The following is a 57,671-nucleotide window of genomic DNA, read 5'->3' on the forward strand; positions in this document are numbered from 1 at the left end:
TGGTGATTAAATTACTTGGATGTATAGTCTCCTGGGAAAAGCAAAAAAACTTCTCTGGAAAACCTATTGAAAAGCTGATTCTGGAAGCTCGTTTTTACATGCGGGAACATATTGAACAAGAGGTAGATCTTCAAAAACTTGCAGAAGATAATTGCATTGGCTACTCCTATTTCCGAAAGATGTTTAAAAAATATACAGGGATCTCTCCCCACCAATATCATTTGGATTTAAAAATCATGAGATCAAAAGAACTGATTCTAACAACTAATAAATCGATGAAAGAAATCAGTTACGAACTTGGCTTTCAGTCTATTCATTATTTTAGCCGGATATTTAAGAAAAAAGTAGGACAAAATCCGTCTGAACTGCGGGGAACCGTAACTAAATAGTTGAAAACGAAAAAGAGACCATCAATTTAAGATAGTCTCTTTTCCTTTACTTAGATATAATAAAAGCTAAATCCATTGAACACAGCAACTTAGTCTTTAATCCTTACATCTTTATTATTGCTAAGCTTTAACTTATTTTCTTTTGCTCCACGCACTTTAAAATCAGTAAACTTCCAGTTTTTTGCATAAGATATATTCCCAGCATTATCTCCTTCGAAGCTTACATTCTTAAACTGAAAATTATCAATGGTACTTTCCTCTATACCGGTTACCTTGATGCACGTTTGAGCATTAATGGCATGAACATTTTCGAAAAACATATTTTTGAATTTAGGCATGCCCTTTTCAGGTGGTACTACCCCCAATAATTTTTTCCAATGAATCGGTAACTCTCCATAATTATAACCTTCAGGCAATTTTGAATTGCTATAGGATGGATTCCAATTTAAGTTCACAACAAACGGATCCCTTACCCCATCCATTTGGATGTTATACATGTAAATATTTTCGATTGTACCCCCTCTTTGCGAAGTACTTTTAAATCGCAAACCATATTTAGTCCCTAATCCTTTCATGTTGTATATCAGCACATTTCTGACACTTCCTGAAGTTTCACTACCACAAGTAAACAAACCATCGCCACGGCCGGCAATACAATCACGAATCACAATATATTCACACGGACGATTCACTTTTAAACCATCAGAATCCCGGCCAGCTTTTAAGCAAAAATTATCATCATTACAATTTACGTAACAATTTTGCACCAGAATTCTGCTTGATGAATCAATATCGACGCCATCGGTACTAGGTCCTTTTCCTTCAATGTTATTATTGATCGTCATGCCTTGAACGGTTACGTATTCCGAATACAAAATATGAACAGACCAGAAACCAGCCTGATACAACACAAAATCTTTCAACATTACATCTTTTGAATTCTCGATAATGATACCTCTTGGTCTTTTGCAATCGTAATCAACAACCCAACGCAAACCTTTCGGGTCATACTCTTTGCGCATGCTGTGATATTTGTCCCAAAATACTTTTCCTTTGCCATGAACAACACCATCACCAGTAATGGCCACATTATGCTGATCAATAATATTAATTAATCCTGCAGGCCAATCCATTTCAATACCAGCTACTCTTGTTGGAATTTCTTTATAATCATTAATATCCTGACTTCCTTCTATTTGTACCCCTTTCGGGATGTCGAGAATTACGTTAGATTTTAAAAACACCGATCCTGTAAGGTAAATACCTGTTTGAAAGCGAACTACACCTCCACCAAGTTCGGCACATTTATCTATAGATTCCTGTATCGATTTGGTACACAAGGTAACACCATCTCCAACGGCACCAAAATCGGAAGGATTGTAGATTACTCCTCTTGAAACAGGTTGCGTTCTAGCTCCTACATCAGCAATCCAATTGCAGGAAGAGAGATCAGGCTCAAAATCCTGCCCCATACTTGAAATAGATATCATCAGGAATATTCCTATTAAACTTATTTGTTTCCAACTCATCTGTCTATCTGTTTTTCTAATTATTAATTGATTTTCTATTCTATTAATATCAGTTCTTCAATTCAATTTTATCTTCGGAAAAACTGCTTGTTTTATCCTTAATCTGATGAATGTCTGTGTTCCAGATTTCCAATCCTGTTTTCAAACTATCAGGATATGAAACATTATCAAACTCTATGTTTGAAACATTTTCAACGATTACAGCCGGTCCCGTAAGTGGCGAAATAGAAACATTTTTCAGGCTAATATTTTCCGATTCACAAAATTTACCACCCAATTGAGCCGACATATAAACATTCTCAATTTGAATACCGCTGATTTTCATTTCCGGCAGACCATTAAAAAACATAGCCCGTCGTGAATTTACAGAAACAATATCATTAAAATAAAGATTACGGAAACTTGGCGTTTCTTCATTTACACTAGGGATATTTGTTGCTTCCACATCAGACTTTTTGTCTCCTATGAGTTCTGCGGAGGGTGAATTTCCGCCATAATATAAATTGAAAGAAAGCGCGTCAGTAACAATATTTTGCATGCTAATGTTTGAAACATATATGTTCTCAACAACACCGCCTCTTCCTCTTCTGCTTTTAAAACGCAATCCAACATCAGTACCTAAAAACGAGCAGTTACTTACTTTAATGTTTTTAACCCCGCCAGACATTTCACTACCAACAACAAAACCTCCGTGGCCTTTATACACAAAGCAATTATCAACAATCACATTTTCGGTCGGAATTCCACGTTTGCGTCCATCTTCATCTTTTCCCGATTTAATGCAGATACCATCATCCCCTACATCAAATTTACTGTTTACAATAATGGCATTTTCGCAGGACTCCAAATCAAGACCATCACCATTTTGAGCATAAGATGGGTTTCTCACTGTTACATTATCAACAATTATATTTCGACACATTAATGGATGAATATTCCAGCTGGGAGAATTAGAAAAACTGACTCCTTGCAAAAGCACATTTTCACATTCAATCAAACTAATCATAACCGGACGCAGAAAATCTTTAATGGATTGCCATTCTTCCTCTGTCTTTAAATTCCTAGGAACATTCATACTGCTTACAGCATCACCTTTAAGCGATTTTTCATTGGGAAACCAATAATCACATCTTTTATAAGCACCACCTTTTGCTGTTATTTTTTTCCACTGACTCTCTGTAACCTTTTGCTTTTTTACTGGTCGCCAAGCATCTCCGGATCCGTCAATGCATCCTTGTCCTGTTATCGCAATATTTTTAAGATTCTTTCCTGATACAGGCGATTGACAACGTCGTGTATCGAGTCCCTCAAAACTGGTTTCCACCAATGGATAATCGTTAAAGTCCCGGCTAAACTGAATCAAAGCTCCTTTTTCAAGATGAAGATTAATATTGCTCTTCAGTTCAATTGGTCCTGTCAGCCATATTCCTTGAGGTACCAGCAAAGTTCCTCCACCTTTCTCAGCCAAATCATCAATGGCCGTTTTAAATGCCACTGTATTTTTGAATTGCCCGTTACCAATACCTCCAAAGGAGGTAATGTTTATTTCCCGATCGGGAAACTGCGGTGCATAAACGAAAGGCATGTTAAAAGGTAAATTTTCATATAAATATGAAAATCTATAAGACTCATTTTCTGGCTTTTGTCCCCCCATGGAACAACCCGCTAAAAGTATAAACCAGATATATTTCGTGAATAATTTCATTTTATTTTTTTTATGATTCTTTATTTTCCCAACTCCAAACATCCCATTATAAATGGTCCGGTAGCTTTACTGTCGTTATCTCTAATTCTTTCGTTGACATAGTAATTGAAGCTGCCATCTCGATATGGTTTTCCGCCCAAACCAGCAACGGCACAACATTTGGTTAAGCTTAATGTGCCATCCTCATTTTTTACAATCAGGTTATTCATCAAGCCATTGTAAGCTTTAAGTGCTGTTTTTCGGTATTTTTTATCGATGTATCCTTTGTTTACAGCTTTTGCATAACAGTACATATACATCGAAGAAGCTGATGCTTCCAGATAATTTCCTTCTCTATATCCCTGATCTAAAACCTGATACCACAATCCTGTTTCATCCTGATAATGCGACAGTGCTTCTGCCACACCATCAACAATATTCAGTAAGTTTTTTCTTTGCGGATAATTTTCAGGGACGTAATCCAATATATCAACCAGAGCCATAAACCACCAGCCCATACTTCTTCCCCAAAAATTTGGTGACTGACCGGTTATCTTATCAGCCCACTTCTGATTATGGCTTTCATCCCATGCATGATAATACAAACCTGTTTTCGCATCTCGGGTGTGTTTATCGCATATTACAAACTGATTGATAGCATCATCCAACAAATCCGATTGATCAAAAGTAACAGCATATTGAGCTAAAAAAGGAGCTCCCATATATAAACCGTCCAACCAAACCTGATGCTGATAAATAAGCTTGTGCCAAAAAGCTCCTTCGTGTGTTCGGGGATGCATCTTTAGTTGCTGAATTAATCGATCCATGGCTAATTTATATTTCTCATTTCCCGTCTCTTTATATACATCAAAAAGAATTTTCCCGGAATTAATGTAGTCGATGTTATACGATTCAACTTTGTATAAATGAATCTCTCCATTTTCATTTATAAGCGAATCGGACCATTTGATAACATAGTCGAGGTATTTGCTGTTGCCGGTTTCCTTCCATACTTTCAGCATTGCCAAACATCCCAAGCCTTGCGAATAACCAAAATACAATCTCTTACCATGATCCAACTGCCAGGCTTCAGGAAATCGTTTCATCTCCGAATCTGCAAACTGAACAGCTGTTGATTGTGCTTGTGTTAGCTGACTTATTAGGAGTAGTGAATAAAGAATTATTGTTCTCATATTGTAATAATTATCGTTTTATTTTGTAGTATCAGTTCTAAAAGGAGATGCAGGCAGTCCTTCTATATTGTATAAATTAGCCCTAAAGAAATTGCCCCATCCATACCTTACATTTTCAATTTGATTTACCTGTTCTGATGATACAATTATCTTTCCGCCATTTATTGTCGCCTTGGCAGGATAAAAAACACCATTGGAAGATGCTGCCGTAAAACCTTTTATGGAATCATTCGGGCACATAAGTCCGTTATTGCAAAAATCAAAAGAAAGTACAGCCTGATGGTCTTTTATTTTCATGGATACAAATCTTGGTCCTGAAAAGGGTATTTTCTTTTTATATGTTTTTGCCAGAGCCCAGTTTGCCAAACGCTCTCCTGGAATTTGTTTGTTATGCGGATGAATATTAATTGAATCTCCGGCATCGGTTATCACTGCCATTCCTGTATTGTTTCCTGATTGCCATGTTTTTAACTGAGCTTCACGAATTTGCGGAGGTTGTTTGTAATGGGGTGCAATTTGTACAAAGTAAAATGGCATTTCCGGCTGTTGCCATTCTGTTCGCCAACTTTCAATCATTTTGGTAAACACATACTGATAATCATTGTATCTGATGGAATTGGATTCGCCCTGATACCAAACTACACCTTTTATGGAATAGTTAATAATGGGATGGATCATTCCGTTCCATAATGTTGAAAGAGCCTTGTTGTGATAAATACCTTTGGGCTTGGATGGTTTCTTTATTTTTTCATCGGTATTAGCAGAAGCTAATTTGGCGACTTCCAGCTCATAGTTTTTTAAGTTTGTTTCGTATTGCTTTAGGTCTTGCGGATAATGATCTCTGGAAGAATAAAACTCGTTAATTAATGCAGTATAAACAGAATCATGTTCCATTACCTCCATTTTTGTCCATGCTTCAGCAGGAGTTCCCCCCCATGTAGATTGAATTAAACCTATTGGAACGTTCAGGTTTTGGTAAAGTTTACGTCCGAAAAAGTAGCCAACAGCAGAAAACGTTTTTACAGATTCACTATTGCAAATTTCCCAATGTCCATTACAGCTATCCAATTCATGCTCGGGCGATAATTTTTGATCGATATGAAATAATCTGATTTCGGGATAATTGGCTTCTTGAATAACTTCCTCATAGTTAATAACCCCTGTTTGCCATCTTAGTATTTTAGCTACCGGAAAATCCATGTTTGATTGTCCGGAGCATAACCATACTTCGCCAATTAATACATTTTTAATAACAATGGTATTTTCACCTTTTATAGTAATGGTTTGGTTTGCTGATGCTTTTGGTGTTTTTATAATAAGACTCCATCTTTCATCTTTGCCACTTGTGGTAAAGTAGTTTTTTCCCCAACTGGTGTTTATATTTATTTTTTCTCCAAATAAGGCTTTGCCCCACAATGTAACTTCTGATTGTTGCTGCAATACCATATTATCTGAAATAATTGCCGGCAAAAACACTTTTTCTGAAGTTCTAAAGAATACAAAAAGCAAAAAAAAAGCATATAATAATCTGTATTTCATCTGTTTATAATTTTAAGTTTTTATCAGATGGTCCCGAAAGCTTTTGGGATTACCATGCTGGAATAATCATTTCCCTGTGTGTAGAAAGCTTTATACATGGACATTTCATCTATTTAAATTTATTTTTCAATGATCAAATAATAGATCGTTGGATATTTGTCTCTGTGGTATTTATTTTAATAAAGTGATTCCCATTAATCCGATCACAACATCGTTTGCCAGGCTTTCCAAGCTTATGCTTTGCAATTCTTTGGATGAATTTAAAGGCAAATCAATGAAAATACCCGCCCCTCCTTCTATTTCTCTTCCATCTACTTCGTCTTTGTTTATCCCTAATTCATCGCCCAAATTCCTGCTAACAATTCCCGTTTTAAAAGCTATTCGGTATGGAGCTGGTCGTTCCAAAGCAAAAGCGTGATCATCTACATACAAATCCTGCTCTATTGGCAACCAATTATCCGGATTGACTAAATTTAATTCTTCGTGAGTGCCATCGGTATAATGAACTTTTATGAGTCCATTTGGTATATGACATTGCATGTGGTTTGTACTTCCAGCCATCATAAAATAGGCATGTCGTGCCTTTCCAGATACCGGAATATTCACTTTCGTTGGATAATTATCCCACAAACTGATAAAAACTGTATTTTTCCTTTCTAAATCACAAATCGTGCGAAACGGAACATGAAATGGTGTATTCAGAAGGTTATTTTTAGCAGAAGCTCTTAACCCACTGTCATCAATTTCTGCTGTATGGGTCGGATGACACCATTCGCCAATTCCCTGTGTTGGAATTTGCAAAGTGGTATAAGGCGACCTTGGCGACAAATACTCTTGCTTAAATATATCCGATACAGATGCATTAAAAAATTGATCCATATTCACCATTTTATAATTACCGGAATTTACTTTCACATTCCAATTGGTGATTGTTTTTTGAAATAAACACTTATCATCATTCAAAATTTGAAGCCGATTACTGCCAAATACAGCACAAGTATCAGGAATTTTAATTAAAGCTGATGTTTGTCCTGCTTCTACTGACAACGGAATTGAAAACTGATTTACCATCACATTGCCCGAAAATAACTTGTTGCCATTGTTGGTGATTGAAAAGGCCAGTTCTTCATCTTCGGCATTATAAGAAATATCAAATGCATCTTTAATTTCAATATTTACCGGTTCCCACCATTTCATTTGGCCTTGTTCTAATTGTGCAAATAAAGTCCGGTTTCCTACTTCACCCACTAATTGTCCCGTAATGGATTTGGATTTCACAGATGCCTGATTCAATACATTTTGAGGATCGTAAATAGCTGCAATTTTATTTGTTGTGCTAAATTTCCATTGATCATCAGCCACTCCTATTTTTTGGTAATCTGATTTTTTAAGATTTTTACCCTTCCAAACAATTTGAATCTGTGCACTATCTTTTAGTTCAGCATTAATTTGAATCAAAGGACTTCCAATATTTTCAACAAGCAACCATGATTTTGATTCTCCATTAACCAAAACCTCTGAAATTTGGTCTCTTACTGCCAACACCTTTAATTCCAGATTTAACTTTTCAGCCAGTTTATTTCTGATCAAGTAAATATCCGTTTCTTCTTCCCTATCGAATTTCAAAGTAATATCAGCAGTAGCTATACTTGCATGCTCCCATCCGGAAGGAAATCCGGGACGAAGCTCCAGCTGGTTGTTTAATAAATCCGGATGAATTCCAAATAACCCTTCTACCAATACTCTGGAATACATTCCAACAGGATCACCAAAATCGCGGTAACATTCTCCTCGGGCTTTATCGTAATAACTAATTTGTCCGATATTACCGGGACTGCTTCCCAGATACATTCCGTCTAAAACAGAGCTTTTGAACAGTTTAAAACCTTCATCGTATCTACCTGCCTGCCAATAGGCAAGTGCGGTATGAGCCACCTCGGCAAAAGCCACATTATTAATAGACCAAGAGTATGGAAACCAATGAGTTGTAGAAATTGTTTCGTAATTGATCCCATCGTTCAATCCCTTAGCTTGAACGGGAATGTGAGGAATTTCAGTGTCCATATACCTTGTGGCCTGATAAGCCTGAAATATATCTGATACATCAGAATCCAAGGCATGATAAATTGTCCAAACACCTGCATCGGGATGAACATTTTTATTTCCCATAAAATCAACGTATTCTGCCCACCACCCTTTCTCAGCCAACCAAAGTTTTGAGTTAAGTGCTTTCATTATTTTTTCAGATTCAGCAAGATAAACTTGCGGATCTGCTCCAATTTTTGAAGCTATTAATGCAGCCATTTTATTCGCCCTGTAATTGTATGCCGAAGAATGTGTAACTGCACCACTGTTGTAATAAAGAGCATCACTTGCCCAAATGCTTGCATAAGCATCATATAGGCCATCGTTATCGGGATCAAAATTTAATTTTTCCCATTTCAGATGGCGCTTGATAACCGGCCAAACTTTTTTGGCATATTCCCAATCTCCAGTCCAGTTCAAATGCCAAAGCAACTCATCAATATAACACAGGTTCATATCATAATGATGCATTTTTGTTGTCTGATTTGGATTGCGGCAAATGTAACCATTGCTATACATTGGAGTACCCCATTTTTTTAAAGCTCTTGCCAAATTCAGAGAGGAATCCTGAGCTGGATGAGGAATTGATGGTTCTATATCGGTTATTTGCGATGCTGCATAATTATCGAAATGCTGCCTGGCTTTTTTATGCCAACCAACACAATCTCCAACATAAGCAGCCCGCCAACCATTAAGCCGCATCCTCCAACCAATGGCTCCATGCATCCAGCAATTGTCCCAAATGGCATCGGCAGCAGTACTCAATACACCGCCTAATGGATTAATAAAAGAATCCGGCGTTTCTATTTGAACTGCATTTGCAATTTCTTTTCTTCTTGCTTCTGCCCGATCGTATAGTTTCGACAAATCACTATATTTCAAAAACTTATCACTCTTCAACTGAATGCACACAAACTTTTTCACCGAATTTTCCAACGGTACTTTTGCCAACAAAACAGATTTATTATCAGACACTTTAGAGTTCCAAACCTGCATGGGAGAATCTAAAGAGAACGGAGATCCTGTTTTTAGCTTTGAATCTACAGGAAAACAAGCTTCAATAGATCTGGGGTTTTTAGTGTTCTGTCCATAATCCAACAAAAAACAGTTCTTGTAAATACTATAATCATTACCTAAACAATCATTGGCATGCAAATCAAAACAGTCCGGTTTATCCACACCAAGATCCCCATTTCGCGAAAACCGTTTATTACTTGCCCCGCCATACATCAATAAAAGTTCAGTACCTTCAGGGATGTTCTCAGTTTCAATTTTCATGATCATCCCATCTGAATCTGCCAAAGCCAATACCGCAAGTTTTATAATACCATTACTGATAAAAGAATCCTGTATTTCGTAAATTCGACATCCCGGATAATAAGTACTTTTAATTTGAGAAGCACTATTTAACCAGACGCTGTTTTGCCCGTCCACAAGACCCAATTGAAGATTTCCACCCATATTTGGCATAAAAAAACCAAACTCAGGCACATCTCCGGTCTCTACACGAAATGCACTATGTCCTCCATACAGTGCCCGATTAAATTTTTTATTCCCATTAAGGATAACAAAACCATCATTATCTGGTTGGTATCGAAGTTCCCGTTCCAATTTATTTTTCGCATCAGATTTATACTGAGCTCCTGCACAGATAAATGAAAGAGATAATATTGCTGTTAAAAATAATTTCATTCAATTTTTATTGTGTTTTTCATTCCTGATTAAGGCATTACAGCCAAATCTTCCCATACCACATTCCAGCTTCCATCCTTAGGAAATCCGGGAGTGCCAATCGTATTGTTATCCCATCCGGCACACATCATGGAAACAGCAGTTAACAAACCACCATTACCAGGCAGATAAACCCTTAAACGATCATCCTGATAATTATGACCATTAACTAAATAGGTGTTGGTTCGTTTGTCCATTAACAAAGCTTCCACTGCTTTTTCAGGTTCACCCAATCTGGCCGCGCACATTGCTACCATAGGATAATCCCATCCCCATGTTTCATCCCAATTCCATTTATCTAAAATCCAGTTAAGGGTGTTTTTCATATCGTCCGGTCTTGCCAATTTGCATTGAGGTAAAATCCCCAAAGCACCCAATACGGCCGGATGATCGGAAGTGAAACGGATATCTTCGTAAGTATCCAGAGCATCTTCTGCTGCCAGATACAAACCATCCTTTTCGGCTAATGGCGATAATTTTTCTATTATATCATCCCATTTTTCATTTCTTTTTTCGCCTAAGCGTTCGCGCCAATTTTGGGCAACTGATAAGGCATAATGCCAATAAGACAACTCGAATGGCGGATTAATAGTTTCTGCTGCCCGTAATGATTCCTGTGCAGGAATAATTCCTTTCAGAACATATCTGTCTCCCTTCTCATCATAAGTGACAAATGAGGCCATAAATTCAGCTGTTGCATTCACCAGCTCCTTATACTTGGTAAGCACTTCTTTCGAAGGATGACTGCGGTATACCAGCTCGCTCATGTAAATAAAATGTGGTTGTTGCCAAATTAAAAACGAACCTACCGAAGAAGGTGCTTCGGTGGCCGAAGTATCGGTCATTTTCATCCAACGAACACCATCAAAGCCTTGTCGTTCGGCTATTTTTTTTGCTGCTGAATAAGCTGTAGAATACCAATCCAGACTTCTCTCCAATAAATCAGTCCGGTTCCATAATGCAAATTGAACAGCATGCCACCAGTGCATTTCCAAATGAAATTTACCGAACCAACTGTTGTAGGTTAAACCTGTTTCCTGCGGAGGAATGGATCCGGCACATTGTATCGCCATTAAGTATTGAGATAAAATTACGCGTCGTTCCAATTCGTTCGCTCGTTTATCAGTACATTTCGAAAAATCAATGGCACCACCATTTTTCCAAAATGATTGCCAATATTCCGATGATTTCACAAGAACATTGTCTAAAGAATCTGTATTATCAGGTTTCTCTTTCGAATAGGCACAGGTAAAAGAAAATTGATTACTGCTTGGCGATAAAACAAAATAATGAGGAGCTTTTTCATCCATCTGCGCCTTTCCTTCCCATTTAATTTTCACAAAATAACAGTCATTATCCAATGTCCGTTTCAACAAACAAAAGCCATCACCTTGAGAAACGACCTCCGTTTTGTGTTTTTCGGGGACATCCCAATTGCTGGCATCATCTGAATGATTTCCTGTTGGATAAGGAAATTTAAAATTGATTTTTAACTGAGACTTACCAATAAGTGCTGATGATATTTGTGCCTGCACTTCATCTATAGATGGATGACATGCTGTCTTCACCAAAACAGAATCAGAATCCAATTTAAATTGACTAAGCAGTAAACCATCCCACAATTTCAATTCCTGATGAATATCAGCGATATCTTCCGGATTAACTGCACTTCCATCTTGATGACTTAATTCCAATCCTATATAACCTAAATGTAAACGATGCGGATTTTTCCTAAACCAGTTGGCTGCATCATGCGCTCTTCCCTGAGTTCTACTTTGCACAGCATACAACTCATCTTTTCCTCTAAAATTGTAGGTTTTTAAAGCTTCTTCCGGCTTATAATTATTGGGATTAAGAAAACTATGCCATCCCCATTGTGATTGAGTTCCCAGAGGAACCCCATTTTTATAGTTGTTTGGAAAAGTTTGCAATCCTGTGACATCTGCCGTAAAAGCAAAATTTCCATTCCCAACCGATAAAGAACTTAATTCGTCAATTTTGGTTATGACCGGATTATTTCGCGTTACTAATTCGTATCGGTTTATTTTGACAGGCACTTTATTTTGACAGGCGAATAAGGCCAAACAGGCTATTCCAATTAGTAAGAATTGTTTCATAATAGGATAAATTCTTTATTATTTATGGATTTAATTTTCGTCATTTACTAAAAAAATACACTTTAATTTTGGTATAGATATGGAAACTCAAATCTAAGACATGAAGATAATGCATCGTATGAAGGATTGTACAAATCTATGGAATATTGTACGGGCTCATACTACAGATCTAAATGGTTGATTCTAATGCATTTCGTAAATAATCAGACTTATACGGGAAAATGATTTTTACAACAGAAGAAGAAATAACACTCTTATAATAATAGTATTTTAAGACAATTACCACTGCCAGGCGCTGATTGCCCAGCAATGGTAATTTTGTTATTTCCCTAAACTAATTCTAAATTAATAATCTTATTAACAATAAATTAAATGTCACACTATTTAAATACGAGAACCAATTATCATTAATAAAGAGGATGTTGCTGCCCCTCTAATCCAGAATTCACATCAATCATATTTTGATTTAATGGTAATAGTTCTACTTTATTTTTTTCTAATCCTCTAAATAGAGATTCAATCCATATTTCATCTGCATTTAAAGTTTTTGAATTGGATAAATCATCATTTCCAAACATATCAAGTACGGTATATCCCTGGGTTTTCAAATCTGCTATTTCAGTATCAGATAATTCATTTTTATAACTCAAATAATTTACGGCAACAAGGGGATCTTCAAATTCTGTTGCTTTAATAGAGTTGTATGCTCTATACATGTCAGCATCATGATAAGATCCTGTATGGTTAGCTAATTTTATTAAGTTTTGCTTCGTTTCTGTTAATGTTTCAAAAAGAATACCCCAGCGAATCAGATCCGTTCTTCTTAAACTTTCAAATCCTAATTCCAGTTTTCGCTCATTTATAATCGCTTTTTTAAATTCATTGTAAGTAGAGGGAATATCACCAATTTTAGACTCATCATTGTTAAATGCTCTCATACGTACAGCCTTTAAGGCTTTTTCAGCTTCAGTTCCAGGTGAACTATGCAGTTCATTTTCTGCCTCAGCATACATTAGCAAAACATCTGCATAGCGTAACATAGGCCAATTAATATTACGCTTATTCACCGCAACACCAATCTCAGCTTTCCAGTCTACCCTAAATTTGCCTATGGTACATCCCGCATATGTACTTAGTTTACGCTCATCATCTGAATTAATATCATAATTGCAAATCGTTACATCTCTTCTGGTATCACCATCGTTAAAATCGAACCAGTAGGTGGGAATAGCGTGCATAGCTGGTTTTACCTTTGAATACATGCTATTTGGGTGAGAATAAATACCATTCGTATAACCTATAGAATATCCATTCACGTTAGATCCATATTGACCAGTTTCAAGCAAAGATTCAGAGTTATACCGACCATTAACTAAATCCCGAAAAACATCTGTATAGTTATTCTCCAATTCATTTTCTCCTTTTTGAATAACTTCATAACACGCTTCGGAAGCTATTTTATAAAGCTCATTAATTCTTTCTTTATCAGCTCTTTGAGCCAATGTAACCGATCCTGAAGAATACGATTCCAGATCCCATCTTAATGAATATCCTGCTCCATATAAAGCTGCTCTGGCCAGTATGCCATAAGCCGCATTTTTTGAAAATCGTTCAGGGGTTGGATATACACCTTGGCTTTTCCAAGGAAGTAATTCTGTTGCTTTTTGAAGATCCGAAATAACTCCGTCCATAATCGTATCGCGGCTTACTCTTGATGAGGTAAACGTATCCATATCTTCAACAGGTTTTGTTGGATATGGCACATCACCAAAAAATCTAACAATATTCATAAGATTCATACCTCGTATGGCATATACTTCACCCAACAAAAAATCAATACTTTTTTGATCGGAAACAGAGCTCCCCTCTCGCATCGCTGTAAGCTTTTTTATACAAACATTGGCATATTCAATACCTGCATATAAGGCTGTATATGTTGATGAAGGAATGTTTGAGGTGGTGTAAACGTAGTTTCCAATTTGATTTTTTGAATTGGTATCACCTTCACTTGATATGCACTCGTCGGTACCCATACCCAATTGGTAATACAATTCCCGGTTAAAAGTATTTGGATAACAGGCTAAAACCGCCATTTCTGCTCTGCTGACAGATTCAAAAACTGAACTACTATCGAATTTCGATTCCGAAGGCATATCTAACCAGTCTTCGCAGGAACTAAGTGTAAAACTCAGCAACAAAAGAATCATTATATAACTTAAATTTATTTTTTTCATCTGTTTATAATTTGTTTTGATTTGCCATATAGCCTGTCCCGAACTTGTTTCGGGAGAACTAACCATGCTGGAATAATCATTCCCCTGTGTGTTAAAATCACTTTGATATGGTCGTTTCATATGATTAAAAAGTAAGATTTAAACCCAAAACACAACTTTTTGCTCTTGGGTAAGCAGAATTATCAATACCTCTTGTTAACAAATTCGAAGTAGCAGATACTTCAGGATCGTATCCTGAGTATTTCGTGAACGTATGAATATTATTTAAAGTGCAATAAAACCTAAGACTATTCACTTTCATTCGTTTTAGGATCTTGGCAGGTAAGGTATATCCCAAAGTAATGTTGTTTATCCGCAAAAAGGATCCATCTTCAATATAATAATCCAATGCATCGGTGATGGCTATTTTATTACTTGAGTTTAAACTCCACATAGCATCACTATTGTGCTGCTGAGAATTAAGTCCTGCCAATTGCTGTAAATTTGTTGTTTCTTCTCCTGTTGTAGGATCCACCAATACAAAGCGGTCTGCCATAACAGATAATGAATTTTGATTTGGCAGATAAGGACCTATGAATCGCTGCGAATTCATATTAAACACATCATTTCCGTAGGAGAAACTCATAAATGCTGAAAAATCAAACCCTTTGTATTTAAAGGTATTTACTATACCTCCAGTAAAAATAGGCTCAGCATTACCAATTACTTTTCTATCATCAGTAGACCAAACAGGGTTTCCATCATCATCCGTATTGCCTTCTGTAGTTTTATATTTTACATCTCCAGGTTTTATTGAACTTCTTATTTTTCCTTTCAAACTAGGTACACCATCATTTAAAGAATAAGATCCGTCTGAATTTTGAGAAAAGTCATCTGTAGTATATATACCATCATACTGATAACCATAGAACTGACCTAAGGGTTTACCAACTTCTATTAGAAAATCAATACGAGAGTCATAATTTTGCTTAAAATAATCATCCTTATCATCACCGTATATTGCCAATACTTTTGATTTATTAAATGAAATATTGAAATCTGTAGTCCATTTAAAATTATCATTCTTAATATTAGTAGTATTTAGCACAAACTCATATCCTCTGTTTCGAATTGATCCAATATTTTGATATTGATAACTATAACCTGTTGAAGTTGGTATTTTATTTTTTATCAGAAGATCATTTGACTTGTTATTATAGAACTCTGCAGTTAAATTTACTCTACTATTAAAAAATGAAACATCCAGACCAATATTTGTAGATCTTGTTGTTTCCCATTTTAAATTTGGATTTCCTACAGTATTTCCTGGCTTTAAACTTACAACCTGCTTGTTGTCAACGGCATAAAAACCAGACTGATAATCGGTAGCATACATATTATTGCTAATATTGCAATTACCTGTAGTTCCATAACCAATACGTAATTTCAAATTGTTAAGCACATCCATATTACTCATAAAAGACTCCTCTGAAACCCGCCATGCAGCTGATACAGATGGGAAATATCCCCATTGTTTGCCTTTTGAAAATTTAGAAGAACCATCACCTCGAATTGTTGCGGTTACTAAATACCTTTCATCAAAATTGTAGTTTAACCGACTAAAAGCTGAAACAATTCCATTAGTACTTTTCCCCGATGAATATGAATATACCTGACCAGCCATGCTGACATCATTTAATCCAAAGTTATTTTCAGGAAATTCATAATAAGTATTTTTTAGGTTCATCGACTCTGAATAATATGTTTCCTGTCCTAATAGCACATTAAATTTGTGAGCACCTGTTTCTCCTTTCCATGTTAGAGTGTTGGTAACCTGCCAACTATATTTTTCGCTGTTGTCCCTATTCCCATAAGGTCCTTTATTGTTTTGGGCTGTTTTTGTACGTCCGTCATCCCAAGATTCGGATCTTACCTGCTGCCACAAATAACTACCTGCTGTTCTGAATTTAATATTCTTATTAATATCAATATCCAATGAGGCATTGGTGGTATACAAGCGTGTATACTTTGTCTTGGTAACTGCATCATTTGTAATTAAAGGATTGTAAATGTCGTATTGAGAATCAATATCCTGCATTTCATCACTAATATCCGTATTAATTAATTGATCATCGGTATACAATACACCTCCAGTGACAGGCTGCAAAATTGACATTTTCAATAAACCTCCTAAAGAACCTCCTCCTTCTAATTTTGTTCCTAAAAAGCTTGAACTAAATGTAAGGTTAATTCCTTTTCGTAATTCATGGTTGATTTTAGCCCTGATTCCATTTCGGATATAACCTGATTTATCAACCAAACCATCCTGACCCGTATAATTGTAACTCAACATATATTGGGTTTTTTCACCACTACCGGTAATGTTCAGATTGTGATTTGTCATTTTCGCTGTGCCACCAAAAACAACATCCTGCCAATTGATACCAGAGACAGAACCATATTGACTTTGAATGCGATCGTAAGCACCTGTATAAAAATTACTATTGGTAATATCGCCTCCATAAACATTAGCCCAGTTACTAATTTGTCCGTTTAATGTTTGAAATTCATATTGATACTCAACATATTCTTGTGTATTCAACAGATTTAACTCGGAACCCAGCTTTTCAAAACTAACGTAAGCATTGTAATTAACTTCTGTTTTTCCTTTTTTACCAGATTTGGTGGTAATAATAACTACTCCATTCGAACCTCTTGCACCATATATCGCTGTTGCAGAAGCATCTTTCATTACATCAATCGATTCAATATCATTAATATCGATATTTTTTAAACCATCATCCATTTGAAAGCCATCCACAATATATAATGGAGAAGAGCCTTGAGTAATAGACGTACCACCTCGTACAACAATATTAATATCTGCTCCGGGAGCACCACTTTGAGTAATCACACTCACCCCAGCTATTTTTCCTGTAATGGCTTGCGCTGCAGTAGTTACCGGAACCTGAACAAGCTCCTTCCCTCCCACAGAACTTACAGCTCCGGTTAAATCTTTTTTTCTAGCCGTTCCATAACCAATAACAACGACTTCATCTAATTCAGAAATTTCTTCTTTTAATTGAATATTAATGGTGGTGGCATCATTAACTACAATCGTTTGTGTAATTAAGCCAACAAATGAAAAAGTAATTTTTGAATCTTTACCAGCAACCGTTATAGAATAATTACCATCAATATCTGAAAGAGTTCCGTTTGACGTCCCCTCCTCAATAATAGTCACGCCCGGTATGGTAGTAACTCCGTCTGTAACGTTTCCGGAAACAGTAATTTGAGAGATGGCATTAAAACTAAATCCATACAAGATGATAATTAAAACCAACCACCGTTTCACGATACGTGTTTTGTTTGTGTGCTTTTTCATAGAAATACTATTTTATAAACTTATTTTAAGTGGATAAAAAATTATCTGTTATTTATATCCGCTAAAACTACGGTCAGGAATATTCGTATCAAATACAATATTGTCCAAATCAATACAATATTGTACCTATCAACCCGTACATAAAAATACAATAGCCTGTACACGTGTAATTTACGAGATAACACATTCACTATTGTACATGAATGCTTAAGAACAAAAAAAGCATAAAAAGCAAGGTGGATAGGATGAATCTACGGAAGTGTCTCCATCAAAATAATGATAAGTAGGTGTATTTTTATCATCAACAGATTAGCTTAAACCCAAAACATGACTATTTTTACAAGCCTATATAAATATCAATCAGCGAATACTCATTCAATCCAATTATTTTTTCTATAATCGTTTTATAGAACCTATTTGTAAAAGCAATATTTACATTCCGTTTGTTACGATACAAACCTTTCGCTTGAACTTTATAAACTGGAATCCAACTCGTATCAATAAAAACGAATAGGAGATCATACATTTACCGGAAGCGTATAAATTGAAGATTTAGCCAAAAATGAAAACAAATGAACATTAAGTATTTTTTTCTTAGTTGCTTTTTATTTATCTATCTAAATGTAAATGCTGAAAAATCTTTCAGAATACAAAATTTAACCACTAAAGATGGTTTATCACAAAACACCATTAGTTGCATTCTGCAGGATAAACAAGGATTTTTATGGTTTGGATCATTAAATGGTTTAAATAAGTACGATGGAAATGAGTTTACTGCTCTTCAACCGAGCTATGGACAAACCACCACATTATCCGACAGCAGAATAAAAAACATCCGCGAAGACAAATTTGGGTATTTATGGGTACAAACCAATATAGATCATATAAATTGCTATAACCCTCAATCAGAAAGCTTTATTAGCCTTAATTCTGCAAATAATCAATATGCAAATATTTACTTTGCTCAATCAGGAGATGTTTGGCTTTGGGGAAATAAAAACGATTGTCTCAAGCTTACTCACACCCCAAAAGGACTAGAATCCAAGTCTTTTGGAAATAATTCACTAGGCTCTGGTACGGTTAATTTTATTTCAGAAGTGAAATCCGGAGAAATATGGATTGGGACACATAACAAACTATTCTGCTTTAAAGACAAGCAATTGAAGCTACTCATTAAAAATTCCAATTTTCATTCCATCGTTGAAAATGGTGCTTTTGTTTATGTTTTTACCGATAACAACAAAATGTACAAAATAGATAAAGAATCGCATAAAATTACCAATGAGGTTAAGCTTCACTTTCCTATTCACAGTTCGCTGCACAACACAGCACTTCTTTCCTTAAACAACATACTTATCACCACTCATGAAGAAAGCTATGTTTTGAACACGCAAACGTTACAAATCCACCTGGCAAATTCACTTTTTAAAGGTCAATCACTTAAAAATGCCTTTACTCAAATGGATAACAAAAATCATATCTGGGTTTATAACAAAAGCGGTGTTATTTGGCAATACAATTCTGAGCAGCATAGCTTTAAGCCTTTTGAATTAATACCGCCATCAATTATTTCCAATATTGACATGGAGCGTTATTCAATTTATCACGATTCAAAAGATATGATTTGGATATCAACCTATGGAAACGGTTTGTTTGTTATTCAACAAAAAAACAATGAAATATTTCATTTAAAACATCATAAAAATGAGTTTGATGGACTTCGGACAAATTTTTTACTATCCATTACTGAAGACCGCAGTGGAAATATCTGGTTAGGAACAGAATATGCCGGGATATCAAAAATAAATTTAATTGAAAACAAGTACCAATCATTTTATCCCGAGCACAGATCATCAAGTGATGAGGATAATATAGTGAGGCTGATTTATGAAGATAAAAACGAGAATGTTTGGCTGGGCACCAAAAGCGGACAATTATATATTTACGACAAATTTTTTTCGTTGATAGCCAAACATCAGATTAAAGGCGGAATGCCTTATATCCTTGCCGTAGATACTAAAGGAAATAAATGGATCGGAACAAAAGGAAATGGATTATTAATATTTGATAATAACTGCTTTACAAGCTATAAGACTTACAAGAAAGAGCTTATTAATTTAGATCTGCAAGCAGATAAAATATATGCTGTCTGCAAAGACTCTAAAGGAAGAATGTGGCTGGGAACATTTGGATTTGGCCTTCTTTTAGCCAAAGAGCACGATGGCACATTGGAACTAATCAATTTTCCGGAGTTAAGAAAGAAACAAACCAGAATCCGAACCATTGTTCAGGATAAAAACGGTCAAATGTGGTTGGGTGGAAATAACGGCTTACTTACCTTTGATCCTGATTCCATACTACAAGATAAATCAAAATTTAGTCATTATCAGTTTAACAACAGAGATGATGCTTCACTGAGTAATAATGAAGTAAAAACAATATTTGAAGACAGCAAAGGCACCTTATGGATCGGTACCTCAGGAGGTGGCTTAAATAAAATAATCAAAAGAGAAAATAAGCATTTGCATTTTGAGCATTTTACAACAAAGCAAGGACTCGTAAATGATATTATACAAGGGATTCAGGAAGATGAAAACCAAAACCTGTGGATTAGTACCGAAAGTGGTATTTCATTATTCTTTCCTCAAGAAAATCATTTCGAAAATTATTCATTGTCATCTAAATGGGAAGGAGATCTATTTTGTGAATCGGCCATTTGTAAAAGCAAAAACGGAGCAATCTATTTAGGTAGTTATGATGGTTTTTATACCATTCAGCCCGACAGTATTAAAAATCATTCGAACTCAGAACCAATTATTCTAACTGAACTTTTTATTAACGGAGCTAAAATCTTGCCTGAAGGTAAAACATCTCCCTTATCCCAATCCATATCTTCAACTAAAGAAATCAATCTTAAGCACAATCAACATTCCTTCACCATTCAATTTGCGATATTAAATTATCAGAATACGAACAGATACACCTATATATTAGATGGTTTTGAAACGCAATGGAATCCATCAACACAACACAACCAGGCGACCTACCGAAACATACCACCTGGTACATATACATTTAGGGTAAAAGGAAGTAACCACATGGGGACATGGGGTGAAAATGAAACAAAACTTTTGATTACCATAGAACAACCCATCTGGCGTTCAACTAAAGCCATCATACTCTATTTTATTTTGGTGATTGTTATTGGTGTAATTGCTCTTAAAATAAACAGAAAAATATATCATTTAAATGCCGCCATTCAATTCGAACATCAATTAAGCGAATACAAAATTCGGTTTATTACAAATATTTCGCACGAATTTCGTACGCCTTTAACCATTATTCGAAGCACAATAGAGAATTTAATGGCACAAAAGGATATGACAGAAAGTATCAAAAAACACTTGCAATACCTCGATAAAAGCTCAAGAAGATTATTACGACTGACCAACCAATTTCTTGAATATAGAAAGATCCAGAATGAGCAGGCTAAAGTTGAATGCGAACCAACCGAAGTTGTCGGCTTTTTTGAAGATCTTTTTTCCACCTTCGAAGAATTAGCAGAAAGAAAAATGTTGTCTTTTGATTTTGTATCCAATCTCTCTTCATTTGTTATGCAATTGGATAAAGAGAAAATGGAAAAAGTAGCCTACAACTTATTATCTAATGCTTTTAAATTTGTTAACAGAAAAGGAAAAATAAGCTTCATTCTCAATATTAATCAAGAATTAAAAACTCTTAGCATTAGTGTTTCGGATAACGGCAAAGGAGTGCCAAAAAAAGAACAAGGATTATTGTTTACACGATTTAAACAGATTTCACCATCCAAACCCGGCATTGGTATCGGTTTAAATTTATCCTACGAAATAATAAAACTACATGATGGCAACATCCAATACACCGAAACTCCTGGTGGAGGAGCAACTTTTATTGCCTCTATACCTATTCTTACTAATACCGAAACAAAAGTAATCCGTCATCAGCAACAGGTTTTACAGCCAACCAATCCTGAAATAATAGAATTGGAAAGCAATCCCTTAACTACTTTGTCAGAAAAAGAATTAGAGCAGTATAAGAATTTTAAAGTATTAGTGATTGAAGATGATCCTGATGTTTCCGATTATTTAAATGACTTTTTGCAACAATATTTTAAAGTGATTGTTGCTGTAAACGGTCTTGATGGAATAAACAAATGTAGTCTGGTCAATCCTCAATTAATTATTTGTGATGCGATGATGCCTAAAATGAATGGTTTTCAGGTTATTAAACGAATAAAATCCGATTTTCAAACCTGTCATATTCCCATTGTAATGTTAACAGCTTATGTTAGTTCTCCTTACCAACTTAAGGGAATTACGGCTGGAGCTGATGCCTATATCACGAAACCTTTTAGTTCTCAGTATCTGATCATACGTATGGTGAAATTATTAGAGCAAAGACACACCTTGCAACAAAAATACGCCATGGAACCTGGCGTAAGCTCCTTACCCAATTTTGCTGTTAATAAGGACAATGAATTTATAAAAGAACTGAATTTAATCATAAAACAAAACATTTCTAATACTGATTTTTCTATTAATGAATTTCACGAGAAAATGTCAATGGGGAGAACCATATTTTACAAAAAGGTAAAAGGTCTAACCGGTTTTACACCCAATGATTACATCAGAGTTATTCGAATGAAAGAAGCTGCAAAATTATTAATTACCACTAAGCTTAATGTGTCGGAAGTAGCGTATAAAGTCGGAAGTAGTAATCCTTTTTATTTTAGTAAATGTTTTAAACAACAATTTGGGGTATCTCCTTCTGTTTATATTAAAAATGGAAGTGCTAAAAGTTAGTTTTAGAATAATAACAGAGCATAAACACAGTTAGTATTGAGCCAGCAAAATATGCTTGACAATGTTATTTTGATGCTCTGTTTATATTAGACGTTCCAAGGCAGTACCGAAAAAAAATAGTAATTTTAGCAACTCATAATTTAAGATCTTTTATAGTAAAAAAATACGATCCAATTTAATTAAATCGTAATTTTAATCACAGCATAATTTCAGATAAAACATCCATACCGAAGCGATTTTGACACACCGGGAGATGATTATCTCAGCATGGTAATCCCGAAAGCTTTCAGAGCCATATGGCAAATCAAAAACAAATTATAAACATATGAAATCAACAATCTTATCCATTGTATTATTTACAATGATCAGCTGTTCTGCAATAGGACAAAACCTTACCAATGCCAGCTTATTTCTTAGGAGCGACTCTGTTTACACCAATATGATTCAGGAAGAATCCGGTGACTTATACAAAACAATAGGACATCACGGACCTGCTGTTGAAAATGAATGGTTGGCACTTCGCTTGTATTTTAATAATAAAGCTACTTCGATTGATGTTTACAACAAACAAAAAAAAGGTCTCGAATTAAAAAATGTAAAATGGTATCCTTCCGAAAAAGAACAGAAAAAAGGCCTGGGTGCTGATTATTATAAAGTAGGATCGACAGTAGGCCTTGGAGGTGTTCGCCTTTGGGATGGAGAAAATGTAGTGCTTTTAGCTCCAGTTTCGAATCGTATTGCCACGGTTAAAAAGGAAGCCACTTATTCTCAAATGGAAATGTTATCAAAAGATGTTCCATATAAAGGAAAAAAGATAGATGTATTGGTTCGTGTAACCGCTTACACCGGAATTCGGGAAATGAGAGTGGAAGCTTTTGCTTTAACAGACGAGGATGTTCAGTTTGTTACCGGAATTAACTACCACAAAGGGCAAAAAGTTGAAAAAGCCGATAATTATATGATTGCATGGGGTTATCATCCTGAAGATGTGGCCGCAGAAAAGATTCAAGTTGGAGCTGCAATAATGATTAATCCAGATGATTATCAGGACAGAAAAGATGATGGCAAACAACAACTTTACATTTCAAAACCAACAAAATATTTAAGCACTTGGGTAACCTCCACGATTGAAAAGGATAAAAAAATGGGAACCTTTGAAAAATTTAAAGCATACGTTGTTAAAACTGCAAAATAAATTCTGTAAGTAAGGGGCCATAAAGCCCCTTCTTTTTTTCCTTTTACAAAAAGATTGTTATTCCTTTTCAAGTATCGATTTTATCGTATCTGCCCAAATTTGATATCCTTTCTCTGTCGGATGACAATAATCTCCAGCTATTTCTTTTGTCAGAATTCCCTCCTGAGTTACTAATCTCGGACCAATATCCACTAGTTTAATGTTGTTTTTCTGTGCAAACTGCTCCAATTTGATATTGATTTTATTAATTAACTGTCGTCTCGGATGATCAGGTTTTTCTTCCCTTGGAAAAACAGACATTAAGATGATTTTAGCTCCGGGAACTTTGGATCGAACACGTGAGTATACGGCCACAATCCCCTCCACAATTTCTTCAGCCGTATTTACCCGGGCATTAGATGTCTGACTGGTATTATTCGTACCGATATGAATGATTACAGTCCGGGGATGCAAACCATCCAATTCTCCATGATCCAAACGCCACAAAACATTCTGTGTGCGATCCCAGCCAAATCCCAAATTTAAAACCCGGTATTTGCTAAACAGATTGTTCCATGAAATAGGACCATTGGATTTTCGGGCTCTGCCATCAGCGTATTTTAAATCAGGTTTGCCTCCCCAAAAATGAGTGATCGAATTACCGATTAAAACAATTTCGGGATTGATTGAGTCTTTAATTGCCAGCACATCATTGTGTCTGTCCCACCAATTGTAACTGTCTTGTTCCAATTTTGAAACCGGTACGATAGCCGTATTGCTGTTAATTTCAGTATCCAATACCTTGTCGTTCATCAATTGCGACAACAATGGTTCCATTGATTGAGCCCACAATTTTGCTCCCAGAGGCGTAGGATGCAACCAGTCAGACATCAACTCATGCTTGATTGAACCATCCAAATTGAGAAATAGATGGTTTACATCACAATAGAATACATGCTTCCGGTCACTCAACTTAGAAATTAGATCGGCTGATCTGTCAAGAATGGCACGATGAGAAGTTGGATTGGGGCCATCGTAACTACCTGGAAATGGTCTCAAAAGCACAATCTTGGTTTCGGGCAAACGAGTTCTAATCTCTTTTACAATTGCTTCAATACCTCCTGCAACTTGCGATGCTGTATGCCGGGTAGGATAATGCTTTTCATCCACATTGTTTGTACCTACTTCGAGTATGATTGCCTTGGGAGATTGTCCATTAAGTATTCCTTTTTGAATATTCCATAAAATATTTTCGGTTCGGTACCCGCTAAAACCCAAATTTATGGCATTTCTTGGAGCAAAAAACTGATTCCACACCTCTTGGTATTGTGTCTTTTCAAAATTGTTAATGATCGAATTGCCCATCAATATCAAATCATATTTATTGTGTGCTATCAATTTCAGCTTTTCAGCCAAACGCCCCTTATTATAGCCCTCGGTTGGTATTGTTGCCGGATTAACATCAGTTTTAAGCAATATTTTACCGGTTTCAAGAGAGTTTTGAATAAAAGGCTTCAATTGAAATTCTTCAGCTGTTGGATTGATGTTTTTTCCCGCCAGGTAAATACTGTCTTTTACGACTTTCAACACGGCATGCCCGTCATAACCAATCCATGTTTTGTAATAATCGATACACCTTGTCTTATTTTCAACTTGATCGTTTTCATTTACCAGCAAAAACAATTCAGATTCTGGATTTATGGGAGGCATAATTGTTGGATACACAGTACCAGTCATGCATTCATCCATATTTATAGGAGAAATGAGAATTATCTTTTCCGGTTGTTCACCCTTATTCAATCTCTCGACTGCCTTTGCCGCAAGATTAGCTCCGGCAGAAAAACCAAGAAGAACATTGGGAGAGTTGCTAAAACCATGCTTCTTAAAATTGTTTTTTAAATAGTGATACGCATTTAACACATCATTCTCAGCAAGGTTTTGAATGTTGGATTCTGTCCCGATGTAATAATCAAGTACTACAACATCATACGCCTTTTTAGTAAGGAAACGAGCCACTTCGATACCTTCTTGTTTGGTATGTATGACACTAAAATCGCCTCCAGGTACGACTAAAACTGTTCCGTTAGATATTTTTGAACGCGTCCGAAAAAGTCGGAGCATCGGCTTGTTTAAATGATGAATAATTCCATCCTTCTCAATTTTATTTACTTGTAAAACTTTCTCGCCTGATATCAATAAAAATTTAGAATTCCCTATATCCTGCCCTACTTCCTGAGCCATAATCCTCTCTCCTAAAAACAGAAGAACAGTCATTAAAACAAGAATACAAAAACTTGGAAAAGAGCTATTTATACATTTTTTCATCAGTCATTTATTTAATTGTATTTGAAAGTTTTACAAAAAATGCTCTGGTCGCAGCTCATGCAATAGAAATGGATACATACCTGTTTTTTTCTATTTAAAACGAACAAACCACCTCTTCAAACATTCTTTGTGAAAGTATATTTGTCGAAATTAATTAAGATCTTTTGTAGTAAGGCATCCCCACAGGAATTATTAAAGCGCATTATTTTCTCCAGTGAATCTCACATGAATACTATCCGCAAATACACATCCTTTATAAAGAACCTGCAGCTTAACTTTAATCGCTTGATCTGCTAAATAATCTTTCGCCTTTAGAGTAAGCGACCTGTCTGAATTTATCTCTGCCCCATTAACTATCCACGTGTACTGATCGTAATCGAAACCAGCATCTAATGTGTAAGTTTCCTGAGAACAAGTAATTGTATCAAGAATAATTCGTTTCGCTCCATGATAACGCGTATTCATACCATTGGCTTTTCCATCCTTGGCTTTACCTGATTTAGAATGTGCTCCTCTTTGAAGCTGGTATTTATTGTTCCAAAATTTTCCTAAATCAGATCCCAAATAAAAACCTGGTTGTGTAGGTTGGTTGTAGCTTATGTTTTGATCAGCCACGCTAAGCCGGTAGATATGATCACTCAGCAAAGTGTGAAAACGATAAGGAGTACTGTAATTGGTCATGTACAAGCGAAGTTCATTGTTATCTTTTGTTCGAACCAAAATTTCTTCACGCCAATCTCCCACCAAGTCAGCTTGCAGGCAAGGGTTCCCTTTCGTCCAGTTATTGGCGGTTAAATCTTCACTAAACGGGATTGGTAAATTCATTACACCATCACCAGTCCATTTTGTGATACCAACAAATTCGCGACCAGTAACACTCGATCCATCCAACAATTCGCGGTTTAAATCACCATCCCACCAAATGCCCATATTTATTGACGGAGTGTTTGCGGTAATAAATTTTCCATTGGCTGTATAAACACCTCCTGAATGAGTTGTCCATAATTCACAGCCTTTAAATCGTGGATCGATATCAGCCGCCATAGCTCTTCCAACATCTTCGAAAGAAGGGATCCCCCAAATATACTCTCCCGTACAGGCATCACGTAATTCCGATCCGGCCTTAGTCGGAACATGTTCATGACAATCCCAAATTTCAAGTCCTGGTCGTTCAATATCAATATCCGTTAAATGCAAGGCGTCGCCATGCCCCAGCTGTGTATTGTAACCACCTGTTCCATCTGCATTAATCAAACAAGCACCATAGGTAATCTCATCTTTACCGTCTCCATTTACATCACCAATACTTAATTGATGATTCCCTTGTCCTTCGAAACTTTTGTATTCGCCCTGATTATCGGTTGTGCTAAAATGCCAGCGTTGCGTTAATTTCCCATCTCTGTAATCCCAGGCTTCCAGTACTGTTTTTTCGTAATAGCCTCTGCATATTAGAATACTCGGACGCATTCCGTCAAAATACCCCACTCCTCCTAAAAAACGATCTACCCGATTACCGGTAATATCACCAAAATCATTTGGAGCTCCTCTCGAAATGTAATTTGCTCTTGCCAATTCTTTGCCAGTTACCCCTTCTATTACAGAAAAAAATTCGGGTCCGGTAATTATTTTACCATAAGTTCGAGACGAAGGATCTCTATCTACATAATCACTTACTCCATCATTATTTACGTCACCAATTACCTCACCATCTCCAAATTGAGTTCCTTCAGCTGTTTTAACGGCAATCTCCGCTTTTCCATCCCCATCAAAATCGTATGCCATCATTTGAGTATAATGAGCACCTTGCCGGATATTAATTCCCAAATTAACGCGCCACAAAAATGTTCCGTCAAGTTTGTAAGCTTCGAGCAACGGACCACCGTTACACACACCGTTGTGCGAATTATCATGACCGCTATTTTCACGTTTTAGTACAATGTCCAATTCTCCGTCTCCATCCAAATCGGCCGCAGTTGCATCATTGGGACTGTATTGCCATAAACTGTCGCCGGGAAATGCTTGTATTGGAATTGATAAGTATGGATGATCGGCCATTTGCGACGTGAGTACATAAGAAGCCAGCACATGATGTGTTTTAGCATCTTTTAAAACATAGGTTGTTGATGCTTTTGTATTTACAAAGCTATCTTTAACAAAGGTACTTGCAGCTATTGGAGTTTTATTAAGCTTACGCTCTTTTTCGTTATTATTGATGCGATAAAGGTCAAACTGTGTTTCGGCTTTATCTTTTGGAAGAAATCTCCAGCTTACCGCTACAACTCCATTTCCCTGATGAATGGCAACTAATCCTCTCCCCAAATTTTCCTTTTGAATGGATGGTGCATAATTTGGTCCTTTTACTATTTGGGAAGGTGTTTTTGTGCAACAGGATTGCAGCACACCACAAAGAATTAGAATAAGAATTTTATCTGCAAACGAACCTAATGAATTAAACATGTTGTATAAAATTATATTGCAACAGCTTACTAAAGGGCTGCAATGGTGTTTACGATTGTTGAAATATCCTTTTTAGTGAGCTTCGAATGGATTTTCTACCAATTTGCCATCTACTCTTACGCGGTCAGCATCGCAATTTTCTACATCATCCAACACAAATAAGGGACGTGCATCCTTTTGCTCAAAATAAAATCTGATATTCTCGAAAAATATATTTTCAGCATGCCTCACATAAAAACCTGAGGCTGGAATTGTTCCAAACATCCAAGGTTCAGGATATGTTTTCTCACTTTCGGGAGGTACAATTTTCCCATCTTCTGCAGTATATCCTCCTTTAAAATGAATGTTGATATTAGAGAATGAGATTTCTTCAACCTTGTGACCAGGCACACCACTTATGATATTTGAAAATTGCGAATCAGCATTGTAAACATTCACATTACTGATTTGAACTCTTCGCAGCTTTCCAACGGGAGTACCTTTCGGACTGCGCTGACGTGCTCCCAAGCGAATGAAAAATGGAGAATTGCCCACATTTCTCATCGTAATATTCGAAACCACTACATCTTCGAGCCAACCTCCGTCAACAGCTTCAATGGCCAAACCTCTGCTTCGTTCGAAAATACAATTGGTAATAGCAATATTTTTAAAGCCTCCACTTGACTCGGTTCCTAATTTAATACGTCCGGTATTTGAACCGTGATCAGGAGCTACAGCCTCGTCGGTTTCCCACTTCGCCGTCAATACAGATCCTTTATCGTAACCAGAAACAAAACAACCATTGACAGTAACGTTCTCGGTATCTTTAAAATATCCCAAAGCATAACTCGATTTTAAAACAATGGCGTCGTCCCATGGGCAATTTACACTGCAATCGGAAATACGTACGTTTTTACAGCAATCAATATCAAAACCATCGCGGTTCGTATCTACTTTAAGATTGAGTACGTGCAAATTATCTACTCCTGTTGCTAAAATGGCAAAATGACCGCAGTTTAGCATCGCTACATCCTTAACGGTAATGTTATGACACTCCTTAAACGACAATGCTTTATTTCCAACTCCGTGGAGCCGGCTTTCTTCTCTGGTTAATCCCTCACCATATATTAATCCATTACCACAAATGGTTATGTCGTGCTCATTAACAGCCCAAAATAAGGAATTTTTCCAGTGGCTATGTCCAAAGTCCTGATATGGATTATCAGGATTAGGCTCAGCAATATCATAACCTTCCTTTTCGGAAGGGAAAGCCGCTAAAACAGTAGCACCGGATTCAATTTGAATAGTAATATTACTTTTTAAACGAATGGAATAACAAGCATATGTTCCGGCAGGAATATAAATAGTTCCTCCTCCATTTTGAACCGCCTCTTCAATAGCACTGTTAATCGCAGGAGAATCAACGGTTACACCATCTCCCTTAGCTCCAAAATCTTTAATATTATAAGTTTCGGCCTTTAAAGAGATACCGTATAGTAATGCTATAAGCAGGAATAATTGTCGCATATATTTTTTGTTTTTAATCTGGTGTCGATTTCATCCATTCTGTTTCTTTATTTACCCTGTAACTTCCTTCTTCAAAAAGCTTTGGAAGCATAAAATAATTGTAGTCGTCCATAGGATTCAGAAAATAGAAACAAAAATAGTAATTCTGTTTATCCACCATTTTAAAATCAGAAGTCAACACTTGCGCCACTGTTTTCTTTCCGGATTTAAGCAATTGAATTGGATTTGTTTGTTGATTCGCATCGGCCAATTTCAATGTGCCTTCAGGAGGTGTTAATCCCTCCAAAATTCTCAGCTTACGGCTGTTTCCATAATAAAGAGTAAATGAATTTCCTTCAATGCTAAAAACATTTTGGTAACAATCCTTTGGTAAAATAAGAGGCTTCCACATTTCAATATCCACCTTGCTATTTGAAGCTCCTCCATATGTCCATATCAGCTGCAAATCTTTAGGAAGATTTTCACCTGTTAACTTCATTACAGCACCTTTGCTATCCTCCAAAGTCCGAATCAAAAATTCAATAGCGCCCTTCGCCAATATCTCGTCCTTCAAAATGTATTTTTTTTCCTTTTCGGATGATTTCAGCTTTATGCTTTTAAACTCCGAAAACCACTTGCTTGTACCTTGAGTGGCAACTCCAATTCGTAACGTTCCTGCTAATTCTGGTGTAACTAGAGACCAATCCGGATTTTGAGCTTTAACAAAACCCAAATATAAAAAAGCCAGTAAAAAGGCGAATGTTTTTTTCGACATCATAAATTGTTTAGTTTCCGTCTGGTTTTTGAATTTCAGCAAAAGGTGTTGGATACCATTTAAAATTCTTGAAATCGTCAGGCACCGCGGGATTAAAATCCTTTACATCATCTCTTAAATACTGTACCAAAGGCAAATGAATTTGTTTCATACCATAAACAACACATTTTGCAATTTGATTGGCACCAAAAGGATTAAAGTGAGTATTGTCTTTCAAAGGCGTCTCCTGATTTGGAAACGTATTAGCTGGATAGTGAACAAATGCATTCACTGAATTTTCTACACCCATGGCTTCATAAAGAGTACGAGTATAAGAGTGCAAATCAATCAAAGAAATATTTTCTTCGGTGGCCAGTTTTCTCATCGCATCCGGATAATCCCCATGAGTGTCAGCAATTTTCCCTTCCCCGTTAAAACTTCTGCGTTGAGTTGGGGTTACAAAAACAGGATTTGCTCCTTTTTCCCGAGCTGCAACAATAAAATCCTTTAATCGATCCGTAAAATTCAAATATGCTCCTTTCCCCTCTCCTCTTTCCTTCTGATCATTATGTCCAAATTCAACAAATATGTAATCACCAGGCTTAACCTGCGTTAATAATTTCTCTAATCTTCGTCTGGCAATAAAACCACTTGCAGTTTCTCCGGATTCGGCATAGTTAGCAAAACAAACATCATCACTAAAAAAAGAAGGGATGATCTGCCCCCAGGAACACCACGGCTCGTTTTCCTGATCAACAACAGTTGAATCTCCACATAAAAAAACAGTAATAGCAGAATCTGAAGGTGTTATTTCGATAGAAACCACCTGAGGAGACTCGCCGTTAAATTCAAAAGTCAGATTGCTATCCCAATTTAATTTGGTCTTTTCTCTTTTTTTGATTTTAACATTTCTTCCCGCTGTTATAATCGTATCTCTTTTATTGATATAGAAATAAACATCTTTGATTTCTCCTTTTTCTGTGGATATTCCGTCAAAAAACAGTCTTCTGGATTCACCTCTGATCACGGTATGTCCCGCACTATTGTCAGATCCGACTCTCACATGTACTTTGTAATTTCCATCCGGCACATCTTTGAAAGTAACAAAACCGTTATCTGCTTTACTTAAAGGATCCATAATCTTAAACTGGCTGTCTTTTTTACTACACGACTGAAATACCATGATTAAAACTACCACGATCATACATGCGGAGAGCTTCCTATTTACATTTCTAAAACTCATCTTAAAAAAGGATTATTTGAAATCTTGTAATTTATATACTTCTACCCCAGCTAACAGCAAACAACCAATACCATAATCTTCAAAATCAGGCATGCTATCATATTTTACCGGCTGTCCGTCTTTAGGTTCTTTTCCTGTTCCCTGCACATAACCCAAAAATCCATTTTCATGAATGGCATCCTTCACAATCGCATTCCAGGCTTTTGCAACAACAGGCATGTATTTTTCCTTTGATAAGAATCCGTTATTGATTCCCCATGCCATACCATATACAAATAAAGAAGTACCTGTCACCTCTTTTCCGCCATAATTTTCAGCATCATGTAAACTCACATTCCAAAATCCATCTTCTCTCTGACATTTTACCAATGCCTTTGTCATGGACATAAAATCATTCACATAATCCTTATAATGCTTTTCGTCTTTCGGTATTTCGCTTAATACTCTTACCAAAGCAGCATATACCCATCCGTTGCCTCTTGACCAATAACAATCTTCTCCGTTTGGTTCTTTATAAGGAGGAACAAAATCGGCATCGCGCCACCATAAACCATCTTCTTTGTTATAAAGACCTCCTCCAATATCATTTCTGCTGCAGGCATACATATCCCACATTTTATCAAAATACTTTGCATCATTCATTGTCGCACCATATTTCGCAAAAACCGGCATCCCCATTTGAATGGCATCTATCCATGTCCAATCATCCTTTTGCGGCGTATTCACCAACATATCTAAATTGGCTTTTACCTTTCTTATGTATTTTGGATCTTTAGATAGTCTAAATAAATCAATATAGGTTTGACCAGCACAATAATTATCCGCATTTCTGGTAGTTGTACCACTTCTAAACCCCCATTTATGAAAATCAGACCATTGATAAGCATAATCGTATAACTTTTCTTCGGGTAATATTGAATACAAGGCCATTAATCCTTCATAATACACACCTCTTGTCCAAATATTGCTTGGCCTTTCACGCCCCACATTTGATGGTGCTTTATAATCACTGTATTTTTCCATGAAATAATTATTCACTTTAATTATTTCTTTCAAAGTTTGTTCATGATCAATCAATTTTTGTCCACAAGCCGGAGAAAAATTCATCGATGACGTAACAATTAGTAGTATAAACTGCAATAAATACATTCTGCTCAATAATCCCATTTCATATAGTGTTTTAGAAATTTTTACCACCAAATGTATTACATACCACATCCGCAAAAAAGGAAAATTATACACAAACCTAGAATATCATCCACAACAACAAAGCATCAAAATAAATACATGTTTTAGTACTATTTTCCATTTTCTATCGTGTGCGCACACCTTATTTTTACAACCATTGAAAAAGCTGGTTGGTAACTCTAGTTTCAATCTATGTTTAATCTATTAAAAAGTTTTTATGAACCTAATTAAATCTAGTGTAGTATGAATTTATTTAAATCAAAAAGAAAACAATTTAAAGTGTTTTTCATAACACTGCTTACAAGTTGTTTTTTTATGGCTGGAAACGTCAACGTTTGCGCACAAGGACAAACGATTTCCGTTACAGGTAGTGTTAAAGATCAAACAGGTCTGTCCATAATCGGAGCCACTATCGTAGAAAAGGGATCTGTTACAAATGGTACTATAACCGATATTGATGGAAATTACCATATTAAAGTACCTGAAAATGCAACAATAACCGTAAGTTTTATTGGTTTTTCAACTCAGGAAGTACCCGTTACCGGAAAATCAGTAATTAATTTCACCTTAGCTGAAGAAACTACAAATCTTGATGAATTAATTGTAGTTGGTTATGGCGTTCAAAAGAAGAGCGATGTGACTGGTGCTGTAACGAGGGTTAGCGCTGAAGACATTGTAGCAATGCCTGTTAAAGATGCTGTGCAAGCCATGCAGGGAAAAACTGCCGGGGTTGACATTACCTCAAATCAAAGACCAGGAGAGACTGGAAGTATTACAATTAGAGGTATCCGTTCTTTAAATGCCAGCCAGAGTCCATTATATGTAGTAGATGGAATGGTTGTTCAAAGTGGAGGAATAGACAATATTAATCCTAACGACATTGAAAGTATTGACATTCTAAAGGATGCTTCTGCTACAGCGGTTTATGGATCAAGAGGTGCAAACGGTGTAGTATTGGTAACTACTAAAAAAGGAAAAACAGGTGAAGTAAGTTTTAATTACTCCGGTTCAGTTACCATCGAAAAAATGTACGACGTAACTGAGATGATGGATGCTGCTGAATGGTTGGATTACGCCAGACTGGCAAAATACAATATGGGTAGTTATGCATCTGCTACACCTTCTTATACTGCTGATTTAGCTACCTGGGGGTCTGTTGGAGCTTCATTCGCAAATATTGAAAAAGGATGGGTAAATGGAGCTTGGGATGCCAGTAAAGTAGGTAATTACAATTGGGGTGATCATGGTAAACGAACTGCTGTTTCAACGGAGCACACCATTAGTGCATCAGGTGGTACAGAGAAGTTCAAGGGATATGGCTCATTCGGATATTTACGTCAGGAAGGAACGCAACCCGATCAACTGTATCAACGATATACTGCTAAAACAAATTTTGAAGTATCGCCTACAAACTGGTTCAAGTTCGGAACAACTATGAACCTTAGCTATGGAGAACAGGACTATGGTTACAGCTTTACAAAATCAAGTACTGGACCCGGGGATTACTACTCCGCTTTAAAATCTATGTTGCCTTGGACGGTTCCCTATGATGAAAATGGAGATTATATTAGAAACCCTGCAGCAGGAGATGTTAATATTATTAATCCGATTAAAGAGTTGGATTATAACACAAATAATCGTCAGTCATTGCGTGCAACCGGAAGTTTTTATTCTCAATTGGATTTTGGGAATATGTGGAAACCTTTAGATGGTTTGAGTTATCGTATCCAATTTGGCCCGGAATTTAAGTACTATCGTTTGGGTGTATTTAATGCCGCTGAAGGTATTAATGGAGATGGTAACAATGCGGCCAAATACAATACTAACAATACACGCGCCTATACATTAGACAATTTATTGTATTACAATAAAACATTTTCAAACCTTCATAAAGTTGGTTTAACCGCAATGCAGTCTTTCTCAAAGTATCATTATGAAAATGGAGATATGAAAGCAACAGATGTTGCTTCAACTTCCGAATTATGGTACAACCTTGCATCTGGCGGTGATGCATATAGTCTTGGCACCGGTTTATCAGAGAAACAAATGGAGTCATATATGCTTAGGGGAAATTACACTTACAACGATAAATACATGTTGACTGCATCTATGCGTTGGGATGGTGCTTCTCAATTAGCTGCTGGAAACAAATGGGCAAGTTTCCCTTCTTTGGCGTTAGGTTGGCGTATTGATCAGGAAGATTTCATGAACAATGCTTCATGGATTGATGGATTGAAAGCCCGTTTCGGTTATGGTATAACAGGTAACGCTGCAATTAAGGCATATGATACAAAAGGTGGAGTAGCTTCTTTATACTATAATTGGGGTACTACATCATCTGAGTTAGGATATGTAGCATCTGATCCTTCAGTTAAATACCCACCTAAAATGGCAAACACCGATCTTAGTTGGGAAAAAACAGGCCAATATAATGTTGGTATAGACTATGTGCTTTTTAACGGACGCTTAAGTGGTAGTGTTGATACATATAAAACAAAAACCACCGACTTATTAATGATTATGTCGATTCCAAGTTTAACAGGTTATACTTCAACCTGGGCAAACATCGGTGAAACAAAAGGTTCGGGTATTGATTTGCAAATCAATACAGTTAACATAAAATCAAATGATTTTAGCTGGGAAACCAGTATCTCTTGGTCAAAAGATCAAAGCGAAATTTCAAAATTGAATAATGGAAAGACTGAAGATCTTAATAATGCTTGGTTTATAGGTGAAGACATCGGTGTTTATTACGACTATGTATATGATGGCATCTGGAAAACTTCCGAAGCTGCTGAAGCTGCAGTATATGGACGTAAACCAGGTCAGATAAAAGTTAAAGACCTTAACAATGACGGTGCTATTGATGCTAATGAGGATAGACAAATTGTTGGAAATAAACGTCCGGACTGGTCTGGAGGTATGACAAATACATTTAGATACAAGAATTTTGATTTATCATTCTTCATATACTCTCGTTGGGGGAATACTTTCAGAAGCGGAAAAGAAACACTGGATGGTCGCTTTACGATGCGTAAAATTGATTATTGGGTTGCTGGAGTTAATGAAGATGCAGAATACTATTCTCCTGGTTCAAATGGAGAAGCTGCTGATACTTATGCCAGTTCTATGAATTATCAAGACGGATCTTTTGTAAAAATGCGTAACATCAGTTTAGGTTATAACTTTACTCCTAAACAGTTAAAAAAACTTGGAATCAGCAAACTTAAAGTGTATGCTCAATGTATGAATCCATTTACAATCTATTCTAAATGTGATTATTTAGATACAGACCTTTCGGGTTATAATAACAACACAACATCTACTGGTTCATCAACCACTCTTAAAAGTTTCGTATTTGGTTTGAATCTTGGATTCTAATTTTAAAAAAGTTAATTATGAAAAAAAATAAAATATTATTACTGTTTGGGTTGATAAGTATCTTAACTTTTTCTGTATCATCCTGCAAAGATGATTTCTTGGACGAAGAACTTACAACAACCCAAAGCACTCAGACGTTTGAAACACAAGAGGGGCTGGACCAACTGGTTATAGGAACATACCAAAAACTGAAATTTAAATTCAACTATACCTGGGGAATTAAGATGTTTAACGTAGGTGTAGATGAATTTACGGATGCAAATAATGCTATCCCCGACTACAATGGTTATAGTGCTGATTTAAACTCAGCAGAAGGCGGAAACAACAAGCCTGTGTGGCAAAACATGTATGCCGGTATTGAATCAGCAAACACTATTATTCAAAATATGCCTCTTTACTACGATAAAGAAAATTCAAATTATAACACTCGATTAGGCGAAGGTTATTTTCTACGTGGCTATTTTTATTTAACTCTTACCACTCAATATGGAGGTGTGCCATTGAAATTAGAACCATCAACAGCGGTTGAAACTTATTTTACACGAGCCACAGAAGAAGAATGTTTTGCACAAATCATTGCAGATTTTAAGTCGGCATATGATTTATTACCTGCAAGTCCAGAAGCAACCGGCCGCATATCAAAATATGCCGCAGCTCATTTTCTTGCAAAATCAAAATTAACACGAGCAAGCGAATTATATAGTTCATGGAACTCAAGCTATATCAGTGATGATTTAAATGATGTCATAAAATACGGAACAGAAGTTTATAATGCTCATCCTTTATGTACAAACTATGTGCAATTATGGGATTATCAAGCGGCTAACGGTGCCAACGAGAGTGTTTCTGAAGTAGTTTTGGCTGCTCAATTCTCTGACGATCAATCTACCTGGGGTAGATTTGGAAATCAGATGCATCTTTATTATCCATCTGTTTATCAAGACATTTCCGGTACAAAAAGAGATATATCAGGGGGTCGTGAATTCTGTTATGCCCGAACTACTAATTATACCATGGATGTGTTTGATCGTGTGAACGACTCACGCTTCTGGAAATCATTTATTACTACTTACGGATGTAACTCTACAGCAAATGCTCCGGAATGGACTGCCGATAATGCTATTTTAGGACCTGTAGGAACTGTAGCTGGAACAAAACGATTTGAAGGCGGAGATCTGGCTGTTAAATACATTGTTAACAATGCTGGCGATACCAGATATAATCCTGTTACAAATGATGTAACCGGTGTTTTAAAAGATGGTGTTATGCAAAACACCCACACATTTGTTCGTTATTTTAATGGTGATGCACAAGATTGGATTGGGCAACATGGTAATGAAGGATATTATGGTGTTCAGAAACGTTTTGTTGCACTATCGAAATTTCGAGATGGATACAGAGTCGCAATTGCATCTCAATTTGGAACCCGCGATGTCATTCTTGCCCGTTCTGCAGATGATGTTTTAATGGTTGCTGAAGCCTATATACGAAAAGGCGAATCGGAATATGCTAATGCCATTACCTGGATTAATAAATTAAGAGACCGGGCTGCATTTTTAGCTGGAGAAGACCGTTCTGTTCACGTTGATGGAGGACAAGCCTATAAGAACAATAGCTATTGTAATGGTAAAGGTGGAGGATATTCTTCTGATGGTGCTATTTATTACGATAAAAACACTTATTATGAATCAAATGGAGATTTGACAGAAACAACTGCTGCTACAATCAATGAAATGCATATCAACTCAGTAAGTGATATCTACAATTCTTCAGTAGATGCACCAATTTATACAAAGCTTGAATGTTCAAGCAATGCGGAGAAAATGATGTGTTTTTTATTGAATGAAAGAACTCGTGAACTTTGCGGAGAAACAGTACGTTGGGAAGATTTAGCCCGTACCAAAAGGCTTGAAGCCCGCTTTAAGGCATTTAATGATGGTTGGGTTAGAGGTAACTCTACGTTTAGTGCAAACAAACATTATTACCGACCAATTCCTCAATCTTTTCTTGATGCCATTACCAATGAAAATGGCCAGGCATTAAGTTCGGAAGAGAAACAAGCTATGCAAAACCCAGGATACTAATAAATCCTAAACTATAAAATCACTAAACCGGTTCAAATCTATTCCGGTTTAGTGATTTTTTTTTTACTCTGATTATCCCAACAAAAATAAACTGCCAGGCTCTTCCGAATAGCAATATCCACTATATTAAATACATTCTTGATGAATACATCTCCAAATTATGGATGATTTGACATGAATACGGAAAAATATACATCTGTTACAATTTATTCATTTCTACTTTTGATGTAAGTAATAACAGATAACAGCTTATAAAATATTCGCAATGAAACTCTCATTTAGTAGTACACCACATCAGACTTTTTTAGCACGATTTTTAATCGTTATTTTTATAATTTCGTTAAATTCTCTTTCCTATGCTCAGGAGAAGAAATCTAACTCTGGAAAAAATAGAAAATCCGACTTTACAAATAAAACGGAATTTAATGATGCAAACACACCTCTTCATCTTTTACAAGCTGATTACCCAATAAACTATCAGGCTCCTGACAAAGATCAAATTGAAAATCAACTTAAAACAATTGTAAATTATCTGGAGCAGGTTACGCCAGCTGGTGTAATTGATTCAAAAAGTCAAAAAGTTATTACTAAGTATGAAAACATCGACAGATACAGTCAATTAAAAAAAGGAGATTTCAGATTAACCTCATACGAATGGGGAGTTACCTATGCGGCTATGTTGCGCATGACCCAGGTTACTGATAATGAAACGTATTTGAATTATGCACGGAACCGCTTTGCATTTTTAGCAGAAACAGCTCCTTATTTCAAAAAACAATTGGATGAAGTTGGAACGATTGATCCTTTGATGACAAAAGTTTTACAACCCAAAGCCTTAGATGATGCCGGCGCCATCTGTGCAGCAATGATCAAAACATCAACATTCGACAACCCCTCTTCAAAATTAGATACTTTAATCGGTAACTACATCGATTATATCATGTACCACCAATATCGCTTAAAAGATGGAACATTTGCACGCAAACGTCCGCTGTATAATACTGTTTGGTTAGATGATATGTTCATGAGTATTCCCGCTTTACTGCAAATGGGAAAATACAGGCATAATGACAAATACACTCAGGAAGCCGTTAAGCAAATCAAACTGTTTAAAGACAAACTATTTGTTGAGAACAAAGGCCTTTTTCGTCACGGATGGGCTGAAGGTTTAGAACCTGAACCAACATTTTTCTGGGCACGGGCCAATGGCTGGGCTTTGCTAACCCTTTGTGAAGCTTTAGATGTTTTGCCTAAAGATAATGAAGATCGAAAATGGATCATGGATCTATATCAACAGCAAATTGGTTCATTGGTTCAGTATCAATCCGGACAAGGTTTATGGCACCAATTAATAGATAAAAACGATTCTTACCAGGAAACTTCAGCTAGTGCAATTTACGTATTTGCAATTGCTCACGGTATCAATCAGGGATGGTTAAATGCTCGAGTATACGGTCCTGTAGTTACTTTGGGATGGAATGCTCTTTCTCAAAAAATAAATTCGAAAGGACAAGTTGAAGGTACTTGTGTAGGAACAGGAATGGGATTTGATCCGGCATTCTATTATCATCGTCCAACCAGTGCTTTTGCCGCTCATGGATATGGACCAATGTTGCTCGCCGGTGCTGAAATGATCGAATTATGCAATCACTGGTTTCCTAAAATGAACGATAGTGCAATTCATTTTTACGGACAAACACTACCCTATTCGGAACCCATTTTTGAAGTTGGTGATCCAAGACATCCGCCATATAAAAAAGCAGGCAGCAGTCGTAAAGGAAAAAACCCGGTTGTGTTTGTAATTGGTGATTCTACAGTAAAAAATGGCCGAGACAAAGGTGATTTAGGACAATGGGGCTGGGCCAGCTTTTTCGATCGCTTTTTTGATGCAACAAAAATTACAGTGGAAAACCATGCATTAGGGGGCAGAAGCAGCCGAACATTCCTCACCGAAGGATTGTGGCAAAATGTGCTGGAAGGCTTACAGGAAGGAGATTACCTGTTTATTCAGTTCGGTCACAATGATGGTGGCCCCTTTGATACCGGACGCGCCCGTGCTTCTATCAAAGGAGCTGGCGAAGAATCAAAAACTTATACCATGGAAGCTACCGGCGGACCGGAAACTGTATATACTTTTGGTCATTACATGCGTCATTATATTGAACAAGCTAAAGCTCATGGTGTAAAAGTGATTGCCTTGGCTCACACGCCACGCAACAACTGGGAAAATGGTAAAATGGTTCGTGTAACGGATACCTACGCCAAATGGACCAGGCAGGCAGCAGAAGACGAAGGCGTTTGCTATATCGATGCCAACGATCTTTGTGCAAAAGAATACGAAAAAATAGGTCAGGAGGCCACTAAACCCTACTATAAAGATAATGTACACACTTCTTATATTGGAGCGATAACAAACGGAAACACAATTGCCAAGGCCGCATATAATCTGAAAAATTGCGACCTGAAAAAATATATGAAAAAAGAAGCCATAGACAATCCAACTAAAGTGGCATCAAAACCTTTGTACCGCGATCCTAAATTTGACGGAGCTGCAGATCCGGTTGTTGTATGGAATAAAAAAGAACAAAAATGGTTCATGCTCTATACCAACCGTAGAGCCAATCTGGAAAACACAAATGGAGTTGATTGGGTGCACGGAACACCTATTGGTATAGCCGAATCAGAAGATGGAGGACTAAACTGGAAATACCGGGCTGATGCAAACATAAATTATGGCGGCGACAGCACTACTTACTGGGCTCCGGAAGTAATAGAACAAGATGGAACTTATCACATGTACTTGACTATTGTACCAGGAATTTTCAGCGATTGGAATCATCCACGTCACATCATTCATTTGACCAGTAGTAACCTGATTGACTGGAAATTGGAGTCTCAGATAAATTTAGCTTCCGATAAAGTAATTGATGCTGAAGTTGTAAAAGCTCCAAACGGAAAATGGAGAATGTTCTACAACAATGAGAAAAATAATAAATCCATTTACTATGCTGAAAGCAACGATCTGTACAATTGGGAAGATAAAGGACTTGCTGTTGGAAATAAACGTGGTGAAGGCCCTGTTGTCTTCTTCTGGAAAAACCAATATTTCATGATTATTGATTCATGGGATGGATTATCTGTTTTCAGTTCCAGAAACATGCAAAACTGGCATCTTCAAAAGGAAAACATATTGGATAAACCCGGATGTTATGAAGATGATCAGGTAATAGGTGGACATGCTGATGTCGTAATCAATAATGGCAGAGCTTACATTTTCTATTTTACTCATCCGGGAAGACTAGAAGGCGTAAATGATGACAATTATGAAACCAGAAGATCATCCATACAGGTGGGAGAATTAAAATTTGTAAATAACCAAATATCCTGTAATCGTAATTTACCGGTAGATATTAAATTAGTGAATCCTTAAGATCAATAAGATAACTCCAGAAGTTTTTTAAGCACATTCAAATCAAGATTAAAAATCAGTAAAAATATGAAATTTAAAGCAATATCAATACTCGCTATAAGCACCGTCCTTTTCATTTGTTGTGCACAACAACCAAAAGACGTTCGTATATTTATATCAGGCGATTCTACAGCTCAAAGCTACGACACAACAAAAACCGTAATGAGAGGCTGGGCACAGATGCTGCCCGATTTTTTCGATGAACACATTACTGTTGTTAATAAGGCGAAAGCAGGCAGAAGCACCAAAAGCTATTTGGCAGAAGGACGATGGAAAGAAGTAGTTGATTCTCTTCAACCAAATGATTATGTGATCATACAATTTGGTCATAACGATGCTTCTTCAAAACCGGAAAGACATGCCTCCTACCCTGATTACAAAAGAAATTTGATTACGATGGTGAAGGAAGCACAGGCAAAAAAAGCCCGGCCAATTTTGGCCACATCAATTGTGATGAGAACCTTTAAAGACAATGGTTTACTTGATGATCGGTTAAAAGGATATCCAGCCATTACCCGTCAATTGGCCGATTCTTTAAACATTCCTTTAATTGATACCTGGCTGAAATCAAGGGATTTGATTATCATGATGGGTGATGAACCCTCAAAAAAATTGTACATGTGGATAGAAGCAGGCGTTGATTCAATCCGACCAGATGGTTCTCAGGATGATACACACCTGCAGGCTCCCGGAGCTGCTGCAATTGCAGAAATAGTAGCAGCTGAAATCAAAAAACAAAACCTTAAAGACATAGCGAACCATGTTCTTATCCCGTAAAAACACAGCTAAATTAGCAACACTGCTTTTAATTCCTTTTCTACTTGTACGCTGCCAGCCGGATGTTCAATGGCCCGAAGAATCTGTGAACACGAAACCCGGAACCCGATGGTGGTGGATGGGCAGTGCTGTAGATGAAGCAAACCTGTCGCGAAATCTGGAATTGTATTCTGATGCCGGACTAGGTTCTCTGGAGATCACACCAATTTATGGTGTTCAGGGAAATGATTCCAATGAAGTTGACTTCTTATCCAACAGATGGATGGAATTATATTCTCACACCCAAAAGGAGGCTGAAAAACTGGGGATAAATATCGACATGAATACCGGAACTGGTTGGCCTTTTGGCGGACCTGATGTTGGGCTAAAAGATGCTGCCGGTCGATTGTTAATCAAGAAATTTAAATTATCAACAGGTCAACAATTCAATCAATTGATTCTACCTGATGAGAAAAAGCAGATAGAAACGGCAAGACTGGCAAGTTTAATGGCTTTTTCCGAAAAAGGAGAAATAGTAGACCTAACGGAAAAGGTTAGTAATAAAAAACTTGACTGGACTGCACCTGCAGGAAACTGGAGACTGATTGCTCTTTTTGAAGGAAACACATTTCAGCAGGTTAAAAGAGCTGCCCCTGGCGGTAAAGGTTTGGTTTTGAATCATTTTTCGAAAGAAAGTGTAGAGAAATATCTGAGTAAATTTACGAAAGCCTTTAACGAAAGCGGTGCGCCTGTTCCCAATTACTTTTTTAATGATAGTTACGAAGTATACAATGCAGACTGGACTCCAGGATTTCTTGCTGAATTTGAACAAATGCAAGGCTATAAATTACAGGATTATCTTCCTCAATTTTTAGATACAGCACGAAACGAAACTACAGCAAGAATCGTTTCGGATTACAGAGAGACACTTTCGAAATTATTATTGGAAAACTTTACCAAGCCCTGGACTGAGTGGGCACACAAGCTGAATAGTAAAACCCGGAATCAGGCACACGGTTCGCCGGCTAACTTAATTGATATTTATGCCGCAGTAGATGTGCCCGAATGCGAAGGATTTGGATTGTCCGACTTTCACATTAAAGGTCTTCGTAAAGATTCTTTAACACGTCATAACGACTCCGATTTTTCCATGTTAAAATACGCTTCATCAGCGGCTCATATTTCAGGAAAGAAATACACTTCTTCAGAAACATTTACATGGCTTACCGAGCATTTTCGCACCTCCTTCTCTCAGTGTAAACCCGATTTGGATCTGATGTTTGTTTCAGGCGTTAATCACGTTTACTTTCACGGCACTACCTATAGTCCGGCTGAGGCTGCATGGCCGGGATGGAAATTTTATGCTTCGGTGGACATGAGTCCAACCAACCCATTGTGGCGCGATGCAAAACCCTTTTTTAAATATATCTCACGCGTACAATCGTTTTTACAAATGGGTAAACCCGATAATGATTTTCTGGTTTATTTACCTGTTTACGATATGTGGCACAAAGTGGACGGTAAATTATTACAATTCGATATCCATAAAATGAAACAACGTGCTCCGGAATTTATTCATGTAGTCAACCAAATTAGTAATGCCGGCTATGATATGGACTATATTTCGGATTCATTCATTACAAGCACTGAATTTAAAGACGGACATCTAATTACATCGGGAGGAACTTCGTATAAAGCTTTAATTATACCTTCTGTAGATAAAATGCCGGCGGAGGTTATTAAAAAACTGATTGATCTGTCCAAACAAGGTGCACAAATTGTGTTCATGGGAAATTATCCTAAAGATGTTCCCGGATATGGAAATCTGGAAAACCGAAGAAAACAATTTTTTACTTTAAGTGATCAGCTGCCTGAAGTTGACTTTAACGAAACCACAGTAAGCTCATTTTCGAAAGGAAAAATAATTACCGGAACGGATTATAAAAATACACTTGCGGCTACCGGAGTTGTTGCTGAAGAATTTAAAACAAAAGCGGATCTTAAATACATTCGCAGGAAAAACAGTCAGGGGTATCATTATTTTGTTTCTGCACTTAAAGCTGAGGATACAGATACCTGGATTACTTTACCAAAGCGAGCTGAATCAGTCGTATTTTTCAATCCTGTCAATGGACAAAAAGGAAAAGCACAAATAAAACAAGCCGATGATAAAACAAAAGTAAGGCTGCAGTTAAAATCCGGAGAATCATTGATATTCCAAACATTTTCGACAAACGTTACGGTTGAAAACTGGCCTTATCTTAAAGAAACAGGAAATCCATTTGTACTGAACAACAACTGGAAAATATTCTTTAAAGAGAGTATCCCTGCTATCACCGACACCTTTGCTATTCCAAAATTAGTTCCCTGGACCGATCTAAAGATTCCTGAGGCCAAAGAAAATATGGGGACAGCAGTCTATTCAACAACATTTACGGTAAATAAAAAAACGGCTGATGACTGGATTCTTGATTTGGGTGATGTGAGAGAAACAGCCAGAGTAAGACTGAATAATGTTGATATTCAAACACTATGGTCGGTACCCTACGAACTTTCTGTTGGCAAATATCTTAAAAACGGTCTTAATGCAATAGAAATAGAGGTAACAGGTTTACCAGCCAATCACATCGCAAGTTTAGATCAAAAAGGAGTTCAATGGCGTATTTTCAAGGAAATTAATCTGGTTGACCTTAACTATAAAAAAACAGGTTATGCGAATTGGAAAACAATGCCTGCCGGCTTAAACAGTGAAGTAAAATTAATACCCGTTAACTTTTCGAATTAAAAGTTCAGATACCCTATGAAGTCATTACAATTTATCATACTCCTACTTTGCGGATTTAGCGCATTGGGGCAGAATAATTCTTCAATCCCTAAATTTACCTGGATGGAAAATTCGGGCAGCCATACTTTTCCGGATCAGAAAACCGAATTTCATGTGGAAGATTACGGGGCTGTTGGAGATGCACTTGTTTTAAACACCAAAGCCATTCAAAAAGCAATTAATGAGGCTGAAGCGGCCGGAGGAGGAACAGTAACGTTTAAACCCGGTGTTTATTTAACAGGATCGCTTTTTATCGGCAACAACGTTAATTTCAACATCCCCAAAGGAACCATGCTGACCGGGAGTCAGAATCTGGAAGATTACAAACAAATTGATACCCGTGTTGCAGGCATTGAAATGAAATGGCCGGCTGCACTCATTAATATTATTGACAAAAAGAATGCTGCCATTACAGGAAATGGAACAATTCACGGCAAAGGAAAAGTGTTTTGGGACAAATACTGGAACATGCGCAAGGAATATGAACCCAAAGGACTTCGCTGGATTGTAGATTACGATTGTGAAAGACCCAGAGGAATACTAATATCTGATTCTGAAAACATCACTATTGATGGAATAGTACTGTATCAGCCGGGCTTTTGGAGTCTTCATATTCTGTACTCGAAATACGTAACAGTTAATGATGTTACTATTAGTAACAATATTGAAGGACACGGACCTAGTACCGATGGAGTGGATATCGATTCCTCTTCGTTTATTTTGGTTCAAAACAGCAATATCAATTGCAATGATGATAATTTTTGTTTGAAAGCAGGACGCGACAGCGATGGTCTGCGGGTAAACCGACCTTGTGAATACATTGTAATCAGAAATTGTTATGCAGGAATGGGAGCCGGACTTTTTACAATCGGGAGCGAAACATCCGGCAGCATCAGACATGTTGTTGCGTATAATTTAACAGCAGAAGGCACATCCTTTGGTTTACGTTTTAAGAGTACGATTCAACGGGGAGGCAAAATCGAGGATATTCATCTGGCAAATATCACCATGAATAAGGTTAAATATCCTCTGTCTGTTGATTTGAACTGGAATCCAGCTTACAGCACATCATTGCTTCCTGAAGAATACAAGAATAAAACACTGCCTGAGCATTGGAAAAAAATGCTGGCCTATGTTGATCCTAAGGATGGAACTCCAAAGTTCCAAAACATATCCTTCTCCAATATTAAAGCCACCGGAGCTAAACGCTGTATCAATGTCGTTGGAATTAAAAGCAGTACCATTGAAGGTTTTAAATTCTGTGATGTAAGCATAGAAGGTAAAAATGCCGGAGTAATCAAATATGCCAAAAACTGGAAATGTGAGCATCTTCATTTAAAATCAAACGATGATTTGCTCCTGGAAAACAACAAAAATATCAATCTTGAAAACAATTAGATTAGCTAAAAAGTTATATGTTGCAGGTTCTTGGGCACAACTCACAACTCACAACTCACAACTCACAACTCACAACTCACAACATTTCCAAGACAAGCTTAATATCAAACAATAATACATACCACATGAAACATCAACTCATTACCTACCTGCTTTTGTTAACCTGTTTCTGCGCAACGGGACAGCAAACTGAACGGCAATATTTATCCGGAACAGGATTGGGAAATACAGTTACCTGGAATTTTTACTGCTCTGCTGGTCAAAACAGCCAAAAATGGAGTCAGATAGAAGTTCCTTCGCAATGGGAACTGCAGGGCTTTGGAGAATATACCTATGGCAGATGGTACAAGAAAAAAGGAGTTGAACCATCGAAGGAAACCGGCACCTACAAATACTCATTTAAGGTGCCAAAAAAATGGAGCGGACAACAAATTTCGATTGTTTTTGAAGGTGCTATGACGGATACTGAAGTATTCATTAACGGAGAAAAAGCCGGAGATATGCACCAAGGCGGGTTTTATCGTTTTTCATACGATATTACCCATAAAATCACTACCGGAAAAAAGAATGATCTTAAGGTGATTGTTCACAAACACTCGGCAAACAACAGCATCAACAACGCCGAAAGAAAAGCCGATTGGTGGACTTTCGGCGGCATTTACCGTCCGGTTTATTTAGAAGCAAAACCTAAAACAGCAATGAACCATGTGACATTGGATGCAAAAGCCGACGGGAGTTTGAATGCTGACATTGATTTGTCTGAAGAAATAAAATCAGGTAAAATTATTGCCAGCATAGAACCCTTAACAGGAAAAGGAAAATTTGCATCCAAAACCATTCCATTGACTCTGAATGGCAAAAAACAACACATCAGCACCAAATGGAAGGATGTTATCAGCTGGAATCCTGAGAATCCTCAACTTTACAAACTACACCTGAAATTAACCGACCAAAACAATAAAACTTTGCACGAGTGGTCGTCAAGAATTGGTTTTAGAACGGTTGAATTCAGGGCAAAAGATGGCATTTATGTAAATGATACCAAAATTGTAATGAAAGGGATCAACCGTCACTCATTTTATCCGGAAGGAGGACGAACCACTAATCGTGAAATCAGCAAAAGCGATGCTCTTTTATTAAAAGAAATGAATATCAATGCTGTTCGTTTTCACTACCCTCCCGATCAGCACTTTCTGGAAATGTGCGATTCAATCGGTTTGTTTGTGGTAGATGAATTGGCCGGATGGCAAAACTGCTACGACACCGAAGTAGGATCAAAACTGCAGAAAGAAATGCTGACCCGCGATGTAAATCACCCATGTATTGTATTGTGGAGCAATGGCAATGAAGGAGGCTGGAACTACGATCTCGATCAGCATTTTGCCGATTACGATCCTCAGAACCGACATGTGATTCATCCTTGGGCTGACTTTAATGGAATTGATGCCCACCACTACCCTGCCTACTTAACTGGTGTTGCCCGATTAACCAACGGCTATAAAGTATTTATGCCAACCGAGTTCATGCATGGAATGTATGATCAGGGACTTGGTGCAGGTTTAGAGGATTTTTGGGACAACTGGACCTCTCACCCATTATTTGCAGGTGCTTTTATGTGGTCGTTTGCTGATAATGCAGTGAAACGTACTGATAAAAACGGCATTCTTGACTCTGACGACTTTAGAGCTCCTGATGGTATTGTTGGACCTTACCGTGAAAAAGAAGGCAGTGTATTTACCGTTCGTGAGGTTTGGGCTCCTATTCAGTTCAAAAAGCTATACATCACCCCTTCGTTTAAAGGTAAATTTACCCTATCGAACAGATTCCTTTACACCAATTTAAAGGACTGTAAAATGACGTATCAACTGTATAAAATTAATTCTCCTTTAAAAGGATCTAAAAAAGAGATTTTAGGCAAGGGTAATGTTTCTCTTCCACAAATAGATCCTGGCGAAACAGGTTTTGCCAAAATGGAATTACCTGCTAATTTCTTTGATGCCACTGTTTTAGAAATTGAAGCATTCGATCCTGCAGGACATAAAATCTGCAACTGGAGCTGGCCTGTAAAATACGCCGGTGAATACTTCCAATTACAACATGCCGGTACAACCAAAGATGGAGATGTAAAGCTTACGGAAACGGACAGTATTACTACTTTGGAAGCAAATGGAGTATCTGTATCATTTAATCAGCAAAATGGTCAGATTTTACAGGTAAAAAACAAAAAAGGAATTGTTCCTTTTACCAATGGACCTGTTGCTGTAGGCATGAAAATTCAGTACAAAGAATGCTATGCCAAACAAAATCAGCACAGCGCTCAGTTTGTTGCAAAATATCTGGGAGGTATCGATTCTATTGTTTGGACAATGAATGCACAAGGACTATTAAATATGAATGCTGTGATGCTGAACAGAGCTGGCGGAGGCAAAGGTTTTGACGATGCATTTACCGACAACGAAATAAATAATTTTGGTTTAACCTTCTCGTACCCCGAAAAAATAGTTAAAGGAATGGAATGGTTTGGCCGCGGTCCTTACCGGGTATGGAAAAACAGAGTAAAAGGAACCAACTATAATCTTTGGCAAAAAGATTACAACAACACCATAACCGGAGAAAGTGAATACGGATTAACTTATCCTGAATTCAAAGGCTTTCATGCCAATTTATATTGGGCTGCCATACAGTCTGATGAGGCTCCATTTACGGTATATTCTGAAAGTGACGGCGTTTTCTTACGAATGCTGACCCCCGAAGAACCCAAAGGAAGAATGGAAGGAAGACACACAATGCCGGCCTTCCCGTCTGGTGATATATCCTTTTTATACGATATTCCGGCGATTCAATCTTTCAAACCAATATCCATGCAGGGACCACATAGTCAGCCGGGAAATATCCGCATAAAAGTAGGTGACGAAGGAATTAGAATGATATTGGATTTTGATTTTAAAGAATAGCAGTCAATCCATTTTGTAATGTTATGAGGCTGTCTTATTAAAAGGCAGCCTTTTTTTTTATAGTTTCTTTCGACGGTTGTTGATATGGTACCACGACTGTTGTTGGTACAGTACCACGACTGTTGTTGGTGCAGTACTACGACGGTTACCGGTATAGTACCACGACTGCTGCAGTCGTGGTAAATTCTACTCTTTATACACAAATAGTTGCAGGGCTCGTTTTTATGCACCATGCATTTTCGGAATTTTTTAAATCGCTTTTGTTTTAACTCAACGCTTTAGTAAGAGCGCGAAGTTGAGCCCCAATAGCTATTGGATTTCCTACAAAAAACCAGACAAAAAGTTAAGCCACGTTTTTATAATATTTAATTCCAAAATCTAAAGGACTTATATAGTCTAAGTATGAGTGTCTTCTTTTTCTATTATACCAAATTTCAATAAATTCAACAATAGCTATTTTTGCTTGAAAAAAGAGTAAAATTGTACTCTACGCATGTAATTTCAGCTGTAATCTTTACTTTCCATATTTTGAAGGGGCACAACCAAACTGTGCCTTAAAACACTTACTAAAATAGAATGGATCTTCGATTCCAACCTGCCAGGAAACCTCAGATACATTGTATTTATCTTCAAGAATTAGCTCGGCAGCTCTCTTCATTCTTTTTATTTTAATCAATTCATTTGGCGAATACCCAGTGAGACCTTTCACCTTTTTATAAAATATAGTTCGTGTTTGTCCTGCCAGTTCTGTAAACTCAGTTACAGTAAAGCTTGGCTCGGCAAGATGCTTATCGATAATTTCATTAATTAAATCGTAAAATGCCTGATCTTTATTCCCCTGACTTAACAATCCTTTTTTAACCTCAACATCAACAGAAAAACGTTTTTTAAGCCTCTCACGCTGATCAATTAAAGAATACACCCGGGATAGTAAATATTTAAAACTAAAAGGTTTCATAATATACTCATCGGCACCACATTCACTTCCTTGCAGCTTAATGGTATCTGAAGACATGGCAGTCAGTAAAATAATTGGAATGTGACTTGTTTCAAAATTATCTTTTAGCCTTCGGGTTACTTCCAAACCATCCATTTGCGGCATTTTTACATCACAAATTATCAATGTTGGGTTCAATTCAATGGCTTTATCCAATCCTTCTTTACCATCTGCAGCCAACTCAATATCAAAATGATGCTGCAATTCGTCTTTCAAATACTCCCTAATATCATAATTGTCATCGATAACCAATATTTTCCAATGATGCGGATTAAGGGGTCTTTGAATAACGTGATCCTCATTGTGCTCCGCCTGAACCTCTTCATTATCAACGGCATCTACAACATCTAAAAATTTAACATCGCTGTACACTTCTTTTTTAGAAGGTAATTCAACCGTAAAAATAGAACCTCCCTCTGGATTTGGGCTGTATTTCACTTTGCCCTTGTGAGTTTCGGTGAATTCTTTAACCAATTCCAAACCAATTCCGGTTCCTTCTGCCGAAGTATTCAACTTCATAAAACGGCCAAAAAGGAACTCCCTTTTTTCCTTGGGAATACCAACTCCTGTATCAATCACACTTATTATGCAATTCCCACTATGAGCATCTCTAACTACTCTGCAGGTAATTTTTCCTTTTGCAGGAGTAAACTTAAAGGCGTTGGAAAGCAGATTAAACAATATTTTCTCAACTTTATTTCTATCGATATAAAAATCCCATTTCCCATTGATCCCTTCGAACTGGTATTCTATATTTTTTTGAAACGCTATTTCTTTAAAAGCATAGTAAGCATTACGGGTAAAATCTGAGATATCCGTCATCTCAAGATTTAGAGTCAATACATTGTTCTGTAGTTTGCGGAACTCCAATAGCTGATCAATCAATCGCGACATTTGAGTTGTATTACGATTAAGCAAGCTGACATTTTTAGAGACTTCAGCAGGAAGCTCTTTCATATCATTCATTCTCTCAACAGCTCCTTTAATTAAAGTAAGCGGAGTTCTGAATTCATGTGATATATTCGTAAAAAAGCGTAGTTTATAATCCGTTAACTGTTTTTCCATTTTAACAGCATTATTAAGCGAACTGATTCGTAATAAAAAACGAATAATTACAAATGCTATTCCCAGAATTATTAGAATATACAGAGCTATTGCATAATTCGTTCTCCAAACAGGAGGTAAAACAGTAATTTGAAACGTTCTTATCTCATTATTCCATTCGCCGTCAGCATTAGCTCCTTTTACCTGAAACTTATAATTGCCACTAGGCATATTTTTATAGGTAGCCCAATTGTTACTGTTTGGAGAACTCCAATATTGATCGTAAGGCTCCAGATTGTATGTATATTTATTTCTTGAAGGGTCTGTTATATCTAAACAGGCAAAATTAAGTGTAAAAGTATTTTGATCATGTTCCAGCACGATCTTATCTGTAATACTTATTGACTCTTTTAACGGTGAATCAGCCTGCCCCGCTTCAATTCGCTGATCATTCACAAAAAAATCGGTTAACTGAACCAAAGGAACTGTTTGATTGACAACAATGCTGGCAGGATTCAGTACTAACATGCCATCTAAAGTTCCCCACAGCATTTCGCCATTTTCTTTTAATAAACAGGCATTCTCATTATAAAAATCGCCGTACGTACTGTTCGAAAACTGATAAGTTAAAAAGGTATTCTTCCCTTTTTCTATATGCGTTAAACCACTCTCTGTACTTACCCAAAGTACACTATCCTTACTTTCCAGAATGGAGGTAATAATATCCGACGGAAGTCCTTCCTTTTTTGTGTATTTTACGAAAGAACCCTGTTTATCAGGACTGTCAGCATCAAACAAATTCAATCCGCCTCCAGCTGTCCCAATCCACAATTCACCTCTGCTATCTTCAAAAATCGCTTTTACGTCATTACAGTTTAAACCTTCCGGATGTCCTGGATTGTATGTATAAATTGTATATACATTCTGATTCTTAATGAATTCCTCCGGCTGAAAACAGATCAATCCTTCGTAAGTACCTACCCAAATAAGTCCCTTTTTATCCTCCAGTAAACATCTTACAAAACTGATATTCCCTTTGTTATTTAAATAATGATTAAACCGAAAACGGTTCCCCGATTCCTCTACCAAATCAATTCCTCCGCCAAAGGATGCGATCCAAATTCTTTTCTCAGAGTCTTGTATGATATCAAATATGGAATTACTGCACAAACTATTGACTTTTTCTTCCTCATTAACAAAATGTTGATATTGCTGATACGATTTTTTATCGTATATATACACCCCGTTTCCTTTGGTACCTACCCAAATCCGTCCTTTGTCATCTTCAGATATGGTATAGGGATTAATATTTTTCTCAATTCGCTTCTGATTTTTTAGCTGATCATCATATATATACAGACTGCCATTTTTTGTACCCAACCATATCTTACCGTCTGAGTCTTTAAAAATAACCTTCACATTGTTACTTGCAACAATAGATTCATCCTTTTCCGGCATAATATATTTTACATCGAATTTTTCTCTGGTGACCTTAATAACACCTGCATATTCACTACCAATCCACAAATTTCCAAAATGATCTTCATCAATAGATAATAAATAATCCGAAACCGGACTGTTTTCTACTTTATCATACAAATAATTGGTTAATACATCATTCTCCGCATTATACTGATACAACCCATTTCCGTAGGTGGTTATCCAGTAAATTCCTTCCGAGTCGATTAAAACATTATATCTTCCATCATCAATAACACTGGCTACCTCCGGTGATATCAACTGCATCTCTTTGGTTTTGCCTGTAATAGGATTGGTATAAATCATCCGTCCTGAATCATCATACACCCAAATGCCTTTTTTGGCATCAACAATTATACGCGGGGCTGCAATAATAGGGTTTGAACTGCCTAAAGGATTTTTAGAAAATACACCCGTATTTACATCAACTTTATACAGTCCTTTTTCCAATGATGAAACAATCAAATTATCTTTGTTCAGCTGTGCTATATCCCGAAGAGAACATCGCTCCGAAGATTTAAATGCCTCTAAAAACAGATGTTTCTTCAGATCATAACGGCAAATCACATCATCGGACATAAAATAAACAATTGAATTTAACTGCATCGCCTTTCGGAAAACACCAAGATTCTCCTGATTGTAAAACTCATCTGTATGGCCGGATGAATCAATTCTATTTAATCCCGAATCGCGGCCAATCCATACATTGTTTAAAGAATCTGCAAACACAAAATTCACTTTATCTTCTGATAATTTGCTTGAATTTGATGCAGAATGAAAAGCTATAACAGGTACCCCCTCCGTATTTTTTTCGATTTTAACACATCCACTATCGCCCCACAACCAAACCTCTCCTTTTTGGGTTTCCAAATAATTAGTAAACAAAAGCGGTACTGTATTTCCCTCGTAACTAAATTCGATAAAACGTTCCAATTTGGGATTGTAACAATTAAATGAATTATCATACGTTTTAATCCACAAAAAACCATCCTTGTCTTCATGGATACTTCTGATTCTTTGATCGGTAATATTTTTGGGTCTTCCGGGTTCCGGTTTGTAGGTTATAAACCGGGTTCCGTCATACCGCACCAAACCATCCAGAGTACCAACCCACAAAAAACCCATATTATCAACAACAATACTTCGGGCAGTATTTTGAGGCAATCCGTCTTTGGTACTAATCTGACTAAACAGTATGGATTCCTGGGCACATAACATGGAAGAAAAGAAGAGAGAAATTGTAAATATGCCAATGAAAATATTTTGCCTTTTATTCATTTTATAATCCCTTAAGAACATACCCTTTTCTTTGATTTAGCAGTAACTGTATTACAAAAAATAAAAATAGACAATTAAATAAAAATACCATCTAAAACGGCATTTTTTACAGGAGTTTGTATGATAATCCATGATTATAATTATCCTTACATTTATCTTGTAATAAATTTTTTATAACTCTATTTTTCATGATCAATTTTAATTTCTTCAAACTAATCATCTGTCTTTTAATCCTTTTGCCTGGATGTTCTGAAAATCACAAAGACGTTTACTTATTTTCCTATTTCACAAACAATGGTCAGGATGGGCTTCATCTGGCCTATAGTTACGATGGACATCAATGGGAAGCAGTAAAGGATGGTAAATCATTATTAAAACCGGTTATTGGTAAAGATCGGTTAATGCGCGACCCAAGCATCACCCAAGGGAAGGATGGAATATTTCGTCTTGTTTGGACAACAGGATGGTGGGATCAAGGAATTGGATACGCTTCCTCAAAAGATTTAATTCACTGGTCGGAACAAAAAAACATCCCTGTAATGGAGCATTTTAAAGAAACCCGAAACACCTGGGCTCCCGAAGTATTTTTTGATGATGCATCCCATTTATTTTATATTGTTTGGGCATCGACAATTCCCGGACAATTCCCGGAAATTGAAACCACAAGCAATGAAAAAGGGCTAAATCACCGACTATATTTCACAACTACAACTGATTTTAAAACTTTCTCTCCCACATCTCTCTTTTATGATCCGGGGTTTAGTGTCATCGATGGAGCCATTCTTAAAACCGATTCAACCTACATGATGGTTATTAAAAATGAAATGTCGGTTCCTAAAGAGAAAAATTTGCGCATTGTTTTCACAAAAAATATGGCCGATGGATTCCCAACAAAGGTTTCTGATAATATTTCGGGGAACTCCTGGGTAGAAGGACCAACTCCATTAAAAATTGGGAAATACATCTACATTTACTTCGATAAATACAGAGACAAAAAATATGGTGCCATTCGTTCACTTGATGGAAAAAACTGGGAAGATATTTCAGAATCAATTAATTTACCCAGAGGCATTCGACACGGCACTGCATTTAAAGTTTCTGAAAAAACACTGAATAATCTTCTGGACAATACTTCCGGTAAATGATTACATCCTTTTGAACAAATTAATTTCCAAATACAAAACTCCATAAAAAATGAAACGGTTAGCCTTTAAAATGCACCTCAATGAAGGTCAGAAAGAAGAATATAAAAAACGCCATAATGAATTGTGGCCAGAGCTTAAACAATTACTAAAAAAGGCTGGAGTAAATGAATACTCCATTTTTATAGATGAAGAAACAAATACTTTATTTGCATTTCAAAAGCTAAGCAGCAACGGAGGCTCGCAAGATTTAGGACAAACCGAAGTGGTGAAAAAATGGTGGGAATTTATGGCAGATATAATGAAAACCAACGCAGACAACTCCCCCGTTTCAATTCCTTTAGAGGAAGTATTTTACCTGGAGTAAAACACCCGAGTCTTGAAAAAGGAAGAAAATTGGCAGTTAATAATTTATTACGTGAACTCGCCGGAGCCCCAAGATCATCCACTCACTAAAAAAACACTTTTCACAGTAAAAAGTGTTTCATTCATTTGAAACTTCCATTTTATGTGCTAAATATTAAAACAGTAAAAGGAACGGATAAATTTACTACCTGTTGAATTTCATCTTCCCATATTAAAATCCTAAAAAGATAAATTATCTTTACTTCGATAAAAATTGAATGACTCTAAAGTTACCACTTGCAGAAAATTTGCCCAGACAAACTTCTTATGACCAATCAAACCATTATTTCTTTTGAAAATGTAAGAGTACAGTATCTTAATCAGATTCTTCTTGAAAATATTAATCTTTCGGTGAAAACAGGGCAGCACTGGGCGATAATCGGAGCAAGTGGTTCGGGAAAAAGTGCTCTTCTAAAAACAATTGCAGGTAAATTCCATATCTCGCAAGGAGAATTCAAACATCCATTACTGGATGAAAAAACAAAAAAACGAAATGGAAATCAAATTCTTTTTACCTGGAAGAATTTGATCAGTCAGGTGTCAACAAAGCATAATTTTACAAATTTATCCAACACCACCAGTTTTTACTATCAGCAACGCTTTAACTCCGCTGATTCGGAGGACACTCAAACCGTTGAGCAGTATCTTTCAAAAATTGAACCATCTTCATCGCCCGAAACGTGGACACTCAATAAGGTACTGGATCGCTTACATCTTCGAAATTTAAAAAATAAACACCTTATCAAGCTATCAAATGGGGAAACAAAAAGACTACTTATTGCTAAGGCGCTGCTGAAAAATCCCACGCTGCTTCTATTGGACAATCCGCTTACTGGACTCGATATTGCAATGAGAACAGACATTAATAATCTGATAACTGAAATATCTGATTCAGGTATTGGTATTGTTATGACTACTTCACCCAACGAAATTCCGGAAGCAATTACTCATGTTGCTGTTCTCAGCGAAGGAAGAATTACAAGCAGTCTCACCCGATCTGAATTTAAGCCTGAAAAAGTTAGTTTTTCAGCCATTTCTGAAATTGATAATCTGGAACTTAAAAAGCTGCTGGCAACAAGCAAACAGGAGAATTTCGAAAACATTGTTGAAATGAAAGATGTAGTGATT

The 57,671-nt window shown here is 36.7% G+C and carries 29 protein-coding genes (2 of these 29 cut by a window edge); 13 read left to right on the forward strand and 16 right to left on the reverse strand.

Annotated elements, in window-relative coordinates; translation table 11 throughout:
* Positions 1 to 389, forward strand: partial view of an AraC family transcriptional regulator gene (locus tag GQR60_RS11335; RefSeq protein ID WP_124993027.1) — the end only. 487 nt of this gene lie to the left of the window's left edge; only the last 389 of its 876 coding nucleotides appear in the window; the start codon falls outside the window, past its left edge; the stop codon is at positions 387 to 389.
* 89 nt (positions 390 to 478) lie between these two features.
* Here GQR60_RS11335 and GQR60_RS11340 read toward each other — a convergent pair whose 3' ends face one another.
* The 8 genes from GQR60_RS11340 to GQR60_RS11370 form a co-directional block, all read right to left on the reverse strand.
* Positions 479 to 1,918: a glycoside hydrolase family 28 protein gene (locus GQR60_RS11340; RefSeq protein WP_124993028.1), complete on the reverse strand. Its 1,440-nt coding sequence runs from the start codon at positions 1,916 to 1,918 to the stop codon at positions 479 to 481.
* Between the two features lie 49 nt (positions 1,919 to 1,967).
* The gene (locus GQR60_RS11345; protein WP_225441396.1) at positions 1,968 to 3,623 is read right to left on the reverse strand and encodes a glycoside hydrolase family 28 protein; all 1,656 of its coding nucleotides are present in this window, start codon (positions 3,621 to 3,623) and stop codon (positions 1,968 to 1,970) included.
* A 20-nt stretch (positions 3,624 to 3,643) separates the two neighbouring features.
* On the reverse strand, positions 3,644 to 4,795 hold the full coding sequence (locus GQR60_RS20100) for a glycoside hydrolase family 88/105 protein (RefSeq protein WP_225441397.1): 1,152 nt from the start codon (positions 4,793 to 4,795) through the stop codon (positions 3,644 to 3,646).
* 18 nt (positions 4,796 to 4,813) lie between these two features.
* Positions 4,814 to 6,334 (reverse strand): sialate O-acetylesterase, encoded by a 1,521-nt coding sequence (locus tag GQR60_RS20105; protein WP_225441398.1) that lies wholly within the window; start codon positions 6,332 to 6,334, stop codon positions 4,814 to 4,816.
* 171 nt (positions 6,335 to 6,505) lie between these two features.
* Positions 6,506 to 10,111 carry a DUF4450 domain-containing protein gene (locus GQR60_RS11355; protein ID WP_191991616.1) on the reverse strand — a complete coding sequence of 1,202 codons (3,606 nt, stop codon included), beginning with the start codon at positions 10,109 to 10,111 and terminating at the stop codon, positions 6,506 to 6,508.
* Between the two features lie 29 nt (positions 10,112 to 10,140).
* Complete coding sequence (locus GQR60_RS11360) at positions 10,141 to 12,267, reverse strand: hypothetical protein (protein ID WP_124993029.1); 2,127 nt, start codon at positions 12,265 to 12,267, stop codon at positions 10,141 to 10,143.
* Between the two features lie 407 nt (positions 12,268 to 12,674).
* Positions 12,675 to 14,501 carry a RagB/SusD family nutrient uptake outer membrane protein gene (locus GQR60_RS11365; protein ID WP_124993030.1) on the reverse strand — a complete coding sequence of 609 codons (1,827 nt, stop codon included), beginning with the start codon at positions 14,499 to 14,501 and terminating at the stop codon, positions 12,675 to 12,677.
* A 124-nt stretch (positions 14,502 to 14,625) separates the two neighbouring features.
* Complete coding sequence (locus GQR60_RS11370) at positions 14,626 to 17,865, reverse strand: SusC/RagA family TonB-linked outer membrane protein (RefSeq protein WP_124993031.1); 3,240 nt, start codon at positions 17,863 to 17,865, stop codon at positions 14,626 to 14,628.
* A 572-nt stretch (positions 17,866 to 18,437) separates the two neighbouring features.
* On the opposite strand from GQR60_RS11370, the gene GQR60_RS11375 reads away from it, so the two are divergent.
* Together GQR60_RS11375 and GQR60_RS11380 are read left to right on the forward strand one after the other, a co-directional pair.
* Positions 18,438 to 22,706, forward strand: a complete 4,269-nt coding sequence (locus tag GQR60_RS11375; RefSeq protein ID WP_124993032.1) for a hybrid sensor histidine kinase/response regulator — start codon at positions 18,438 to 18,440, stop codon at positions 22,704 to 22,706.
* A gap of 325 nt (positions 22,707 to 23,031) precedes the next feature.
* Positions 23,032 to 23,901, forward strand: coding sequence for a DUF4861 family protein (locus GQR60_RS11380; RefSeq protein WP_124993033.1), 870 nt, complete (start codon positions 23,032 to 23,034; stop codon positions 23,899 to 23,901).
* 57 nt (positions 23,902 to 23,958) lie between these two features.
* Here the strand turns inward: GQR60_RS11380 and GQR60_RS11385 are convergent, their stop codons facing one another.
* The 6 genes from GQR60_RS11385 to GQR60_RS11410 form a co-directional block, all read right to left on the reverse strand.
* Positions 23,959 to 26,205, reverse strand: coding sequence for a GDSL-type esterase/lipase family protein (locus GQR60_RS11385; protein ID WP_124993034.1), 2,247 nt, complete (start codon positions 26,203 to 26,205; stop codon positions 23,959 to 23,961).
* Between the two features lie 192 nt (positions 26,206 to 26,397).
* Positions 26,398 to 28,662 carry a rhamnogalacturonan lyase gene (locus GQR60_RS11390; protein WP_160463465.1) on the reverse strand — a complete coding sequence of 755 codons (2,265 nt, stop codon included), beginning with the start codon at positions 28,660 to 28,662 and terminating at the stop codon, positions 26,398 to 26,400.
* Positions 28,663 to 28,734: 72 nt separating this feature from the next.
* Positions 28,735 to 30,168, reverse strand: coding sequence for a rhamnogalacturonidase (locus tag GQR60_RS11395; RefSeq protein ID WP_124993035.1), 1,434 nt, complete (start codon positions 30,166 to 30,168; stop codon positions 28,735 to 28,737).
* A 13-nt stretch (positions 30,169 to 30,181) separates the two neighbouring features.
* Positions 30,182 to 30,922, reverse strand: coding sequence for a DUF4450 domain-containing protein (locus GQR60_RS11400; RefSeq protein ID WP_160463466.1), 741 nt, complete (start codon positions 30,920 to 30,922; stop codon positions 30,182 to 30,184).
* A 10-nt stretch (positions 30,923 to 30,932) separates the two neighbouring features.
* Positions 30,933 to 32,144, reverse strand: a complete 1,212-nt coding sequence (locus tag GQR60_RS11405) for a rhamnogalacturonan acetylesterase (RefSeq protein WP_124993037.1) — start codon at positions 32,142 to 32,144, stop codon at positions 30,933 to 30,935.
* Between the two features lie 12 nt (positions 32,145 to 32,156).
* Positions 32,157 to 33,311: a glycoside hydrolase family 88/105 protein gene (locus tag GQR60_RS11410; RefSeq protein WP_124993038.1), complete on the reverse strand. Its 1,155-nt coding sequence runs from the start codon at positions 33,309 to 33,311 to the stop codon at positions 32,157 to 32,159.
* A 336-nt stretch (positions 33,312 to 33,647) separates the two neighbouring features.
* Between GQR60_RS11410 and GQR60_RS11415 the strand changes: the two genes are divergently transcribed.
* From GQR60_RS11415 to GQR60_RS11445, 7 genes are all read left to right on the forward strand, one after another.
* The gene (locus tag GQR60_RS11415) at positions 33,648 to 36,713 is read left to right on the forward strand and encodes a SusC/RagA family TonB-linked outer membrane protein (protein WP_225441399.1); all 3,066 of its coding nucleotides are present in this window, start codon (positions 33,648 to 33,650) and stop codon (positions 36,711 to 36,713) included.
* A gap of 17 nt (positions 36,714 to 36,730) precedes the next feature.
* Complete coding sequence (locus GQR60_RS11420; protein WP_124993040.1) at positions 36,731 to 38,797, forward strand: RagB/SusD family nutrient uptake outer membrane protein; 2,067 nt, start codon at positions 36,731 to 36,733, stop codon at positions 38,795 to 38,797.
* A gap of 265 nt (positions 38,798 to 39,062) precedes the next feature.
* Positions 39,063 to 42,227: a glycoside hydrolase family 88 protein gene (locus tag GQR60_RS11425; RefSeq protein ID WP_225441400.1), complete on the forward strand. Its 3,165-nt coding sequence runs from the start codon at positions 39,063 to 39,065 to the stop codon at positions 42,225 to 42,227.
* A 66-nt stretch (positions 42,228 to 42,293) separates the two neighbouring features.
* Entirely contained in the window at positions 42,294 to 43,043 is a 750-nt protein-coding gene (locus tag GQR60_RS11430) for a rhamnogalacturonan acetylesterase (protein ID WP_124993041.1), read from the forward strand.
* On the forward strand, positions 43,027 to 45,807 hold the full coding sequence (locus GQR60_RS11435) for an alpha-L-rhamnosidase (RefSeq protein WP_124993042.1): 2,781 nt from the start codon (positions 43,027 to 43,029) through the stop codon (positions 45,805 to 45,807). Before GQR60_RS11430 ends, GQR60_RS11435 begins: the two co-directional genes overlap by 17 nt.
* A gap of 15 nt (positions 45,808 to 45,822) precedes the next feature.
* On the forward strand, positions 45,823 to 47,244 hold the full coding sequence (locus GQR60_RS11440) for a glycoside hydrolase family 28 protein (RefSeq protein ID WP_124993043.1): 1,422 nt from the start codon (positions 45,823 to 45,825) through the stop codon (positions 47,242 to 47,244).
* 125 nt (positions 47,245 to 47,369) lie between these two features.
* Positions 47,370 to 50,198, forward strand: a complete 2,829-nt coding sequence (locus tag GQR60_RS11445; protein ID WP_124993044.1) for a glycoside hydrolase family 2 protein — start codon at positions 47,370 to 47,372, stop codon at positions 50,196 to 50,198.
* A gap of 343 nt (positions 50,199 to 50,541) precedes the next feature.
* On the opposite strand, the gene GQR60_RS20395 is transcribed toward GQR60_RS11445, so the two are convergent.
* Positions 50,542 to 50,679, reverse strand: a complete 138-nt coding sequence (locus GQR60_RS20395) for an IS3 family transposase (protein ID WP_394367640.1) — start codon at positions 50,677 to 50,679, stop codon at positions 50,542 to 50,544.
* 33 nt (positions 50,680 to 50,712) lie between these two features.
* Positions 50,713 to 54,996 carry a hybrid sensor histidine kinase/response regulator gene (locus GQR60_RS11450; RefSeq protein ID WP_160463467.1) on the reverse strand — a complete coding sequence of 1,428 codons (4,284 nt, stop codon included), beginning with the start codon at positions 54,994 to 54,996 and terminating at the stop codon, positions 50,713 to 50,715.
* A gap of 188 nt (positions 54,997 to 55,184) precedes the next feature.
* Here GQR60_RS11450 and GQR60_RS11455 point away from each other — a divergent pair, with 188 nt between their 5' ends.
* From GQR60_RS11455 to GQR60_RS11465, 3 genes are all read left to right on the forward strand, one after another.
* Complete coding sequence (locus GQR60_RS11455) at positions 55,185 to 56,141, forward strand: glycoside hydrolase family 43 protein (RefSeq protein WP_124993046.1); 957 nt, start codon at positions 55,185 to 55,187, stop codon at positions 56,139 to 56,141.
* 49 nt (positions 56,142 to 56,190) lie between these two features.
* The gene (rhaM, locus tag GQR60_RS11460) at positions 56,191 to 56,505 is read left to right on the forward strand and encodes an L-rhamnose mutarotase (RefSeq protein WP_124993047.1); all 315 of its coding nucleotides are present in this window, start codon (positions 56,191 to 56,193) and stop codon (positions 56,503 to 56,505) included.
* A 305-nt stretch (positions 56,506 to 56,810) separates the two neighbouring features.
* A protein-coding gene (locus GQR60_RS11465) for an ATP-binding cassette domain-containing protein (RefSeq protein WP_124993048.1) crosses the window boundary here: on the forward strand, positions 56,811 to 57,671 show its 5' portion. It continues 675 nt past the right edge of the window; the window shows 861 of its 1,536 coding nt (coding positions 1-861); it begins with the start codon at positions 56,811 to 56,813; its stop codon lies beyond the right edge, outside the window.

This window comes from Labilibaculum euxinicum, assembly GCF_009795715.1.
Taxonomy (GTDB): Bacteria; Bacteroidota; Bacteroidia; order Bacteroidales; family Marinifilaceae; genus Labilibaculum; species Labilibaculum euxinus.

What these genes read in the sequence shown, in the direction of transcription:
- GQR60_RS11340 (WP_124993028.1), bottom strand. Translation starts at nt 1,918, where the DNA reads ATGAGTTGGAAACAAATAAGTTTAATAGGAATATTCCTGATGATATCT.
- GQR60_RS11345 (WP_225441396.1), bottom strand. Translation starts at nt 3,623, where the DNA reads ATGAAATTATTCACGAAATATATCTGGTTTATACTTTTAGCGGGTTGT.
- GQR60_RS20100 (WP_225441397.1), bottom strand. Translation starts at nt 4,795, where the DNA reads ATGAGAACAATAATTCTTTATTCACTACTCCTAATAAGTCAGCTAACA.
- GQR60_RS20105 (WP_225441398.1), bottom strand. Translation starts at nt 6,334, where the DNA reads ATGAAATACAGATTATTATATGCTTTTTTTTTGCTTTTTGTATTCTTT.
- GQR60_RS11355 (WP_191991616.1), bottom strand. Translation starts at nt 10,111, where the DNA reads ATGAAATTATTTTTAACAGCAATATTATCTCTTTCATTTATCTGTGCA.
- GQR60_RS11360 (WP_124993029.1), bottom strand. Translation starts at nt 12,267, where the DNA reads ATGAAACAATTCTTACTAATTGGAATAGCCTGTTTGGCCTTATTCGCC.
- GQR60_RS11365 (WP_124993030.1), bottom strand. Translation starts at nt 14,501, where the DNA reads ATGAAAAAAATAAATTTAAGTTATATAATGATTCTTTTGTTGCTGAGT.
- GQR60_RS11370 (WP_124993031.1), bottom strand. Translation starts at nt 17,865, where the DNA reads ATGAAAAAGCACACAAACAAAACACGTATCGTGAAACGGTGGTTGGTT.
- GQR60_RS11375 (WP_124993032.1), top strand. Translation starts at nt 18,438, where the DNA reads ATGAACATTAAGTATTTTTTTCTTAGTTGCTTTTTATTTATCTATCTA.
- GQR60_RS11380 (WP_124993033.1), top strand. Translation starts at nt 23,032, where the DNA reads ATGAAATCAACAATCTTATCCATTGTATTATTTACAATGATCAGCTGT.
- GQR60_RS11385 (WP_124993034.1), bottom strand. Translation starts at nt 26,205, where the DNA reads ATGAAAAAATGTATAAATAGCTCTTTTCCAAGTTTTTGTATTCTTGTT.
- GQR60_RS11390 (WP_160463465.1), bottom strand. Translation starts at nt 28,662, where the DNA reads ATGTTTAATTCATTAGGTTCGTTTGCAGATAAAATTCTTATTCTAATT.
- GQR60_RS11395 (WP_124993035.1), bottom strand. Translation starts at nt 30,168, where the DNA reads ATGCGACAATTATTCCTGCTTATAGCATTACTATACGGTATCTCTTTA.
- GQR60_RS11400 (WP_160463466.1), bottom strand. Translation starts at nt 30,922, where the DNA reads ATGTCGAAAAAAACATTCGCCTTTTTACTGGCTTTTTTATATTTGGGT.
- GQR60_RS11405 (WP_124993037.1), bottom strand. Translation starts at nt 32,144, where the DNA reads ATGAGTTTTAGAAATGTAAATAGGAAGCTCTCCGCATGTATGATCGTG.
- GQR60_RS11410 (WP_124993038.1), bottom strand. Translation starts at nt 33,311, where the DNA reads ATGGGATTATTGAGCAGAATGTATTTATTGCAGTTTATACTACTAATT.
- GQR60_RS11415 (WP_225441399.1), top strand. Translation starts at nt 33,648, where the DNA reads ATGGCTGGAAACGTCAACGTTTGCGCACAAGGACAAACGATTTCCGTT.
- GQR60_RS11420 (WP_124993040.1), top strand. Translation starts at nt 36,731, where the DNA reads ATGAAAAAAAATAAAATATTATTACTGTTTGGGTTGATAAGTATCTTA.
- GQR60_RS11425 (WP_225441400.1), top strand. Translation starts at nt 39,063, where the DNA reads ATGAAACTCTCATTTAGTAGTACACCACATCAGACTTTTTTAGCACGA.
- GQR60_RS11430 (WP_124993041.1), top strand. Translation starts at nt 42,294, where the DNA reads ATGAAATTTAAAGCAATATCAATACTCGCTATAAGCACCGTCCTTTTC.
- GQR60_RS11435 (WP_124993042.1), top strand. Translation starts at nt 43,027, where the DNA reads ATGTTCTTATCCCGTAAAAACACAGCTAAATTAGCAACACTGCTTTTA.
- GQR60_RS11440 (WP_124993043.1), top strand. Translation starts at nt 45,823, where the DNA reads ATGAAGTCATTACAATTTATCATACTCCTACTTTGCGGATTTAGCGCA.
- GQR60_RS11445 (WP_124993044.1), top strand. Translation starts at nt 47,370, where the DNA reads ATGAAACATCAACTCATTACCTACCTGCTTTTGTTAACCTGTTTCTGC.
- GQR60_RS11450 (WP_160463467.1), bottom strand. Translation starts at nt 54,996, where the DNA reads ATGAATAAAAGGCAAAATATTTTCATTGGCATATTTACAATTTCTCTC.
- GQR60_RS11455 (WP_124993046.1), top strand. Translation starts at nt 55,185, where the DNA reads ATGATCAATTTTAATTTCTTCAAACTAATCATCTGTCTTTTAATCCTT.
- rhaM (WP_124993047.1), top strand. Translation starts at nt 56,191, where the DNA reads ATGAAACGGTTAGCCTTTAAAATGCACCTCAATGAAGGTCAGAAAGAA.